The organism is Nonomuraea sp. NPDC049607 (assembly GCF_040675375.1).
Lineage (GTDB): Bacteria > Actinomycetota > Actinomycetes > Streptosporangiales > Streptosporangiaceae > Nonomuraea.
On sequence record NZ_JBFAOV010000009.1, the window covers coordinates 1 to 57,321 of the forward strand.

At 72.7% G+C, this 57,321-nt stretch carries 52 protein-coding genes and 1 pseudogene (1 of these 53 only partly in view); 25 read left to right on the forward strand and 28 right to left on the reverse strand.

Annotated elements, in window-relative coordinates; all coding sequences use genetic code 11:
• The coding region (locus AB0J97_RS19260; RefSeq protein ID WP_364090328.1) for an ATPase at positions 1-1,740 on the forward strand (1,740 nt) is incomplete at its 5' end.
• A gap of 10 nt (positions 1,741-1,750) precedes the next feature.
• Here AB0J97_RS19260 and AB0J97_RS19265 read toward each other — a convergent pair.
• A complete protein-coding gene (locus AB0J97_RS19265; protein WP_357697840.1) occupies positions 1,751-2,671 on the reverse strand; it encodes a hypothetical protein in 921 nt (306 codons plus the stop codon).
• A 206-nt stretch (positions 2,672-2,877) separates the two neighbouring features.
• Positions 2,878-3,069, reverse strand: a complete 192-nt coding sequence (locus AB0J97_RS19270) for a hypothetical protein (RefSeq protein ID WP_364090331.1) — start codon at positions 3,067-3,069, stop codon at positions 2,878-2,880.
• Between the two features lie 199 nt (positions 3,070-3,268).
• Between AB0J97_RS19270 and AB0J97_RS19275 the strand changes: the two genes are divergently transcribed.
• Together AB0J97_RS19275 and AB0J97_RS19280 are read left to right on the forward strand one after the other, a co-directional pair.
• On the forward strand, positions 3,269-4,168 hold the full coding sequence (locus AB0J97_RS19275; protein WP_357697836.1) for a PAC2 family protein: 900 nt from the start codon (positions 3,269-3,271) through the stop codon (positions 4,166-4,168).
• A 37-nt stretch (positions 4,169-4,205) separates the two neighbouring features.
• On the forward strand, positions 4,206-5,246 hold the full coding sequence (locus AB0J97_RS19280; RefSeq protein ID WP_364090334.1) for a Gfo/Idh/MocA family oxidoreductase: 1,041 nt from the start codon (positions 4,206-4,208) through the stop codon (positions 5,244-5,246).
• Positions 5,247-5,255: 9 nt separating this feature from the next.
• On the opposite strand, the gene AB0J97_RS19285 is transcribed toward AB0J97_RS19280, so the two are convergent.
• Positions 5,256-6,038 (reverse strand): tyrosine-protein phosphatase, encoded by a 783-nt coding sequence (locus AB0J97_RS19285; protein WP_357697832.1) that lies wholly within the window; start codon positions 6,036-6,038, stop codon positions 5,256-5,258.
• A gap of 73 nt (positions 6,039-6,111) precedes the next feature.
• Here AB0J97_RS19285 and AB0J97_RS19290 point away from each other — a divergent pair, with 73 nt between their 5' ends.
• On the forward strand, positions 6,112-7,152 hold the full coding sequence (locus AB0J97_RS19290; RefSeq protein ID WP_364090337.1) for a hypothetical protein: 1,041 nt from the start codon (positions 6,112-6,114) through the stop codon (positions 7,150-7,152).
• 66 nt (positions 7,153-7,218) lie between these two features.
• On the opposite strand, the gene AB0J97_RS19295 is transcribed toward AB0J97_RS19290, so the two are convergent.
• Positions 7,219-9,645: a tetratricopeptide repeat protein gene (locus AB0J97_RS19295; RefSeq protein WP_364090340.1), complete on the reverse strand. Its 2,427-nt coding sequence runs from the start codon at positions 9,643-9,645 to the stop codon at positions 7,219-7,221.
• A gap of 161 nt (positions 9,646-9,806) precedes the next feature.
• Positions 9,807-11,918, reverse strand: a complete 2,112-nt coding sequence (locus AB0J97_RS19300; RefSeq protein ID WP_364090343.1) for a M6 family metalloprotease domain-containing protein — start codon at positions 11,916-11,918, stop codon at positions 9,807-9,809.
• A 110-nt stretch (positions 11,919-12,028) separates the two neighbouring features.
• Here AB0J97_RS19300 and AB0J97_RS19305 point away from each other — a divergent pair, with 110 nt between their 5' ends.
• Together AB0J97_RS19305 and AB0J97_RS19310 are read left to right on the forward strand one after the other, a co-directional pair.
• Positions 12,029-13,183 (forward strand): helix-turn-helix domain-containing protein, encoded by a 1,155-nt coding sequence (locus AB0J97_RS19305; protein WP_364090346.1) that lies wholly within the window; start codon positions 12,029-12,031, stop codon positions 13,181-13,183.
• 60 nt (positions 13,184-13,243) lie between these two features.
• Positions 13,244-14,323, forward strand: coding sequence for an amidohydrolase family protein (locus AB0J97_RS19310; RefSeq protein ID WP_364090349.1), 1,080 nt, complete (start codon positions 13,244-13,246; stop codon positions 14,321-14,323).
• Between the two features lie 62 nt (positions 14,324-14,385).
• Here the strand turns inward: AB0J97_RS19310 and AB0J97_RS19315 are convergent, their stop codons facing one another.
• Positions 14,386-14,805 carry a MarR family transcriptional regulator gene (locus AB0J97_RS19315; RefSeq protein WP_357697821.1) on the reverse strand — a complete coding sequence of 140 codons (420 nt, stop codon included), beginning with the start codon at positions 14,803-14,805 and terminating at the stop codon, positions 14,386-14,388.
• A 70-nt stretch (positions 14,806-14,875) separates the two neighbouring features.
• On the opposite strand from AB0J97_RS19315, the gene AB0J97_RS19320 reads away from it, so the two are divergent.
• From AB0J97_RS19320 to AB0J97_RS19335, 4 genes are all read left to right on the forward strand, one after another.
• The gene (locus AB0J97_RS19320; RefSeq protein ID WP_364090352.1) at positions 14,876-16,609 is read left to right on the forward strand and encodes an ABC transporter ATP-binding protein; all 1,734 of its coding nucleotides are present in this window, start codon (positions 14,876-14,878) and stop codon (positions 16,607-16,609) included.
• A 119-nt stretch (positions 16,610-16,728) separates the two neighbouring features.
• Positions 16,729-17,979 (forward strand): MFS transporter, encoded by a 1,251-nt coding sequence (locus tag AB0J97_RS19325; RefSeq protein WP_357697818.1) that lies wholly within the window; start codon positions 16,729-16,731, stop codon positions 17,977-17,979.
• 26 nt (positions 17,980-18,005) lie between these two features.
• Positions 18,006-19,544: a gamma-glutamyltransferase gene (locus AB0J97_RS19330; protein ID WP_364090355.1), complete on the forward strand. Its 1,539-nt coding sequence runs from the start codon at positions 18,006-18,008 to the stop codon at positions 19,542-19,544.
• Positions 19,545-19,625: 81 nt separating this feature from the next.
• Positions 19,626-19,952 (forward strand): DUF5709 domain-containing protein, encoded by a 327-nt coding sequence (locus AB0J97_RS19335; RefSeq protein WP_357697814.1) that lies wholly within the window; start codon positions 19,626-19,628, stop codon positions 19,950-19,952.
• A gap of 18 nt (positions 19,953-19,970) precedes the next feature.
• Here the strand turns inward: AB0J97_RS19335 and AB0J97_RS19340 are convergent, their stop codons facing one another.
• The 3 genes from AB0J97_RS19340 to ppgK form a co-directional block, all read right to left on the reverse strand.
• Positions 19,971-20,636, reverse strand: coding sequence for an HAD family hydrolase (locus AB0J97_RS19340; RefSeq protein WP_364090359.1), 666 nt, complete (start codon positions 20,634-20,636; stop codon positions 19,971-19,973).
• Between the two features lie 31 nt (positions 20,637-20,667).
• Positions 20,668-24,540 carry an ATP-dependent RNA helicase HrpA gene (hrpA, locus tag AB0J97_RS19345; RefSeq protein ID WP_364090362.1) on the reverse strand — a complete coding sequence of 1,291 codons (3,873 nt, stop codon included), beginning with the start codon at positions 24,538-24,540 and terminating at the stop codon, positions 20,668-20,670.
• Between the two features lie 104 nt (positions 24,541-24,644).
• The gene (gene ppgK / locus AB0J97_RS19350) at positions 24,645-25,373 is read right to left on the reverse strand and encodes a polyphosphate--glucose phosphotransferase (protein WP_364090365.1); all 729 of its coding nucleotides are present in this window, start codon (positions 25,371-25,373) and stop codon (positions 24,645-24,647) included.
• 119 nt (positions 25,374-25,492) lie between these two features.
• Between ppgK and AB0J97_RS19355 the strand changes: the two genes are divergently transcribed.
• Complete coding sequence (locus AB0J97_RS19355) at positions 25,493-26,614, forward strand: TIGR03118 family protein (RefSeq protein WP_357697806.1); 1,122 nt, start codon at positions 25,493-25,495, stop codon at positions 26,612-26,614.
• 244 nt (positions 26,615-26,858) lie between these two features.
• Positions 26,859-27,221, forward strand: a complete 363-nt coding sequence (locus tag AB0J97_RS19360) for a hypothetical protein (RefSeq protein WP_364090368.1) — start codon at positions 26,859-26,861, stop codon at positions 27,219-27,221.
• 55 nt (positions 27,222-27,276) lie between these two features.
• Here the strand turns inward: AB0J97_RS19360 and AB0J97_RS19365 are convergent, their stop codons facing one another.
• Positions 27,277-27,861, reverse strand: a complete 585-nt coding sequence (locus AB0J97_RS19365) for an HAD-IA family hydrolase (protein ID WP_364090371.1) — start codon at positions 27,859-27,861, stop codon at positions 27,277-27,279.
• A gap of 126 nt (positions 27,862-27,987) precedes the next feature.
• Here AB0J97_RS19365 and AB0J97_RS19370 point away from each other — a divergent pair, with 126 nt between their 5' ends.
• From AB0J97_RS19370 to AB0J97_RS19385, 4 genes are read left to right on the forward strand one after another with little or no spacing between them, the layout of a single operon-like run.
• On the forward strand, positions 27,988-28,806 hold the full coding sequence (locus AB0J97_RS19370) for a DUF4253 domain-containing protein (protein ID WP_364090374.1): 819 nt from the start codon (positions 27,988-27,990) through the stop codon (positions 28,804-28,806).
• A gap of 53 nt (positions 28,807-28,859) precedes the next feature.
• A complete protein-coding gene (locus AB0J97_RS19375) occupies positions 28,860-30,377 on the forward strand; it encodes a hypothetical protein (protein WP_357697798.1) in 1,518 nt (505 codons plus the stop codon).
• Positions 30,374-30,793, forward strand: coding sequence for a hypothetical protein (locus AB0J97_RS19380; protein WP_357697796.1), 420 nt, complete (start codon positions 30,374-30,376; stop codon positions 30,791-30,793). Before AB0J97_RS19375 ends, AB0J97_RS19380 begins: the two co-directional genes overlap by 4 nt.
• Before the next feature lie 37 nt (positions 30,794-30,830).
• Positions 30,831-32,450, forward strand: coding sequence for an MFS transporter (locus AB0J97_RS19385; RefSeq protein ID WP_364090379.1), 1,620 nt, complete (start codon positions 30,831-30,833; stop codon positions 32,448-32,450).
• 50 nt (positions 32,451-32,500) lie between these two features.
• On the opposite strand, the gene AB0J97_RS19390 is transcribed toward AB0J97_RS19385, so the two are convergent.
• Together AB0J97_RS19390 and AB0J97_RS19395 are read right to left on the reverse strand one after the other, a co-directional pair.
• Positions 32,501-33,310: an SAM-dependent methyltransferase gene (locus AB0J97_RS19390; protein ID WP_364090382.1), complete on the reverse strand. Its 810-nt coding sequence runs from the start codon at positions 33,308-33,310 to the stop codon at positions 32,501-32,503.
• 190 nt (positions 33,311-33,500) lie between these two features.
• Positions 33,501-34,757: a Scr1 family TA system antitoxin-like transcriptional regulator gene (locus AB0J97_RS19395; protein WP_364090385.1), complete on the reverse strand. Its 1,257-nt coding sequence runs from the start codon at positions 34,755-34,757 to the stop codon at positions 33,501-33,503.
• 222 nt (positions 34,758-34,979) lie between these two features.
• Here AB0J97_RS19395 and AB0J97_RS19400 point away from each other — a divergent pair, with 222 nt between their 5' ends.
• From AB0J97_RS19400 to AB0J97_RS19420, 5 genes are all read left to right on the forward strand, one after another.
• Positions 34,980-35,711: a hypothetical protein gene (locus AB0J97_RS19400; RefSeq protein WP_357697788.1), complete on the forward strand. Its 732-nt coding sequence runs from the start codon at positions 34,980-34,982 to the stop codon at positions 35,709-35,711.
• Positions 35,712-36,206: 495 nt separating this feature from the next.
• Positions 36,207-36,407 carry a hypothetical protein gene (locus AB0J97_RS19405; RefSeq protein WP_364090389.1) on the forward strand — a complete coding sequence of 67 codons (201 nt, stop codon included), beginning with the start codon at positions 36,207-36,209 and terminating at the stop codon, positions 36,405-36,407.
• 37 nt (positions 36,408-36,444) lie between these two features.
• Positions 36,445-37,185, forward strand: coding sequence for a hypothetical protein (locus AB0J97_RS19410; protein ID WP_357697784.1), 741 nt, complete (start codon positions 36,445-36,447; stop codon positions 37,183-37,185).
• Positions 37,182-38,366 carry an FAD-dependent oxidoreductase gene (locus AB0J97_RS19415; RefSeq protein ID WP_364090392.1) on the forward strand — a complete coding sequence of 395 codons (1,185 nt, stop codon included), beginning with the start codon at positions 37,182-37,184 and terminating at the stop codon, positions 38,364-38,366. The genes AB0J97_RS19410 and AB0J97_RS19415 overlap by 4 nt, the downstream gene beginning before the upstream one ends.
• A 27-nt stretch (positions 38,367-38,393) precedes the next feature.
• Positions 38,394-40,229: a hypothetical protein gene (locus AB0J97_RS19420; RefSeq protein WP_364090395.1), complete on the forward strand. Its 1,836-nt coding sequence runs from the start codon at positions 38,394-38,396 to the stop codon at positions 40,227-40,229.
• A 31-nt stretch (positions 40,230-40,260) separates the two neighbouring features.
• On the opposite strand, the gene AB0J97_RS19425 is transcribed toward AB0J97_RS19420, so the two are convergent.
• Positions 40,261-42,183, reverse strand: a complete 1,923-nt coding sequence (locus AB0J97_RS19425) for a Xaa-Pro dipeptidyl-peptidase (protein ID WP_364090398.1) — start codon at positions 42,181-42,183, stop codon at positions 40,261-40,263.
• A 76-nt stretch (positions 42,184-42,259) separates the two neighbouring features.
• On the opposite strand from AB0J97_RS19425, the gene AB0J97_RS19430 reads away from it, so the two are divergent.
• Complete coding sequence (locus AB0J97_RS19430) at positions 42,260-43,249, forward strand: ADP-ribosylglycohydrolase family protein (RefSeq protein WP_364090401.1); 990 nt, start codon at positions 42,260-42,262, stop codon at positions 43,247-43,249.
• Positions 43,250-43,280: 31 nt separating this feature from the next.
• The gene (locus AB0J97_RS19435; RefSeq protein WP_364090404.1) at positions 43,281-43,940 is read left to right on the forward strand and encodes a FadR/GntR family transcriptional regulator; all 660 of its coding nucleotides are present in this window, start codon (positions 43,281-43,283) and stop codon (positions 43,938-43,940) included.
• A gap of 25 nt (positions 43,941-43,965) precedes the next feature.
• Here the strand turns inward: AB0J97_RS19435 and AB0J97_RS19440 are convergent, their stop codons facing one another.
• The 10 genes from AB0J97_RS19440 to AB0J97_RS19485 form a co-directional block, all read right to left on the reverse strand.
• On the reverse strand, positions 43,966-45,315 hold the full coding sequence (locus tag AB0J97_RS19440; protein WP_364090407.1) for an NADH-quinone oxidoreductase subunit N: 1,350 nt from the start codon (positions 45,313-45,315) through the stop codon (positions 43,966-43,968).
• The gene (locus AB0J97_RS19445) at positions 45,312-46,775 is read right to left on the reverse strand and encodes an NADH-quinone oxidoreductase subunit M (RefSeq protein WP_364090410.1); all 1,464 of its coding nucleotides are present in this window, start codon (positions 46,773-46,775) and stop codon (positions 45,312-45,314) included. Before AB0J97_RS19445 ends, AB0J97_RS19440 begins: the two co-directional genes overlap by 4 nt.
• Positions 46,776-46,778: 3 nt before the next feature.
• Positions 46,779-48,650: a proton-conducting transporter membrane subunit gene (locus AB0J97_RS19450; RefSeq protein ID WP_364090413.1), complete on the reverse strand. Its 1,872-nt coding sequence runs from the start codon at positions 48,648-48,650 to the stop codon at positions 46,779-46,781.
• Positions 48,647-48,952 carry an NADH-quinone oxidoreductase subunit NuoK gene (nuoK, locus tag AB0J97_RS19455; RefSeq protein WP_357698325.1) on the reverse strand — a complete coding sequence of 102 codons (306 nt, stop codon included), beginning with the start codon at positions 48,950-48,952 and terminating at the stop codon, positions 48,647-48,649. Before nuoK ends, AB0J97_RS19450 begins: the two co-directional genes overlap by 4 nt.
• Positions 48,949-49,446, reverse strand: coding sequence for an NADH-quinone oxidoreductase subunit J (locus AB0J97_RS19460; protein WP_364090416.1), 498 nt, complete (start codon positions 49,444-49,446; stop codon positions 48,949-48,951). The genes nuoK and AB0J97_RS19460 overlap by 4 nt, the downstream gene beginning before the upstream one ends.
• Complete coding sequence (locus AB0J97_RS19465; protein ID WP_364090419.1) at positions 49,443-50,336, reverse strand: NADH-quinone oxidoreductase subunit H; 894 nt, start codon at positions 50,334-50,336, stop codon at positions 49,443-49,445. The genes AB0J97_RS19460 and AB0J97_RS19465 overlap by 4 nt, the downstream gene beginning before the upstream one ends.
• Positions 50,337-50,367: 31 nt before the next feature.
• The gene (locus tag AB0J97_RS19470; protein ID WP_364090422.1) at positions 50,368-51,234 is read right to left on the reverse strand and encodes a hypothetical protein; all 867 of its coding nucleotides are present in this window, start codon (positions 51,232-51,234) and stop codon (positions 50,368-50,370) included.
• A gap of 266 nt (positions 51,235-51,500) precedes the next feature.
• The gene (locus AB0J97_RS19475) at positions 51,501-51,839 is read right to left on the reverse strand and encodes an NADH-quinone oxidoreductase subunit A (RefSeq protein WP_364090425.1); all 339 of its coding nucleotides are present in this window, start codon (positions 51,837-51,839) and stop codon (positions 51,501-51,503) included.
• Positions 51,840-52,036: 197 nt separating this feature from the next.
• The gene (locus tag AB0J97_RS19480) at positions 52,037-52,915 is read right to left on the reverse strand and encodes a hypothetical protein (protein ID WP_364090428.1); all 879 of its coding nucleotides are present in this window, start codon (positions 52,913-52,915) and stop codon (positions 52,037-52,039) included.
• Between the two features lie 78 nt (positions 52,916-52,993).
• Positions 52,994-53,575 carry an alpha/beta hydrolase gene (locus tag AB0J97_RS19485; RefSeq protein WP_364090431.1) on the reverse strand — a complete coding sequence of 194 codons (582 nt, stop codon included), beginning with the start codon at positions 53,573-53,575 and terminating at the stop codon, positions 52,994-52,996.
• Between the two features lie 57 nt (positions 53,576-53,632).
• Here AB0J97_RS19485 and AB0J97_RS19490 point away from each other — a divergent pair, with 57 nt between their 5' ends.
• A complete protein-coding gene (locus tag AB0J97_RS19490; protein WP_364090434.1) occupies positions 53,633-53,875 on the forward strand; it encodes a hypothetical protein in 243 nt (80 codons plus the stop codon).
• A 238-nt stretch (positions 53,876-54,113) separates the two neighbouring features.
• Here the strand turns inward: AB0J97_RS19490 and AB0J97_RS19495 are convergent, their stop codons facing one another.
• The 3 genes from AB0J97_RS19495 to AB0J97_RS19505 all read right to left on the reverse strand — a co-directional run bounded on the left by AB0J97_RS19495 (position 54,114) and on the right by AB0J97_RS19505 (position 55,725).
• Positions 54,114-54,755, reverse strand: a complete 642-nt coding sequence (locus AB0J97_RS19495; RefSeq protein WP_357698339.1) for a class I SAM-dependent methyltransferase — start codon at positions 54,753-54,755, stop codon at positions 54,114-54,116.
• Between the two features lie 42 nt (positions 54,756-54,797).
• Positions 54,798-55,079: a metal-sensitive transcriptional regulator gene (locus AB0J97_RS19500; protein WP_352322745.1), complete on the reverse strand. Its 282-nt coding sequence runs from the start codon at positions 55,077-55,079 to the stop codon at positions 54,798-54,800.
• 70 nt (positions 55,080-55,149) lie between these two features.
• Entirely contained in the window at positions 55,150-55,725 is a 576-nt protein-coding gene (locus tag AB0J97_RS19505; protein ID WP_357698341.1) for a nuclear transport factor 2 family protein, read from the reverse strand.
• Between the two features lie 356 nt (positions 55,726-56,081).
• Between AB0J97_RS19505 and AB0J97_RS19510 the strand changes: the two are divergent.
• Positions 56,082-56,195, forward strand: a pseudogene (locus AB0J97_RS19510) (hypothetical protein); the annotation flags it as partial.
• On the opposite strand, the gene AB0J97_RS19515 reads toward AB0J97_RS19510, so the two are convergent.
• Positions 56,159-57,247, reverse strand: a complete 1,089-nt coding sequence (locus tag AB0J97_RS19515) for a glycosyltransferase family 2 protein (protein ID WP_364090439.1) — start codon at positions 57,245-57,247, stop codon at positions 56,159-56,161. The pseudogene AB0J97_RS19510 and the gene AB0J97_RS19515 overlap by 37 nt on opposite strands.
• A protein-coding gene (locus AB0J97_RS19520) for an iron-containing redox enzyme family protein (RefSeq protein ID WP_364090442.1) crosses the window boundary here: on the reverse strand, positions 57,244-57,321 show its final stretch. The gene runs 906 nt beyond the window's last position; only the last 78 of its 984 coding nucleotides appear in the window; its start codon lies beyond the right edge, outside the window; it ends in the stop codon at positions 57,244-57,246. The genes AB0J97_RS19515 and AB0J97_RS19520 overlap by 4 nt, the downstream gene beginning before the upstream one ends.

Genomic DNA, 57,321 nt, shown 5'->3' on the forward strand with positions numbered 1-57,321 from the left:
CTGGTGCAGGGCTGCGCCGAGCTGGTCCACGAGCTGCTGGAGGCCGCGCCCAACCTGAAGGTGCTGGCCACGAGCAGGCAGTCGCTCCACCTGCCCTACGAGCAGGTGGTGCCGGTGCCGCCGCTGCTGGTGCCCGGCGACGACCCGGCGGAGAACCTGTTCACCAACGAGTCGGTCCAGCTGTTCGCGCTGCGGGCGGGGGCGGTCGTGCCCGACTTCCAGCTCGACGAGGAGAACATCGGCGCGGTGGCCGAGCTGTGCCGCAGGCTCGACGGCATCCCGCTGGCGATCGAGCTGGCGGCGGTGCGGCTGCGCGCCCTGTCGGTGGAGCAGATCCTCGGGCTGCTGACCGACCGGTTCAGCCTGCTGGCCGGCGCGAGCCGCACAGCGCTGCCGCGCCACGCGACGCTGCGGGCGGCGATCGGCTGGAGCCACGAGCTGTGCGAGCCCGCCGAGCGGTTGTTGTGGGCGCGGCTGTCGGTGTTCGCCGGCGACTTCGAGCTCGACGCGGCCAGGTTCGTCTGCTCCGACGGGCGCCTGCCGTCGGAGGACATCACCGACCTGGTCACCGGGCTGGTGGAGAAGTCGATCCTGCTGATCAGGAGCCACCACTCCGGCGTCCGCTACAAGCTGATCGACACGCTGGCCGAGTACGGCGAGGAGTGGCTGGACAAGCTCGGCCAGTCCGAGCAGATGCGGCAGCGCCACCTGGAGTACTACCTGAGCCTGGCCCAGCGCAGCGAGGACGCGTGGTCGGGCCCTCGGCAGATCTACTGGTTCGTGCGCATGCGTCAGGAGCACGACAACGTGCGGGTCGCGCTGGAGCACGCGCTGTCCTCGCCCCTGCGCAGCGCCTCGGCTCTCACGCTGCTGGCGTCGTTGTGGTTCATGTGGGTGTGCTGTGGTTTCGTCCGGGAAGGGCGGCTCTACCTCGAACGCGCGCTGGAGGCCAACCCGGCGCCGAGCAAGGAGCGCTGCAAGGCGTTGTGGGTGCTGTCCTACGTGCGCAGCGCCCAGGGTGACAGCGTCGGCGCGCTGGCGGCGGCCGAGCAGTGCAGCACGGAGGCCGTCCGGGTGGGCGACTCCAGGGCGGTGATCCTGGCCTCGAAGATGCAGGGCACGGCCGCGCTGCTGCAGGGCGACCTGCAGAAGGCCAGCGCGCTGCTGGGCGTGGCGATCGAGTTCAACACCGACAACAAGGAGCTCAACCCGGGTCTGCTGCCCGCGATCGTCGAGCTGTCGCTGGTGCTGTCGTCGCAGGGTGAGCTGTTCGAGGCCGAGTCGCTGCTCCAGGACTGCCTCCAGGTGTGCCGCGAGCGCGGTGAGCTGTGGGTCAGCTCGTACGCCCAGTGGGCGATGTCGCGCACGCGGCTCGCCACCGCCAGGCCGGCGGAGGCGCTGCACAACGCCCGTGAGGGCCTGCGGATCAAGCGGCACTTCCATGACACGCTGGGCACGCTGCTGGTCCTGGAGACGACCGCGCGCATCCTCATCGCGCTCAAGCAGGCGCCGGCGGCGGCCAAGCTGCTGGGCGCGTTGCAGCAGAACTGGCGCTCGGCGGGTCTGCCGCAGCTGGGCGCGCCGTTCCTGACCGACGATCACGACGCGTGCGTCGAGGACTGCAAGTCGATGATGGGCGAGCTGGCCTACAAGAACGCCTTCGAGAACGGCGCCCGCCTCGACCTCGACGAGGCGTCCGCGCTCGCGCTCGGCGACCTGGACGCCCCGGCCGAGGACTGACCTCGGGGCCTCAGACGGCCTGTGGCCAGCGAGTGCCCTCCGGCCACGCGTGCACGTAACGCGCGCTGCCGAGCGAGAACTCGATGTGTCCGCGCACCCAGTGCTCAAGGCCGCGGACGTACTTCAGGACCGGCGGCGAGGCCCACTCCTCCAGCGCCTTGCGCCGGTCGAGGAAGGCCGCGATCGCCTGGTTGTGCATGTCGGAGACCTCCAGGAGGGCTTCCTGGAGGGTGAGGTCCTTGTGGGTGGCCAGCACGGTGACGAGGTTGTGCCTGGCCTTGTCGTTGCCCCGCTCCTTGGCGTAGGAGAGGAGGTCGTTGTCCCAGCCGATGAGGTCGCAGGCCAGGTCGGACAGCATGCGCACGTCGGGGTGGTGCCATTCCTCGGCTTCGAGGCGGTAGCCGCCACCCGCGTCGACGAGGGCGAAGCAGGTGTAGGTGGCCCCGGTGATGCGGCGCATCAGGACGTAGTCCTGGGGGGTGGGGATCAGGTCGACCTCGCGGTTGGCCGCCTCCCAGATCTGGGCGAACAGGTACTCCTTGACGGTGATGCGCCACCGGTCCACCTGCGCCGGGGTGGAGGTGGCGACGATGCGGTGGAGGAGTTCGTTGAGGGCGAGCCCGAAGGCGTCCTTGTCGTCGGGCTCTCTGCGGTCGTCCAGGATCTCCAGGAGCGGCGGCAGGGCGCGGGCGAGCGCGGAGGCCCGGTGGCCCATCAGCTCGCCCTCGCAGAACGCGTCGTCGAACGCGAAGAGCCAGTTGTACCAGTCGTTGATCAGCCGGAGGCTGTCTCGCGGGACCTCGGGGTTGGTACGGGCCGCGAGCAGGCCGATCTTGGAGCGCCGGAAGTGCTCGATGGTGTCGGCGCCCTTGAGCATGTTGGAGGCGGCCAGCCACGCGTGACTTTCCGCGTCGACCTCCGTCGCATGCACGTTGATCTCGTTGGGGAACGGGCACGGGAGCGGAGGGACGTGCAGTGGTCGGCTACCGAAGGAATGCGCAGAAGTTGCCACGTCCTTCAGCATGACCATCTGTTGTTCAAAAGGCCACACTCGGCAACTTGGAGCCCTTTAATGCCTTTTTCACACTATGGAACCCTCCAAGGGAACCGGTGAATAAACTAGGCATTCGCCATCATTCAGGCTGGGCTCGATGCCGACGGGGTGCCGTCCCGCCGATCCGCCTCCGTCTCCGGCAGCGCTCTGACCACGACCGACTTCTGTTCGAACACGGCCCCGGCGAGCGACGCCGTCCGCGCGGCCGCAGCCGGATCCGTACGCGAGAAGCCTTCATCCGGCCGCACGCGCCCGAGCCGGTCCGCGATCATCACCAAAGTGTCACCTTCGATGATGGCGAAGTTGACCGGAACGCCAGCCCCCGGCCGGCGCGCGGCGTCCTGGAGCCGCCGGCCCGGACCGCCCGGTCCCCGTCCAGGCGATGGATTGCCCCTCGATAGGGTGCCTTGCGCGGAATCGATCGGACTCGCCGTAGGTTCTGGGGAAGAGTACCTAGGGAAAGGCTGTCCAACCGTGTTCGACCCGAAGGATCTCTACAGGCTCGCAGACGACGCGCCCGAGCTGACCGATCCGGTGTTGCTGTACCACTTCGACGGTTTCGTCGACGCGGGCGGCGCCGGACGCCTCGCGCTGGGCCACCTGCTGGCCGAGCTGGAGCACCGGGTCGTGGCGACGTTCGACGTGGACCGGTTGCTCGACTACCGGTCCCGGCGGCCCATCATGACCTTCGACACCGACCGCTGGGTCGAGTGTGAGACCCCCGAACTGGCCGTCCATGTCACCCATGACGCCACGGGCACGCCGTTCCTGTTGATGAGCGGCCCGGAGCCGGATCGGGAGTGGGAGCTGTTCACCCGCGCGGTGGGGGAGTTGCTGGAACGGCTGAAGGTGAGCAAGATCGTCACGCTGCACGGCATCCCGATGGCGGTGCCGCACACGCGTCCGCTGGGCATCACCATGCACGCCAGCCGTCCTGAGCTGATCAACTCGCAGACCAGCGCCTTCGGCCGGGTCCAGGTGCCGGGGAGCGCGGCCGCGCTGCTGGAGCTGCGGCTGGGCGCGCAGGGGCACGACGCGGTCGGGTACGCGGTGCACGTGCCGCACTACCTGTCGCAGGCGGAGTACCCGACGGCGGCGGTGACCGGCCTGGAGGCGGTGACGCGGGGCACCGGCCTGGTGTTCCCGATGGAGGCGCTGCGCGACGCGGCCGACCGTACGACGACGGAGATCGAGGAGCAGATCCAGGCCTCCTCGGAGCTGTCGACCGCCATCGGCGGGCTGGAGCAGCAGTACGACGCGTTCGCGGGCGGCGCGGAGCGGGAGAACCTGATGGCCGAGACGACCCCGATGCCCACGGGCGACGAGCTGGCCGCCCAGTTCGAGCGTTTCCTCGCCGAACGCGACGACGAGTGACGGAAGGCTCCGGGGCGGCACCGGTTAACCTGGGCTGATGAGCGAGTTCCGGGTCGGCCTGATCGGATACGGCACCGCGGGCGCGTACTTCCACGCCCCGCTCGTCCATGCCACGCCGGGCCTGCGGCTGTCCGCGGTCGTGACGCGCAATCCGGAGCGGCAGGCCGAGGTGGCCCACCGGTACGGCGCGGCCGGCGTGGCGGACGTGCGGGAGCTGTGGGAGCACAGCGATCTCGTGGTGGTCGCCTCGCCCAACCGGACGCACGTGAGCATGGCCGCCGCCGCGCTCGCCGAGGGCCTGCCCGTCGTGGTGGACAAGCCGGTGGCCCGCACCGCCGAGGAGGCCCGCGAGCTGGTCCGGCTGGCCGAGGAGGCCGGCGTCATGCTGACCGTGTTCCAGAACCGGCGCTGGGACGGCGACTTCCTCACCGTCCGGCGGCTGGTCGCCGAGGGCCGGCTCGGCGACGTGCTGCGCTACGAGTCGAGGTTCGAGCGCTGGCGGCCGGTGCCCAAGGGCGGCTGGCGGGAGACCGGCGGCGCGGAGGAGATCGGCGGCCTGCTCTACGACCTGGGCACCCACCTGGTCGACCAGGCGCTGCAACTGTTCGGCCCGGCGCACGAGGTCTACTGCGAGAGCGACGTCCGGCGGGAGGGCGTGGCCTCCGACGACGACACGTTCATCGCGCTGAGGCACGCGGGCGGGGTGCGTTCCCACCTGTGGGCCAGCTCGGTGGCGGCGCGGCTCGGCCCACGGATGCGGGTGCTGGGCTCGGCGGGCGCGTACGTGAAGCACGGCATGGACGTGCAGGAGGAGCGCCTGCGGGCGGGCCTGACGCCCGGCTCGCCCGGGTTCGGCGCCGACGAGGAGAGCCGCTGGGGCCAGCTCGGCACCGACGACGACACCCGGCCGGTGCCCACCGAGCCGGGCGCGTACCTGGACTTCTACCGCGGGGTGGAACGCGCCCTGCGCGAAGGCGCGCCGCCCCCGGTCGACCCGCGCGGCGCGATCGACACGCTGGCCGTCATCGAGGCCGCCCGCCTGTCGGCCGACCAGCGCGTGGTCGTCCGCCTGGGCTGATCGCCGCGATCAGTCGCGCAGGCGGGCGCGCAGGGCGGCGTTGTCGGCCTCGGTCCAGCCGTGGCCGCGCAGCCAGCCCAGCGGGCCGTCGAAGCGGTCGTCCAGCACCTTGAGGAACTGCTCGATGTAGCGGGCCCGGGGCATGTGGTCGTCCGTCGGGCGGGAGTCGAGGTCGTCCCGGTAGGTGTCGCTGGCGCGCAGGCGCTTGAGGATCAGCTCCAGGCGCTCGCCCGTGGCGACGTAGTCGTTCACGATGGCCTCGCGGGTGGCGCCGGCGACCTCCAGCGCCAGGGCCGACAGCACCCCGGTGCGGTCCTTGCCCGCCGCGCAGTGCACGAGCGCGGCGCCGTCGTCGAGGGTCATGGCGCGCAGGGCCGCCACGACGGCGTCGGGGCGGTCGCGCAGGTAGCCGAAGTAGAAGCCGGTGACGCGGAGCTCCTCGTCGACGACGCGCTCCTGCCAGGGCAGCACGCGGTCGCCGTCGATGGAGTCGGCCTCGACGTCGGTGTGCCTGCCGCCCTCGGCGAAGAGCGTCAGATGGTGGTGGGTCACCTCCGGTGCCCGGGTCAGCGGGCCGGGGCCTTCCAGGGAGACCTCGGCGGTGGAGCGCAGGTCCACGACGTGGCGCAGGTTCAGCTCGCTCACCAGGAGCGACACGTCCGCCGGTGTGAGGCCCTGCAGGTTGTCGGCCCGGAGGATCCGGCCGCGGCGGGTGACCCCGCCGTCACGGGTGGGAAGCTCGCCCAGGTCACGTACGTTGACGGCGCCTTCCAGATCGATCCATCTTGTCATCTCATTCATCATCTCGACCTTATATGTCGGCCAATCATGAGCGAATTCCTAGTTCATAACGCAGCATGAACGTATGGATCCACGCGCACTGCCTCCCCGGCTGGTGATCGATCCATCGCTGCCCCCGGAGATCTCGGTCGAGTTGCGGTCGAGCCCGCACATCCTTCATATGGCCCGTTCCGGCAGGCGGATGGATCCCAGCTTCAGCCCCGTCCTGCTTTTCGCGCTTCCGGCCCTGCTGGTGATGATCTTGATCGTGACCGGCAGCCCTTCGGCCGCCTTCGTGGCCGGGCTCGGCATGGGGCTGATCGCCCTGATCCGGTGGATGGCGTTGGACAGTTCCCACCGGATCGTCAAACGAAGACTGCGTCTCGCCACCACGTACGCCGACCGCTACGTGCTCCCCGAGGACCTCGACCGTCCCTGCCAGGTGCTGCTGCGCCGCGCCCAGGACGCGGCCTCGGCCGTGCTGAACTCCAAGGTGCACAAGGCCGGGCTGATCGACTCGGTGGAGAACCAGGTGTCGCTGCCCGAGGAGGTCTGGCAGATCGCGCACCGGCTGCGGCGGCTGTCGTCGATGCACGCCGAGCACGGCCGGATCATCCCCCACGAGCTGCCGCCGGGCATGGAGGACGCGTTCAAGCCGTACACCAGCGCCCTCGACGCCGCCTGGACGTCGCTCTCGCACCGCGTACGCCACCTGGAGAAGTACGCCAAGCAGGTGCTCAAGGCGGACAAGGTCTACCACGCCCACAGACGCCTGGAGACGCTGGCCGCCAAGACCCCCGAGTACCAGCAGCTCCTGGCCGACACCGTCCGGGACGAGCTGGCTCACGAGCGCATCAGGGAGCTGTCCGACCAGGCGGCCCACGTGCGCAAGTTGTTCGAGGAGAGCGTCATGCAGGCCAGGCAGGCGGCGGGCGAGCTGCTGAGAAGCCCCTTCAGCGACGCGTACGGCACCGGCGCGATCGGCCCCCGCACCGACGGACCCGACCGGCGCGCGCACCGCGGCACCCGCCACGGCGACACGCAGCCCCACGGGACGCCCCGCCACGGCGACACGAACGCCCACCGCCCGAGCGGCCCGCAGCGGCACCCCTCGCGCGACTCCTGACCCCCCGGGTACCCCCGGCGGGCACCCCTCGCGCGACTCCTGACCTCCGGCGCCCCCGGCGGGCGGTCAGGGCCGGGCCTGGCGCAGGAGTTCCAGGGTGCGGCGCATGCCCGCCTCGTTGCCCAGACTGCGGTAGATCTCCCTGGCCTGCTCCAGCGGCCCGACCGCCGCGCCGGCCCCGCCCGCGTCCAGATGCGCCTCGCCGAGGTAGCGCAGGCTCCTGGCCATCCACCAGCGGTCCTCCAGCTCCTGGAACCCGCGGACGGCGCGGCGCAGCTCGTGCTCGGACTCCTCGATCCGTTGCAGGCGGGCCAGCGCCCGCCCGGCCGACACGGCGGTGCGGGCCACCCCCCACGAGTCGCCGAGCGCCACCAGGATCTCATCGGCCCGCCGGACGTACTCCAGCTCCCGCAGCCCGCTCGCCGGGTCGCCCACCTCGCCCGCGGCGCGCAGGCAGCGGGCCTCCTCCCACAGCTCGCCGCGCTGCCGGAACATCTCGGCCGCCCGGTCGAGGCTGAACCCGGCCCTGACGAACAGGGCGTCGGAGGCCCGGTGGTCGCCGGCCAGGCGCTCGCCGCGCGCCTGGGCGGCCAGCACCTCGCCGTAGACGCGCAGGGTCTGGGCCTCGGAGTAGCGGTTGCCCGCCCGCTGGAAGATCTCCAGGGCGTCTTCGAGCAGGTCGCGGGCCTCCTCGGGGCGGCGTTCCGCCATGCGCATCTCGGCCAGGTTGCGCTGGGTGCGGGCCGTCCACCACAGGTCGTCCTCGGCCTTGAACGCGGTGATCGCCCTGACCAGGTAGTCCTGGGCGCGGTCGAGGTGCCCGCCGCTGAACAGGGTCATGCCGACCGTGCGTGTGGCGCGGGCCGCCCACCAGGTCTCGCCGAGGCCGTCGAAGATCTCCAGCGCCTGCTCGGCCTCGCGCAGGCCGCGCTCGCGCAGGCCCATGCCGCCGCGCACCGCCGCGCTGTCCAGCAGCGCGATGGCCAGCGCGCGCCGGTCGCGGGTACGCCGCGCCGCCTCGCAGCCGATGTCGGCGACGGCCGCCCAGTCGGCCCAGTAGGCCCGCAGCGAGTGACACAGCGAGCAGAACGCCCTGGCCAGCCCCCAGGTCAGCTCCCAGAGCCCGAGCTGCTCGGCCAGGTTGATCATGGCGAGCAGTGACAGCCGCTCGGCGTTGAGCCAGTCGCCCGCCCCGAACCGTCCCTCGGGCCCGGCGCGGCGGCCGCCCTTGCTCCAGTTCTGCGGCCAGCGGTTCTGGGCCGCCTCCTCGGCCCGGCGGCGGTAGCCGTGCAGGACGCGCTCGACGGCGGCCCTGCGGCGTTCGTCCTCGTCCTGGCCGGACAGCTCGGCGGCGAACACCCGGACCAGGTCGTGCAGGCGGTAGCGCATCGCGCCGGCCTGGTCGGTGCCGGAGCACTCGGCGAGCTGGGCGTCGATCAGGGCTTCGAGCTGGTCGGCGCCGTCGAGGCCGGAGATGTCGAGCAGTTCCCCGGCCACCCAGCCGGGCACGTCAGGCGCGGGCAGCGCGCTGAGCAGGCGCAGCAGGCGGCGCTGGATCCCGGTGCAGTCGTCGTAGCTGAGCTGCACCGAGGCCCGTACGCTCTTGTCCACGCCTTGGGCCACCTGGAGCTGGTCGAGGCGGCGGCGCTCGTCGGCCAGCCGCCCGGCCATCTCGCGCAGGGTCCACTGCTCGCGGGTGGCCAGCCGGCCGCCGCAGATGTTGATCGCCAGCGGCAGGTGGTCGCAGAGCCGGACGATCTCCTTGGCCGACTCCAGGTCGTCGACGACCCGCGCGCCGCCGGCCAGCCGGGCCAGCAGTTCCACGGCGTGCGCCTCGCTGAACACGCCGAGCCGGGTGTCCTGCGTGCCGTCCAGGAACAGCGGGGAGCGCGAGGTGACCAGCACCGCGCAGCCGGGCTCGGCCGGGATCAGCGGTTTGACCTGGGCGGCGTCGTGGGCGTTGTCCAGTCCGATGAGGATCTTGCGGCCCTTGGTCCAGGTCAGCCAGAGGGTGCGCAGTTCGTCGAGGCCGCCGGGGTCGGTGGCCAGGCGCACGCCGAGGCCGCGCAGGAAGCCGATCAGCACCTCTTCGGGGCGTACGGGGGCGTCGACGCCGCCGCGCAGGTCGGCGTGGAGCCGGCCGTCGGGGAACCAGCCGGCGACCTCCTGCCCGAACCTGGTCATCAGCGCCGACTTGCCGACGCCGCCGCGGCCGTACACGGAGACGACCAGGGGCGGGGACAGGTCGGAGGACTTCCGCCGGGCGGCGAAGACGGCGCGCAGGTCGGCGAGGGAGTCGGCGCGCCCGGTGAAGTGCTCGGGCACGGGCGGCCACTGGTCGGGCGGCAGGACGCCGGGCTCGGGCGCGGCCTGCCGCCGGGGCTTGGACTCGGTGGTGGCCCAGGTGGTCACGCCGACGAGCAGCGCCGCCGTGAGCGTCACCCCGATCTTGGCGAGCGGCGGGATGTCCCATTCCAGGGAGGCGGCCAGCACGCTGGCGGCACCCGCCGCGAGCCCCGCCGAGACGGGCGCCGCCCACTTTGCCCGCCTACGTCGTGGTTTGTCCGGTAAGTTTCCCGGCACCGAACACCCCCTTCCGAGGGTGATTCAAGCCGATGGGGCACGGCGAGCGCCAGCCGTGCCCCATCGTTCCGCTACAGGCCGATCACGTGACAGGTGGCCGTGGCGGTCTTGCTCGGGTCGCTCTCCGAGGTGGCGGTGAGCTTGACGCGGGCCAGCCGGTCGCCACCGGGCGCACGCACCGCGTTGACCGTCACCGGCGCCTGCTTGCCGAAGGCGACGGAGGCCAGGGCGTTGGGCACCTGGGCGGTCCAGCCCTTGCCCTGCACCTCGGCCTTGACCCGGTAGACGTCGGAGTTGAGGTAGGAGCTGACGTCCTCGGGGTGCTGCCCCTGGGCGGGGGCCGCCTTGCCGGTGTTGAACACCGGGAACGTGCAGGTGGAGACGTTCTTGCCGGTGGGGACGCCGGCCCCGGGCAGCACCCGGACGCCGCGCTTCTGCGGGCCCGAGCCGTCCAGCGAGCGGATGGCGACGGTGTAGGACAGCTCGCCGTTCCGGTTGCGCTTGAGGTCGGTGACGTAGAAGTGCAGGCGGTTGGCCTGGTCGACGTACTCGTACTGGCTGCCGGAGCCGGTGCCGGCGTGGAAGAGGGCGTCGGAGAGCTGGCGGTAGTCGCCGACGGTGATCGGCACCTTGGTCCCGTCGGGCATCACGTAGTCGGTCATGCCGATGTCCTGCGGGTTGGCGTCGATCACCCACTCGAACGGCGCCCGGTCCTCGTTCTTGGTCTTGGCCAGCAGCACGCCGGAGTCGGGGGTGAAGGAGTCGGAGCCCATCCGGTCCACGACCTCGACCGTGTAGTTCTGGTAGCCGCCGCGGTCGCACAGCGGGTCGGTCGCCGAGCAGCTGCTCTTGTCGCCGGGGGCGTCGAAGGTGATGTTGACGCCCGACAGGTCGTCCTGCCCAGGCCGTACGGCGCGGGCCAGGATCTTGGCCGTGACCAGGCCGGACTCGTCGAGCGCCTCACGCGACAGGCGCAGGACGTTCTGCTCGTCCACCATGCCGAGCTTGAGCTTGTTGCGCAGCATGTGCTGGGCGCCCATGGACGCGCCGGCCGTGGGCGGGATCAGCCAGCGGGAGTGCGGTCCACCGGGGCCGTTGAAGCTGCCGCGGCTGAGCATCTCCCACACGCCGGTGTACGCCCGGACCGGCGGCACCCCGTACGGGTTGTTGTAGTTGTCCAGCACGCCGAGGATGTGGCTGAACTCGTGGGCGTAGACCGCCATGCCGGAGCTCTCGGCCTGGACGGAGTCGACGCCGATGTTGGCGTTGGGCCAGAAGTTGGAGGCCGCCTGCCAGGAGGACCAGTCGACGTAACGGGTCTTCAGCCAGTTGGGCAGGGCGGGGTCCGGCGGGCCCCACTCGTCGGGCACGTCCTCCTTGGTCGGGAACTTCATCATCCCGAACTCCTGCCAGGTGGACGACTCGTCCTGGCCGGCGCTGAGGTAGAAGACGAAGTCGTACTGCTTGGCGACGTCCTCGCCGACGGCGTTGATCCAGGCGTTGTGGCCGTCGATGCGCAGGTTCTTGTTGCAGGTGTCGCCCGCCGGGCAGCCGGAGGTGCCGTTGAAGCCGGGCTCCAGCGCGTACTCGTGGTCCTTGCCCGGCATCGTGTACGGGCCGAACCCGGTCAGGTCGACGCCGTACCGGCCGCCGGAGTCCTCCATCCAGTACTCGTGGATGGTGTGCCCCTTGTTGAGGGCGTTCGGGGTGTTGAGGAAGTCCTGGTAGAACTTGGCCACCTGGTCACGCGGGACGTCGTGGGCCTCGGCGCTCGGGTTCGCGTAGATCGTCGAGCCCTTGGGCTGGGTGACGACGAACGCCTGGTTGGGGTAGTCGAGCAGCACCAGCGCGCCCTTGAAGGTGCGCTTGGAGCCCTTGACGGCCGGGTCGCTCCAGTTCGTGCCGGGAGGCTTCTTGTAGTCCGCCCACGTCATGTGGTCGGGGTTCTCCCAGTTCTGCGGGTCAAGGGGCGTGAGGCCACCGGGAGGACGGGCGCGCAACGTCTGGGCGTCGGCCGACTCGTCCTGCTGCCAGGGCTGGGTCTGCGGCCAGTGGTTCTGCCGCCAGGGGTACTCGGGGTCAGCGGTGGGGGGTGCTGCGGAAGCAGGGGTCGCCATCAGGCTCACCGGGATCAGCACGATGGCCGCCAGCAAGCCCTTCAGCAGCTTCTTCGGGGCATTCACGGATTGACGGTATAGACGTTATTGACGGAGATCACCGATCAGCTGTAGGGAAGACGTGTATCAACCCTTCCGACATTTGTCGAAATGTCCAGCGTGACCTAGGTGGAGCTTTGGCGGATCTCCAGCGGATCGTGGACGACCTCGCCGTCCGTCTCGGACGTCCCCTGCTGCTGGAGGACCGCGTGCAGCGCGTGATCGCCTACAGCGAGCAGAACGGCGCCATGGACGACATCCGCCGCGACTCCATCCTGCGCCGGCACACCACCCCCGAGGTACGCGAGTGGCTGCGGGCGGCGGGCGTGCACGAGGCACAGGCCCCCCTGCGCACGGCCGGCGCGCCGCACCTGGGCCTGCTGCCACGCGTGTGCGTCCCCCTGCGGCACTCCGACGGCCTGCTCGGCTTCCTGTGGTTCATCGACGCCGGGCCGTCGATGTCCGCCGAGCAGGTGGCCGAGGCCGTGGCGGCCGTCCCCGGGCTGGCGCTCGCGCTGTTCCACGAGAGCCTGGCCACCGGGCTGGCCTCGCACCGGGAGCTGGAGGCGGTCACCGGGCTGCTGCGCGGCGAACGGGACGCGGCCAGGCAGCTCATCGAGGCCGGGGCGTTCCCGCAGGGCCAGCCGGTGACCGTGCTGGTGGCGCGGCCCCGCTCGGCCGAGCCCGACGAGGGGCTGCGCCTGGCGCTCGAACAGGGGCTGCTGGCGCTGCGGCGGCGGCTGAGCGGCCACCATCCGCTGCACCTGGTGCGCTACGACCACGCGGTGCTGCTCACCGCCGGGCCGCCGGTCCCGCCCGACGAGCTGCACGCGGCCATGCCGGTGCCCGTGGTCGTGGGGGTGGGGCGTACCCGGGACGAGCTGGCGCAGGCGGCGGGGTCGTACGCGGAGGCCCGGCACGCGGCCGAGGTGACCGCGCGGGTGCCGGGGCTCGGCCGGTCGGCCGAGTGGGCCCGGCTCGGCGTCTACCGGATGCTCACCCAGCTTCCCGACCAGGAGGTGCATCCCGGGCTCGACGGGCTGCTGGCCGACGAGCAGTACCTGCCGCTGCTGGAGACGCTGGAGACGTACCTGGACCTGGCGGGCAGCGCGGTGGCGACGTCCCGGGCGCTGCGACTGCACCGCACCTCGCTGTACTACCGGCTGCAACGGGTGGAGGAGCTGGCGCGTACGGACCTGAAGGACGGCGGCGAGCGGCTGGCCCTGCACCTCGGCCTGAAACTGGCCCGCCTGTCCGGGCGCTACCAGCCCCGAGGCGCCCGCGGCGACTGATTGCCTTCCCCGGCATCGCTCGCGTTTAATGCCAAAAGGGAAAATCCGACGGGAGCGCCTATGGCGGGTGCGAAGCGTGCTGTCCGGGCTTCCGGGCCGGTTCTGGGCAGGCGCGCGCCCGCGCCCGTCGTGGCCCACTCCGCTCCCCTCGTGCTGCCGGTCTGCGCCGAGCCCGTGCGCGACGGCACGGTGGTGATCAGGGGCGAGCGGGTGCTCCAGGTGGGCTCGCGGGCCGAACTGCTGTCCTGCTTCCCCGTCGCGGAGGAGATCCGCTGGCCGGGGGCGATCGTGCCCGGGCTGGTGGACGCCTGCTGCGGCCCGGCGCCGCCGGGACCGGGCGTGACCACGCGGGCCTCCGTGGTGGCCGACCCCGCCGAGCCCGCCGACCTCACGGGCGTGCCGGGCGTGCCGGGCATCGCGTACGTCGCCGCCTCCAGCGCCTCGGAGCAGGAGTGGGAGGACCACGACCGGGACGCGCTGATCACGGCGCTGCGCGAGGTGGACCGGCCGTGCCCGGTCGGGATCGCGGCCCGCACCCGCGACCCCCACGTGCTGGAGGACGTCGCCGTGCTGGCCAGGACGTTCGGCCTGCGGCTGCTGGCGGGGCTGGACCGGCACTCGCCCATGGCCCTGGACGAGGCGGGCGTGCTCGGCCCCCACTGCCACGTGACCTGCGCCCGGCCGCTCGACCCCGGCGAGCGCAAGCTGCTGCGGTTGCGGCGGAGCGTGGTCGCCGTCTGCCCGCCGGACCCCGCGCGGGCCGCCGACGTGCTGGCCCTCCTGGAGGAGGGCAACCGCCTCGCCCTGGGCAGCCACGCCCCGGACGGCCGGAACCCGGGCGGCCAGGACCCCGACCCTGGCGGCACCGGCGACCTGCTGGGGCTCGCGGCGGGCGTCCGGCGGCGGGCCCGGGAGCTCGGCCTGCGGTTACGCGGGCTGGACCGCCGCCTGGTCGAGGCCGCGACGCTGGGCGGGGCGCGGGCGCTGGGCCTGGACGCCGGTCCCGGCCGGGTCGGCTCGCTCGGGCCGGGCAGCCGGGCCGACTTCGCCGTCTTCGACGCCCGGGGGCGCTACCCGTACTCGGCGCTGATGGCCCGCCCGCCCTGCCTGGGCACGGTCATCGGCGGCACCCCCGTCTGAACCGGCGGCTTCTCCTGGACACGGCGGTCATCCGGACCGGCCACCTCTCCTCGGCACGGCGCTCATCCGAACTGGCCGTCCACCACGGCCAGGAGGTCCCTGAGCTGGTCCCGCTGCTCCTGCGACAACACCGCGAACAGGCCCTCGCCGGCCGCCCTGCGCGCGTCCCTCGCCCGTTCGGCCATGGCCCGGCCGGCGTCGGTGATCACGACGAGCGTCGAGCGGCGGTTGGCCGGATCGACCTCCCTGCGCACCAGCCCGGCCTCCTCCAACGCGTCCACGACGGGGGTCAGCGAGCGCGGCACGATCCGCAGTTCGTCGGCCAGTTGCACCATGCGCAGCGGCCGGTCGGCGTCGCCGAGCACCCGCAACGCCCGCGCCTGCCCCGGATTGAGCCCGAGCGGCACCAGCCCATGCACGTATCCGTGCCGTAGACGCCTGCCGACCAGGTGCAAGAGCTCCGCCAGCTCCTTCTCTCCCATGCCGATGAGTTTAGCCGGAACAATTATGAGTTAGCCTCTGTTTGAGTGGACATCCGAAAGGAGGCCCCATTTGGCCGACGAACCACGCGCGCCACTGCGGCGCATCATCGGGCTCTTCACCCCCTACCGCGGCCGACTGGCCCTGGTGGGCGCGTTCATCCTGCTGTCGTCCCTGGTCGGGCTGGCCTCGCCGTTCCTGCTGCGCGAGGTGCTGGACGTGGCGATCCCGTCCCGCGACGCGCTGCTGCTCACGCTGCTGGCGCTCGGCATGATCGCCGTCGCGGTCACCACGAGCGTGTTCGACGTGCTGCAGACGCTGATCTCCACCACGGTGGGCCAGCGGGTGATGCACGACCTGCGCATCTCGGTCTACTCCCACCTGCAGCGCATGTCGCTGGCCTTCTTCACCCGCACCAGGACGGGCGAGGTGCAGTCGCGCATCGCCAACGACATCGGCGGCATGCAGTCGGTGGTCACCTCGACCGCCACCTCGATCATCTCCAACCTCACCACCGTGTTCGCCACGATCGTGGCGATGCTCGCCCTCGACTGGCGGCTGACGGTGATCTCGCTCCTGCTGCTGCCGGTGTTCGTGTGGATCAGCAGGAAGGTCGGCAGCGAGCGCAAGCGCATCACCGGCGAACGGCAGCGCAAGCTCGCCGTGATCTCCTCGATGGTCCAGGAGTCGTTGTCGATCAGCGGCGTCCTGCTGGGCCGGACCATGGGCCGCTCCGCCGAGCTGACCGAACGGTTCGGCCGCGCCTCCGACGAGCTGGCCGAGCTGGGCGTGCGGACGAGCATGGCCGGACGCTGGCGGCAGTCGTCGATCCAGATCATCATGGCCGCGATGCCCGCCCTGATCTACTGGGCCGTCGGCCACACCGGCGTCATCTCCGTCGGCACCCTCGTGGCCTTCACCACGCTGCAGTCGAGCCTGTTCCGGCCGACGGTGTCGCTGCTGCGGCTGGGCGTCGAGGTGCAGAGCTCGCTGACGCTGTTCGGCCGCATCTTCGAGTACCTGGACCTGTCGGTGGACATCCACCCCGGAACCGGCACCCTGGACCGCGTACACGGCGAGGTGCGCTTCGAGCGGGTCGACTTCGCCTACGAGGACGAGCGCACGCTCGACGCCGTCGACGTCACCGTCCCCGCGGGCACGACGCTGGCCGTCGTGGGCGAGACCGGCTCGGGCAAGACCACCCTGAGCTACCTTCTCCCCCGCCTGTACGACGTGACCGGCGGCCGGGTCACCATCGACGGCGTGGACGTGCGCGACCTGACGTTCGAGACGCTGAGCGAGGTGGTCGGGGTGGTCTCGCAGGAGACGTACCTGTTCCACGCCTCGATCGCGGACAACCTGCGCTTCGCCCGCCCGGCGGCCACCGACGAGGAGCTGGAGGAGGCGGCGCGGGCCGCGCGCATCCACGACCACATCGCCTCGCTGCCCGACGGCTACGACACGATGGTGGGCGAGCGCGGCTACCGGTTCTCCGGCGGCGAGAAGCAGCGCCTGGCCATCGCCCGCACGCTGCTGCGCAACCCGCCGGTGCTGATCCTCGACGAGGCCACCAGCGCCCTCGACACCCAGACCGAGCGAGCCGTGCAGGAGGCCCTGGACACGCTCGCGCGGGGCCGTACGACGATCACGATCGCCCACCGCCTGTCGACCGTCCGCGACGCGGACCAGATCGTCGTGCTCGACCGCGGGAAGGTCGTCGAACGCGGCACGCACGACGAGCTGATGGCCCTCGGCGGCCACTACGCGGCCCTGGTGGACCGGGACCGCCCGCTCGAATTGGTCTGAAATTTCGCCCTAAACCAGTTTTAAACGTGTCTTACCTCACATTTCGGGCAAATCGGTATCGTCGCGATCGAGCCGCGCGTTGACTCCCCCGTTTGCCCCTTCCGAGGCTAGGACCAGTCTTGCCACCGCGCTCCTCCACCTTCCGCGCCCTGCGCCACCACAACTACCGGCTCTGGGCCGGAGCCGACATCGTCTCCGTCACCGGGACCTGGATGCAGGTGCTGGGCGTGAACTGGCTCATCCTCACCATGACGGGGTCGGCCACCAGCGTGGGGCTGAGCCTGGTCATGCAGGCGCTGCCGACGCTGCTGCTGGGCATGTGGGGCGGCGCGCTGGCCGACCGGCTGCCGACCCGGCCCGTCGTCGTCGCCGCGCAGCTCGCGCAGGCCGCGCTGGCCGCCGTGCTGGCGCTGATCGCCTTCTCCGGCGTCGACTCCGTCGTGCCGATCTACGCGGTGGCGCTGGCGGGCGGCGTGGTCTCCGCGCTCGGCGGCCCGGCGCTGGGACGCTTCGGGGCCGAGGTGGTGCCCCCGGACGACCTGCCCAACGCCATGGCGCTCGGCTCGGTCCTGAACTCGGCCGGGCGCATCCTCGGCATGAGCCTGGCCGGCGTGCTGCTGCCGTTGACCGGGAACGGCGGGCTCTTCCTGCTCAACGCGGCCACCTTCTTCGTCGTGATCGGGGCCGTCGCGGCCATGCGGCGCGCGGAGTTCCACCGGCTCGCCGCCTCCGAGCGGCAGCCCGGCGCGGTCGCCGCCGGCCTGCGGTACGTCCTGCGCACCCCCTGGCTGCTGGTGGTGCTGGCGCTCTCGCTCGTGCTGGGCAGCCTCGGCCGCAACTACCAGGTCACCATGGCCGCCATGAGCGCGGGCCCGCTGGCCGCCGGAGCCGGCGGGTACGGCCTGCTGTCCACCGTGTTCGCCGTCGGCACCGTCGTGGGCGGCTTCCTGGCCGCTGCCCGGCCGCACCTGACGATCCGGCTGCTGCTGGTCACCGCGTTCCTGACCGGGGTCGCGCAGGCGCTGAGCGGCCTGATGCCCGCCCTGGGGACGTTCGCCACGATGATGCTGCCGATCGCGGCGGGCGCGGTGATCATCGACACCACGGTCTCGGCGCGGGCGCAGCTCGACAGCCCCGAGGAGATGCGCGGGCGGGTCCTCGCCGCGCTCGGCATGGTGAGCGCGGGCGCGGGCGCGATCGGCGGCCCGCTGCTCGGCTGGCTGAGCGACGCGTTCGGGCCGCGCCTGTCGCTGGGCGTCGGCGGCGTGTCGTGCGTGGCCGCGACGCTGCTCGCGGCGCTCGTGCTGGCCCGCCTGTCCGGCCGGACCGTCCGTCAGGCGGCCTTCCGTCCACGGCTGGAGAACGCCTGACTCCGGGACGGGCTTAGTCTCTTCACGTGCACAACACCAGATACGCCCCGAACGGCATGGTGTCCAGCGTCGACCACCTGGCCTCGGCCGCCGGGGTGGGCGCGCTGGACCGCGGCGGTTCGGCGGCCGACGCGGCGATCGCGGCCAACGCCGTGCTCGCCGTGGTCGCACCCCACATGTGCGGCCTCGGCGGCGACCTGTTCGCGCTCGTCCACGACGGCACGGTCACCGCGCTCAACGCCTCCGGCCGGGCCGGGGCCGGCGCCGACCCCGCCCGGCTGCGCGCCGAGGGGCACACCCGCATGCCGCACCTGCACGACATCCGGTCGACGCCGGTGCCCGGCTGCGTCGACGGGTGGTTCGCCCTGCACGCCAGGCACGGCCGCCTGCCCATGGCCGAGCTGCTGCGGCCCGCGATCGCGCTGGCCCGTGACGGTTTCCCCGCCTCCCCGCTGCTGCTCCCCGGCGCCCGTACGGCGGCCGGGCGGCCCGGCGGCGGCGACTTCGCCCACGTACGTCAGGCCGGCGACCGGATCACCCGCCCCGGCGTGGCCCGCGCCCTCCAGGCCGTGGCCGACGGCGGCCGCGACGGCTTCTACCTCGGCGAGTTCGGGCAGGGCCTGATCGAGCTCGGCGCGGGCGAGTTCACCGAATCCGACCTGGCCGCCCCCGGCGCCGACTGGGCCGAGCCGCTGCGGGTGCGCGCCTTCGGCCACGACGTCTGGTCGATGCCGCCCAACTCGCAGGGCTACCTGCTGCTGATGTCCCTGGCCGTCCTCGACGGGCTCGACCTGCCCGGCTCGCCCCGCCATCCGGCCTGGGCGCACCTGCTGGCCGAGGCCGCCAGGGCCGCCGGGCACGACCGGCTCGCCCTGTTGCACGAAGACGCCAAGGACCTGCTCGACCCCGGCGAGATCGCCCGCCGCCGGGCGCTGGTCGACCCGGTCAGGCGCAACCGGCTGCGGGCGCCGTCCGCCGACGGCGACACGACGTACCTGTGCGCGGTCGACGGCGACGGCATGGGCGTGTCGCTGATCCAGTCGAACGCGTCCGGGTTCGGCGGCATGCTCTTCGAGCCGCGTACCGGGATCAACCTCCACAATCGCGGCATCGGCTTCTCGCTGCGTCCCGGCCACCCGGCCGAGTACGGCCCCGGCCGCCGTCCGCCGCACACCCTGGCCCCCGCGCTGATCACCCGTCCCGGCGGCGGGCTGCGCACGGTCGTGGGCACGATGGGCGGCGACGCGCAGCCGCAGATCCTGGCCCAGGTCATCACCCGCCTGCTGCGCCACGGCGAGGAGCCCGGCCAGGCGCTGGCCGCCCCGCGCTGGCGGCTGGGCGGCGGCAACGGCTTCGACACCTGGGACGCCCCCGACGACGCCGTGCTCGACCTGGAGGAGGGCACCACCTGGGCCGACGGCCTGACCGCGCTCGGCCACCCAGTGCGCACGCTGCCGTACGGGGGCGCCTTCGGCCACGCCCACCTCATCGACGTGCGTTCCGACGGCATGCTGGCGGGCGCCGCCGACCCCCGCTCCCTCGTCGGCGCCGCGATCGGCCGCTGAATGGACAAGGATGCGCTACCGGACGCCCTAAACCGGGCCAAGTCATAGGATTTCGGTCCGCATGGTGGGTAGGGGCGCAGTATGAGCGAACTACCTCCGGACCGATTCGGCATGGCCGACGAGCAGGACATCGAGGTCAGGGAGTGGACCGACGACCTCGGCCTGCACCACGAGGTCAAAGAGGACGACCCCCAGCGCGAGGCCACGCTCGACGAGCGGCTGCGCCAGGAGCTGCCCGACCGCCCGCGGCGCGCCCCGCGGGCGGAACACCGCCTGACCGAGCCCGACGAGGGCGCCCACCCCGACACCGAGGACGAGGCCATCGGCGTGGACTGGGACGCCGACCGGGAGGACCTGTCGGCCGAGGAACGCGCCCTGCGCATCGACCCCGACGAGGACCTCACCTGAGGGGGGTGCCGGAAACCCTCACATGAGCCGCCGCAGCGCCGGCAGCAGGTCGTGCAGGTCGTCGACGATCACGTCGGCGGTCTTGGCCTGCGGCCGCTCGGCGTGCAGGAAGCCCCACGGACCGCGGCGCAGCAACGCGGTGCGCATGCCCGCGCGGGCGGCGGGCAGCACGTCGTTGTCGAGCCGGTCGCCGACGTAGAGGATCTCGGCCGGCTCGCGCCCGGCCACCGAGGCCACCTTGGCGAAGAACTCCGGAGCGGGCTTGGACAACCCCCAGCCCTCGGAGGTGTGCACGGAGTCCACCGGCAGGTCCATCGCCACCAGGGCGTCGAAGGCCCGGCGGGGCTGGTTGCCGGCGATGATCACCTGGAACCCGGCCGCGCGCAGCGCCGCCAGGGCCACCCGCACGTCGGGGTAGAGGTCGTCGGCGTCGAAGTGGTTGCGCAGGCCGTCGGGGTCGTCGCGCTCCCAGGCGGCGATCTCGGCCTTCACGTCGAGCCCCGGCCGGACCAGCTCGAACGCCTCCCGGTGGGAACGGTCGAGCGCCGCCATGCCGCCGAGCGCGCCCATGAGCACGAACCTGCTCACCCCCAGCCGGTCGGCCCAGCGCGACCAGATGCGCGTCTCGTCGATCAGCGTCTCGCCGACGTCGAGCACGACGGCCTTGACGGCCTTGACCATCATTCCCCCTGTTCGTCCGTGTGCCGCCCCGAGCTCAGGGCCGCAGCTTCTCCATCGCCTTGGTGATGCGCTTCTCCGACACCGGCGTGGGGGTGCCGAGGGTCTGGGCGAAGAAGCTGACCCGCAGCTCCTCGATCATCCAGCGGATCTCCGTCACGTCGGGGTCGCCCCGGCGGGCCGGGTGGAGGCTCGCCAGCAGGTCCTGGTAGTCGTCCTCGATCTTGTGCACGCGGTCCATCCACTCCTCGTCCCGCCACGGCTCCTCGGGGAGCTTGGTGAGACGGCGCTCGATGGCCCGCAGGTAACGCAGGACGTCGGGCAGGCGGCGGGTGCCGGTGGCGGTGACGAAGCCCTTGAAGACGAGCTTGCCGAGCTGGTCGCGCACGTCGTCGGTCGAGGCGCTCGCGCGCAGGCCGTCGAGGCGGGTGCCCACGGCGTGCCAGACGCTCAGGATCTGCTCGACCTTGGCCAGCACGTCGGCCGCCGTGTCGTGCAGCTCGGCCCGGACGTGCTGGTAGAGGCGGTCGAACCCGGCCGGGTCCCAGGCCGGGCCGCCGAGGTCGAGCATCAGCTTGTCGACGGCCGCGTTGACCACGTCGTCGAACAGCGCCACGGCGCCGCCGTGGGGGCTGCGGGACAGGGCCAGCTTGGCCTGGTTGGACAGGCCGCCGAGCAGGGACCTGGCCGGGTTGGTGACGTTGAGCAGGAGCAGCCGGCGGGTGCCGGGCCAGTGGGCGCGGCGCTGCTCGGCGGCCGTCTCGAAGATCTTGACGGAGACCGAGTCGCCCGCGTCGACGAGCGCCGGGTAGCCCTTCATCCGGCCCTGCTCGAACACCTTGGGCAGGGTGCCGAAGCTCCAGGTCCGCAGGCCCGTGCGCTCCAGGTCGTCGCCGGCCTCCGACAGGGTCTTGCGCAGGCGCGGCGCGAGCCGGCGTTTGAGCGCGTCGAGGTCCTTGTCCTCGGCGACCGTGCGCTTGCGCTCGTCGATCACCCGGTAGGTGATGCGCAGGTGGTCGGGCACCTGGTCGAGCTGCCAGGCGTCGTGCGGCACCCGGACGCCGGTGAGCCGCAGCAGCTCGCGCTCGACGGCCTCCAGCAGCGGCTCGCCGCCCTGCCTGACCCCGGCCAGCACCTGCTTGGCGTAGTTGGGGGCGGGCACGAAGTTGCGGCGCACGTGTTTGGGCAGCGACCGGATCAACGCGGTGATCAGATCTTCACGCAGGCCCGGGATCTGCCAGTCGAACCCGTCGGCGTTGACCTGGTTGAGCACCTGCAACGGCACGTGGACGGTGACGCCGTCGGCGTTGGCGCCCGGCTCGAACTGGTAGGTCAGCTTCATCCGCTGACCGAGCTGCTTCCAGGTGTCGGGATAGTCGCGGGCGCTGATGTCGGCGCCCTCGTTGACCAGCATCTCCGGCGAGAACGTGAGCAGCTCGGGCTGCTCCCGCCCGGCCTTCTTCCACCAGGAGTCGAAGTGCCTGGCCGAGACGACGTCGGCGGGGACGCGCTGGTCGTAGAAGTCGTACAGGACCTCCTCGTCGACCATGATGTCGCGGCGGCGGGCCCGGTTCTCCAGCTCCTCGACCTCTTCGAGCAGCCGGCGGTTGTCCTTCAGGAAGCGGTGGTGGGTGTCCCAGTCGCCCTCGACCAGGGCGTGCCGGATGAACAGCTCGCGCGACAGGTCGGGGTCGACGCGACCGTAGTTGACCTTGCGGCCGACGACGAGCGGCACGCCGTAGAGGGTGACCTTCTCCAGGGCGATCACCGCGCCCTGGTTCTTCTCCCAGTGGGGCTCGGAGTAGGTGCGCTTGACCAGGTGCTGGGCCAGCGGCTCGACCCAGTCGGGCTCGATCTTGGCGTTGACCCGGGCCCACAGCCGCGAGGTCTCGACCAGCTCGGCCGACATCACCCACTGCGGCTGCTTCTTGGCCAGCGCCGAGCCCGGGAAGATGGCGAAGCGGGCGTTGCGCGCGCCGATGTACTCCTGCATGGGCCGCCGCCCGTCGGCGGCGCGCTGCTTGTCCATGACGTCCTTGACGCCGATGTGCGACAGCAGGCCGACCAGCAGCGACACGTGCACCTGGTAGGGGTCGGCGGCCACGCTGCCGGGCTGTGCGCCGAGCGCCTGGCGGACCTGGCTGTAGATGTCCTGCCACTCGCGGACCCGCAGGTAGTTGAGGAACTCGGCCTTGCACAGCCGCCGGAACGCGCTGGAGGACAGCTCCTTCTGCTTGTCGCGCAGGTAGTTCCACAGGTTGAGGTAGGTCAGGAAGTCGGACTCGGGGTCGGCGAAGCGCCGGTGCTTCTCGTCGGCCTGCTGCTGCTTGTCGGACGGCCGCTCGCGCGGGTCCTGGATGGACAGCGCGGAGGCGATCACCATCACCTCGCGCAGGCAGCCGTTCTTCTCGGCCTCCAGCACCATGCGGCCCAGGCGCGGGTCGACCGGCAGGGTCGCCAGCTTGCGGCCGACGCCGGTGAGCTTGCCCTGGGCGTCGAACGCGCCCAGCTCGTGGAGCAGGTTGACGCCGTCCTTGACCTGGCGGCGGTCGGGCGGCTCGACGAACGGGAACGCCTCGATGTCGCCCAGCCCGATCGAGGTCATCTGCAGGATGACCGAGGCCAGGTTGGTGCGCAGGATCTCCGGGTCGGTGAACTCCGGCCTGCCGAGGAAGTCCTCCTCCTCGTAGAGCCGGATGCAGATGCCGTCGGAGGTGCGGCCCGAGCGGCCCTTGCGCTGGTTGGCACTGGCCTGCGAGATGGGCTCGATGGGCAGGCGCTGCACCTTGGTGCGATGGCTGTAGCGGGAGATGCGCGCGAAGCCCGGGTCGACCACGTACTTGATGCCGGGGACGGTCAGCGAGGTCTCGGCCACGTTGGTCGCCAGGACGATCCGGCGGCCGGTGTGGCGCTGGAAGACGCGGTGCTGCTCGGCGGCGCTCAGCCGGGCATAGAGCGGCAGGATCTCGGTGTTGCGGAAGTCGGCCTTGGTCAGGGCGTCGGCGGCGTCGCGGATCTCCCGCTCGCCGGACAGGAAGACCAGGATGTCGCCGGGCCCCTCGGTGACCAGCTCGCGGCAGGCGTCGACGATGCCGCCGGTCTGGTCGTCGTCCTCCGCCAGCGGGCGGTAGCGGACCTCGACCGGGTAGGTGCGGCCGGAGACCTCGATGATCGGCGCGTCGCCGAAGTGGCGGGAGAAACGCTCGGGGTCGATGGTGGCGCTGGTGATGATGACCTTGAGGTCGGGGCGCTGCGGGAGGAGCTGCTTGAGGTAGCCGAGGATGAAGTCGATGTTGAGGCTGCGCTCGTGGGCCTCGTCGATGATCAGCGTGTCGTACTGGTCGAGCATGCGGTCGTTCTGCAGCTCGGCCAGCAGGATGCCGTCGGTCATCAGCTTGACCAGGGTGCGGTCGCTCGCCTGGTCGGTGAAGCGGACCTTGTAGCCGACGACCTCGCCGAGCTCGGTGCCGAGCTCCTCGGCGACGCGCTCGGCGACGGTGCGGGCGGCGATGCGGCGCGGCTGGGTGTGGCCGATCAGGCCGCGCACGCCGCGCCCGAGCTCAAGGCAGATCTTGGGGATCTGGGTGGTCTTGCCGGACCCGGTCTCGCCCGCGACGATCACGACCTGGTGGTCGCGGATGGCGGCCAGGATGTCGTCCTTGCGCTGGGAGACCGGCAGGTTCTCCGGATACTGGACCTGCGGCACGGCCTCGCGGCGGCGCGCCAGCCGCTGCTCGGCCCGCTCGACGTCGGCGAGGATCTCGGTGGCGATCTTGTCCCGGGCGTCACGGGAGCGGACCCGGCGCATGCCGTCGAGCCTGCGCCGCAGCCGCCGCTGGTCGCGCGGCATGAGCTCGGGCAGGCGGGACTGGAGGTCGGCGAGCGGAGAGGACAACGGAGGCGTTCCCATACTGCTTTCAGGATATTTGAGCCCCGTGGCCCCGGAGCCAACGGCCCATGGTGCCCGACACGGGCCGCCTCCCGCATCCCAATATCGCCGCGCCGCCCGTCCCCCTATCCGGCCGACCGGCTGGCGGCGTGGCGGGCGGCGCCGATGATGCCGGCCTCGTTCTGCAGGGCGGCGGGGACCACGGGCGTGTCGAGGGTGACGTGCGGCAGGAACTTGTCGGCCTTCTTGCTCACGCCGCCGCCGATCACGATCAGGCCCGGCGAGAACAGCATCTCCACGTGCCTGAGGTACTCCTCGACCCGATCGGCCCACTTCTCCCAGCTCAGGTCGTGCTCCTCGCGGGCCCGCGCCGACGCGCGCTCCTCGGCGTCCTTGCCGCGCAGTTCCAGGTGGCCGAGCTCGGTGTTGCAGACGAGTGTGCCGTCGGCGAACAGGGCGCTGCCGATGCCCGTGCCGAAGGTCAGGATCAGCACGGTCCCCTTCTGGTCGCGGCCCCTGCCGAAGGTCATCTCGGCGATGCCGGCGGCGTCGGCGTCGTTCAGCACCGTCGCGCCACCGAACAGCCGGGCGGCGTCGACGCCGATCCACGAGTGGTGGACGTTGGCCGCCGTGTGCACGACCCCGTCGACGACGACGCCGGGGAAGGTCACGCCGACCGGGCCGTCCCAGTCGAAGTGCTCGACGATCTGACCCACCACCTCGGCCACCCCTTCGGGCTTGGCCGGCTGGGGCGTGGCGATGCGCAACCGCTCCTTGACGAGCTCTCCGGCCTCGGTGTCGACCGGGGCGCCCTTGATTCCCGAGCCGCCGATGTCGATGCCCAACACGTTCATGACTCTCCTTCTCCCCCGCCCTGGACGGGAAAACTCGCCTACCGATATTTCCGGCCCGGCTGAACCCGCTCCACGCCCTCCGCGTATCTCGCGTCACAAGCGCTAACTAGGAGGCACGGATGCGACTCCGCATCATCACACTCTGCGCTGTCGCGGCCGTCGCGGGAGCGACTCTCACCGCCCCCGCACACGCGACCACCAGGACCCGTTTCGACGTCATCAACCTGGTGTCGGACGTCAAGGGCAAGGCCCCGGTCACCGACCCCAAGGTCGTCAACCCGTGGGGCCTGGCCATGGGCAAGACGTTGTGGGTCTCCAACGCGGGCACCGGCACCGCCACCGTCTACTCCGGCACGGGCAAGAAGGAGAAGACCGAGGTGTGGATCCCGGGCGGCTCCCCGACCGGCCAGGTGTTCAACCCGGGTGACGGCTTCACCGTGAAGGGGCGGCCCGCCACGTTCATCTTCTGCAGCCCGAGCGGCGCGATCACCGGCTGGAACGCCGAGGCGGACCCGGCCAACGCCGTCATCGCCGCGTTCACCCGCGGCGCCGACTACAAGGGCCTGGAGCTCGTCCGGACCGGCGACGGCGACTTCCTGCTGGCCGCCGACTTCGCCCACGGGCGCGTGCACGCCTTCGACGAGAACTTCCGGCGCATCCGCCTGGCCGGCTGGCAGTTCCAGGACTCGCAGGTCCCGCGCGGCTACAACGCCTACAACGTGGCCGTGGTCAACGGCAGCGTCTGGGTGTCGTACGCGCTGCGCGACCGTGCCACCGGCAAGCCCGTCTTCGGCGCCGGCAAGGGCTTCGTGAGCCGTTTCAACGCCGACGGCCGCCTGACCGGCCGCATCTCCAAGGTCGGGCTCAACGCCCCCTGGGCCATGACCGCCGCGCCGCGCGGCTGGGGCCAGTACGCGGGCGCCCTGCTGGTCGGCAACTTCGGCGACGGCACCGTGCACGCCTACAAGAACAACCGCCACCTGGGCGCGATCACCACGTCCAACGGCCGTCCCGTCACGCTCCCCGGCCTGTGGGACCTCGAACCCGGCACCGCGGCCACCGGCGGCGTCAACACGCTGTGGTTCTCGGCCGGCATCGACGGCGCCAAGCACGGCCTGATCGGGATGATCGCCCCCGCCGGCACCAAGCCCACCTCCTCGGCCGCCCCCGCGAGCACGCCGGCGCCCACGCCGCGCTCCGCCCCCAAGACGAAGTCGCCCTACGGCGGCGGTGGTTACTGACCCCCGGGGGCCCTCGACGTTTCCGGCGCGGCCGGCGCGAGCCGCGCCGGAAACACCTCCCACCTGGCGGGATCTCCGGAAAACCTGCGAATCACGTATGGACACGGAATGCGACGGAGCAGATACTCAACGTGTCAGCACCCTCGTCCCTGCTCTCACGTCTCCCCCCACAGCACCGCACAAGCCGGCGTGCCGCGTGCTGCCCGGAAACCGTGACCGTCAGGGAACAGGCCAAGGAGAGACCATGCCATCGAAGAAGTCTCTGTTCCTTTCCGTCGCCGCCCTCGCCACCGCGGCCTGCGTGACGGCCACCGTCGTGGCGCTCCAGGCGTCCAGCCCCGTCTCGGCGGCCACCCGGCAGGCGGCGCTGCCGCCCGGCTACCAGCTCGTCACCCTGCCCAACGCGAACGTCCCCAACTTCCAGCGCCGCACGGTCTACTGCCCGGGGGGCAAGCACGTCCTCGGCGGCGGCGGCGAGGCCCGCGGCAACGGCGCGATCCTGGTGGGGTCGTTCCCCACCGATGACGCCCGCGGCTGGATCGCCCTCGGCCGCCAGATCGGCTACAACGACGTCGGCATCAGCGTGTTCGCCATCTGCGCCGACTGACCTCGCCGACGGCCCCGCCCGCTTCCCCGCGGGCGGGGCCGTCGCACGTCCTCGCTCAGAGGTGACCGAGGACGGCCGCCAGGTCGGCGACGCTCCGGTAGTGCACGCCCGTCATGCCGAGCGCCCTGGCGGCCTCCACGTTCGGCAGCCGGTCGTCGACGAACAGGCAGCGCGCGGGGTCGGCCCCGGCGCGTTCGGCGGCGATCTCGTAGATGCGCGGATCGGGCTTGGCCACCCCGACCCTGGCGCTGCTGACCAGGTCGTCGGCGAAGTAGGTGAGGCCCAGCCGGTCGAGGTGCTCCTCCACGGTGTCCATGGCATTGGTCACGATGATCACCGGCACGTGCTGCTGCGCCTTGGCCAGCAGCGCCCTGACCTCCTCGTCCACCCGGAACGGCACCGCCCCGAACTCGGCCACCGCCTGCCTGGCGCGTTCGTCGCCGCCGAGGGCGACCGCGACCGCGTCCAGCCACTCGCGCTCGGTCATCCGGCCCAGCGTGGCGGGCTCGATCAGCTCCGGGGCGAAGGCCGTGGCCATGAGCGGCAGGGCGTACCTGGCCTCGATCTCGGCCTGGACGGTGTGGTCGAAGAGGCGGAGCACGCCATCAAGATCGGTGAGAACCGCGTCGAAGGGGATCACAGCCATCATTGTGCCGTGAAGCACCGCATCCGCTGGTCCGAGAAGGTTTCGCGTGCCACCAAAGACCCGGGGCGACCCGCGGCACTACCATCTCCGAGACGGGATTCGGTATCGGAACGGTAGGGCATGGACGATCACCAGCTGCCACCTGAGTTGTGCCAGCTGTTCGCCGACGGCGGCAAGGGGCGCAGACTGCCCCCGGGCCTGCCCGAAGGCGACGTGGTCTGGCCCGACCCGGCCTACACCCGGCAGGTCGCGGCGGCCCGGCCGGCGTTCTGGATGAGCGACGAGCGCGCCGCGGGCGAGGACTGGTCGTTCATGCGGGTCTGGCATCCGCACAGCGGCCTGTGGCCGGTCCTGCTCGACGAGTCGGCCCAGCCGTGGGCGATCGGGCAGATCGTGCCCGACGACCCGCTGCTGATCGGCCACTTCACCGCCGAGGGGTTCATGACCGAGGTGTGGCAGGAGTGGGTGTCGCAGATGCCGCGCGACGCACTGGCGGAGTTAGAGCCGTACGGGGCGCTCTGCCCGGGGCTGGCGCCGCCGGGGGTGCCCCGCGCCGACCCCGGCGACGTGGCCGACTGGCTGGCCCGCGAGCTGGCGCCCAAGGGCATGCCGCTCGGGCTGGTGGCGGCCGGGCGGGGGGCCGACGCGCTGGCGGTCATGGGCTGGCAGGGCGCGCTGCACCACAACGAGTGGATGGTGCCGCTGGCGGCCGTGGTGCGGAGCTGGGAGGACCGGTTCGGGGCCCGCGTGGTGAGCGTCGGGTTCAACACGCTCGACCTGAGCGTGGCCGCGCCGCCCGCCGACCCCGAGCACGCCCTGCACGTCGCCGCCGAGCACTGGGCGTTCTGCCCCGACAACGTCGTGCAGGGGCCGGGCGACCTCCAGGGGTACGCCGAGCAGATCATCGGGCAACACGCCTGGTCGTTCTGGTGGGACTGAATGCCCGGCTTTTACGCTAGCTTTAACCGCGACAGGGAGGGCTCGGTCACAGAATGTCACGGGGAGACCTGACTCCGGAGCTACTGCATTCCTCGTCCTGGACGGACCGGCTGGTGCAGGCGGCCGGCATCCCCGTCCATGACGTGCCGCTGGTGTCGGTGGGCGGCGGGCTGGGCTCGTTCACCCTGGTCGACGTGTTGCGCGTCCGGGGCGTGCCGATCCCCGCGATGCGGGTGCTGTCCACCAGCGACACACCGTGGCAGACGTGGGAGTACCTGACCCGCGTCTCCCAGTTGCCCGCGCACGAGCGCATCCGCTCCGACGCCGGCGCGCGTCCCGACAACATCTGGGGCTTCCCCTCGTACGCGGTGCAGGAGGCGTGGCAGGACGGCTCGCTCAAGCCGATCCTCCAGGTGCTCGCCGAGCCGCTGTTCACCGACTTCTACAGCCCGCGCGCCGGGCTGGTCACGCAGACCGTGCGGCGCGAGGCCGACCGCATCGGCTACTGGCACATGCTGGCCAAGGGCCAGGTGCGCATGGTCAGGAAACGGCTGGGCGGCGGGTACTTCACCGTGCTCACGCCGCCGTCGGGCACCTCGCCGACCAAGCGGGTGGTGCTGCGCTCCCAGTACGTGCACCTGGCCGTCGGCTACCCGGGGCTGAAGTTCCTCGACGACCTCCAGGAGTTCCGGCAGGCCAAGGGCGAGCGGTACCGGGTGGTCAACGCGTACGAGCCGCACGAGCACGTCTACGACCAGTTGCGCAAGCGTCCCGGGGTGGTGGTCGTGCGCGGCGCCGGGATCGTGGCCTCGCGGGTGCTCCAGCGCCTGATGGACGACCGTGAGCGGTACGGCCTGCACACCCAGATCGTCCACCTGTTCCGCACGTACGTGGCCGGCCCGCACGGCCCCAGCGTCTTCATGCGGCGCCAGGGCGGCGACGGCTGGGCCTACCAGGCGTTCACGATGCCCAAGTCGGCCTTCGGCGGCCAGCTCAAGGCCCGTTTCAGGAAGGCCACGCCCGAGCAGCGCGCCGCGATCTCCAAGACGGTGGCCGGCACCACCACCCCGAAGCTGGCCCGCTGGCAGGAGCAGATGCGCAGGGGCCGCCAGGGCAACTGGTACCACCCCACCCAGGCCGTGGTCGACCGCATCGAGCAGGCCCCCGACGGCCGCCTGGTCACCCACACCAGCAGCGTGCACGCCGCCGCCATGCAGTACGTGTCCGACTTCATCATCGACTGCACCGGGCTGGAGGCCGACATGCCGGAGCACCGCGTGCTCGACGACCTGCTGCGGCACGGCGGCGCCCAGCCCAACAAGGCCGGCCGGCTGCGCGTCGGCCCGCATTTCGAGGTGCTCGGCGCCGAGAGCGAGGGCGGCGTCCTGTACGCCTCGGGCGCCGCCACGGCCGGCAACCACTTCCTGGCCGTGGACAGCTTCCTGGGCATGCAGACCGCCGCGCTCGACATCGCCGCCGACCTGACCAGGCGCGGGTTCTGCAAGGGGCTCGGGCCGATGAGGTCCGCCGCCCAGTGGCTGCGGTGGGCGGCGAACAGGAGGCCCGCTTGATCCCGACGCTGGCCGGGCGGTTGCAGACCCGGCTGTTCACGCTGGCCACCGTGGGCGCGGCGCTGACCGCGCTGATCACCCTGGTGCTGCCGATGTCCTTCAAGGACGCCTATCTCGTGCTGCTGGCCGTCGCCGTCGCGGGCGTCGGCTGGGAGCTGCTGTACCACCTGCTCATGCAGTTCCGCTGGGACAAGGACTGGCCGACGCTGTTCGGGCTGGTCACGGCCGTGCCCGAGGGGCTGCTGACGTGGCTGCTGCTGGACGGCGGGCTCGTTCCCGGGGTCACCGGCCCGGTCGGCGTGGGGGCGTTCGCGGTGATGTTCGCCTTCGTCTGGCTCGGCCAGTGGTTGTTCGTGAACGGGCCGATGCGGGTGTTGTTCGTCGAATGGCGGCTGCGCGGCGGCCGCCTGCTCTGATCACGGATCTGCTCACTGATCTGCTCACGGAGGGGCAATGGGGGGCGTCGAGCTGGCTCGACCGCTGTACTTCTGGCTCGGTTTCCTGGCCACGGTGGCCGGGGTCGTGCTGCATCTGCCGATGTACCTGCACGGCGCCGACATGCACTACCGCCTGGCGGGCATGCCGATGGACCCGCCGATGGCGATCGGCATGGCGCTGATCGTGGCGGGGCTGGCGGTCACCGCGTACGGGCTGATCCCGCCCGGCGCGCTCACCGCCCGGCCCGCCGCCGAGGTACGCGTCCGCGCGCTGGACGACGCGCGCATGCGGCCGGCGCACATCGGGCTGATCGTGGTCATGTCGGTCGCAGTGATCATCGACGCCATGAAGCCGATCACGCTCGGCTTCGTCGCACCCGGCATGGCCAAGGAGTACGGCCTGAAGTCCGCGCTCAACCCGGCCGGCGAGCTGCCCGTGGCGCTGCTGCCGCTGGCCGGGCTCACCGGGACGGTGCTCGGCTCGCTGCTGTGGGGCTGGATGGGCGACAAGATCGGGCGCAAGCCGTCGATCCTGTTCGCCGGGGTGCTGTTCATCGGCACCGCGATCTGCGGCGTCATGCCCGACTTCGAATGGAACCTGGCCATGTGCGTGGCCATGGGGCTGGGCGCGGGCGGCATGCTGCCGATCACGTTCTCGCTGCTGGCCGAGACGATCCCGCCCCGCCACAAGGGCTGGGTGATGGTGCTCATCGGCGGCAACCTGGCCGTCGCCTACCTGGCGGCGAGCTGGCTGTCGGCGTCGCTGGCGCCGACGTTCTCCTGGCGGGTCCTGTGGCTGGTCGGGCTGCCGACCGGGGTGTTCCTCATCCTGCTCAACCGGTTCATCCCCGAGTCGCCGCGCTTCCTGCTCGCGCACGGCCGCGACGCCGAGGCCCGCGCGGTCCTGGCCCGGTACGGCGCGGCCGCCACCACCGAGGAGGCCGCGCAGGAGGTCACCGCCGACGTCGAGCGCGTCGAGGACGAGCACGCGGGCGGCTACTCGCGGCTGTTCCGCCGCCCGTTCACCGGGCTGACGGTGGCGGTCGTGGTCCTCGGGCTGAGCATCGGCCTGGTCACGTACGGCTTCCAGCTCTGGATCCCGTCGAACCTGCAGAAACTGGGCCTCGACCAGCAGACGGCCGACCGGGCGCTGCGCGACTCGACGCTGCTGGGCCTGCCGCTGATCTTCATCTCGGCCGCCATGTACGGCCTGTGGAGCGCGAAGAAGACGATCGTCACGCTGTCGGCGCTGGTGGGGGCGGCGCTGGCGGTGCTGGCCCTCTCCGGCGAGACGCTGGCGCACGACCGTACCTGGCTGTACCTGCTGCTGGCCGGGCCGATCGTGGGGACGGCGACGATCGCGGCGGTGCTGGCGGCCTACAGCTCGGAGATCTACCCGACCCGGGTGCGCTCGCGCGGCTCGGGGTTGTCGGCGGGGATGGGCAAGGCGGGCGGCGTGGCCGTGACCGCCGTGCTGGTGGCCGGGGCCGCGGCGCCGTCGATCGGCACGACCGCGCTGCTCGGGGCGGTCCCGCTGGTCCTGGCCGTGGTGGCGGTGCTGGCGTTCGGGGTCGAGCCGTCCAAGGGCGCGGCCGGCGAACCGGCCACGCCCGCCACCGCCTCCACCGGCGCCTGACACCCGGAGACGCCGCGCCGCGGCCCCAGCCCACGGCCCCGGCCCCGGCTTCAGGGGACGCGGGCCACGGCGCCGTACGTGCCCGACGAGCTCGGCCGGTCGGAGCAGGCGACGCCGGAGCCGTCGGGCCGCCACTCCGGGACCCACACCAGCCCCGGGTCGACCAGCACCAGACCGTCGAGCAGCGCCGCCACCTGCTGCCTGCCGCGGATCGCGTGGCCGGGCAACGTCATGGCCAGCAGGTCGCGGATCGCCGGCAGCAGCTCGCCGGGCACGCCGTCGAACGTCGTCTGCACCAGCGACAGGTAACTGCCGTCCGGCGCCGCCCGGCGGACCCGTTCGAGCGCGTAGTGGACGTACGCGTCGTCGGCCAGGCTGTGGGTGGACAGCAGCAGCACGGCCAAGGGACGGTCCCAGTCGAGGAAGCGCCGCACCACCCCGTCGTCGAGGATGGCGTCGATCTCCCGCACGTCGCCCTCGACCACGCGGACCAGGTCGGTGATCGGCTCGATGGTGGCCCGCGCGAGGGCCAGCACCATGGGATCGTTCTCCACGTAGACCACCCGGGCGGGCGCGCCGCCTGGGCCTCCCATGGCCACGTCGTGCAATTGCCGGCCCGCGGGAAGACCGCTGGGCACGCCGCTTCCCACAATGATGAACTGGTCCACGCCTTCCGCCGCCAAATGACGGACCACGCGCACCAGGAATTGCAGGACGGCCCGTGCGGCGGTGGTCGTCACGGACGCGGCCTGGTCATATCGGCGCACCAGATCGCGGTCGGCCGAGAAGTTGTTCTTCCCGCCCGCGGCCGCGTCGAGCACCCGGGTTGTCGTCGCTCGGGTCATCTCCAGCTTTGCCAAGTTTCGGATGGCACGCTGACGCATTGAGTGTTGCCCCTTTCCCCTCGCCCACTATCTCGGGAAAAGATGTCCTTTCGGACCCCACTCGATGACCCAGACCATATGATCCTCGATACGCGCCGGAAGACAACAGGAAAAGCATTAATTCTACGGAAATATGCCTTACCTGAATGGCCCGCCCGTCAGGAGATCATTTTCCGATCGAGCGCGAGAGGCGTTCGCGGTGGGCCTCCAGCACCTCGTACGTCTCCTCGCGGGTGGTGGTCGTCACCGACAACTTCGTGAACGCCTGGTGGTAGGTCTCGACCGCGGCGACGTCGGTGATCAGCTCGTCGGACTCGATGCCGTGGGCGCAGGCGACGTCGGGCTCGAACGCCTCGGCGAAGCGCCACAGCGTGAACGGGCCGGTGCGCGGCACGTACGCGGGGTCGTCGACCGGCACGACGTGCAGCGAGACGTTGGGCCGCTTGGCGTGGTCGAGCAGCAGGTCGAGCTGGCGGAGCTGGGCGTGCGGGCCGACGATCGAGCGCAGCAGCACGGCCTCGTCGATCACCGCCCACAACACCGTGTCACCGGCCGCGGACAGCACCTCCTGGCGGGCCATGACCAGCGCCAGGGCCTCCTCCACCGACGGCTGCCCGAGCGTGGCGGGCCCGGCCACGGTGAGCGCGGCCCGCGCGTAGTCCTCGGTCTGCAACATCGGCGGGACGAACTGCGGATGGTACGTGCGGATCACCGTGGCCCGCTGCTCCAGCGCGTACGCGGTGGCCAGCCAGACGGGCACCGACTGGGCGTCGTACCAGGCGGCCTCGCGCTCGCCCCTGGCCAGGGAGAGCACGTACTCACGGACGGGCGGGGCGGTGACGCCGTAGAGGCCTAGCAGGCGCTCGACGGTGATCGGCGTGGGCGCGAGGCGGCCCTCCTCGATGGCGGGGATCGCGGCGGCGCCCCTGCCGAGCGCGATCTCGACCTGCTCGACCGAGAGCTGCACGCCCATGCGCAGGCCGTGGAGCCGCTTGCCGAGCGCGCGGCGCTGGGAGTCGTTGAGCGGCGTGGCGGCGTCGGGGATCTCGGGGGCCGGCTCCGGCTCACCGGGCAGCCCCTCGGCCCGGCGCGCGAGCTCGACCACGCCGCGCAGGACGGCCAGCGACCCCTCGGACAGCCCGGAGGCCGACAGGCCGATCGCGGCCGCCCGGAGTTGCAGGTCCTCGACCGCGCCGGACTCGTAGTGCTCGTCGCCGACCAGCCAGCCGACGCTCACCTGGAGGCAGGCGGCCAGCGCCCGGAGCACCTGGAGCGTCGGGTTGGTCTGCTTGCCGGTGCGGAGCTGGCTGACGTAGGCGCGCGTGATGGGTATGCCCGCCTCGGTGAGGGCGGAGGCGACCTGCGCGCCTGTGAAGCCGCGCTTGGTCAGCGCGAGATCGAGCCGTTCGGCGAAGTTCGCCACGGCGCACCTCCTACCGCCCGTGAACTTTTCCCAGCCTAAGGTACGAGACCCCCACTGTCCCCTGCCACGCGGGCCAGCTCTGCCCGGCGGGTAGGTACCAACTTATTCGCAAAGTGTGAGTTGACATAGCCCCTCTTTCCAGCACAGTATCGGAGCGCGTGGTAACTGTGGCTTAACAGCCCGGACGATTCGCGAGAGTCTCCGGGGAGGAGGTGGCCGGACGTGACCATGGACTCCCTCGGCGGCTCGCGCTTCCTGGAAGATCCGGTCTCCCGGGGGCAGGAGCAGGTGGTCCGGCGCATCTGCGCGCGGGTCGCCGGCCCGCTGACGAGCCGTGACGTCCATGTCGCCGAGCTGCCGCTCGGCGGGGTCGAGGTCTGGCTGGACAGCCCGCGCCACCGCTGGCGGCTCCACCACCGCATGGCCCGCGAGCTGCGGCTGGCCGGCTGGCACACCGAGCCCGGGGCCGACCGGCTGCTGCTGCTCGGCTGGAGCGCGGTCTGCCTGGGCCACCGCGCCAGGATGCTGGGCGCGGCCCTGTCCGGCCGGCTGGCCCACTTCGACCGCACGTCGTTCGCGGCCGTCATGATCGCCACCCGGCTGCGGCACGAGGGGCTGCCCGCCGCCGAGCTGCCCGCCGCGGTGGTCGACCGCTGCCGCGACGCGCTGCGCTGGCCCGCCCGGCTGGCCGACCTCGACGGCCTCGAACGCAGGTCGTCGCTGGAACCCATCAGGCTCAGGCTGGCCCAGGTGGCCGGGCTGGAGTCGAAGGTGGGCCGGCGCTGCGCCGAGCACCTCGCGCTGGCCTCCAGGGTCGCGCGCACGGTGGCCGGCGACGCGCCGCCCGTCCGCTCGCGCGCCTCCGGGCCGCGTGCGGGGCTGACCGAGCGCATGGTCTGCGTCAGCGTGCCCAACAGGACCGCCGCCGCGCTCGATCCGGAGACGGCGCGATGACGCCGATCTTCCTCGCCCGACGCCGGGCCTCGCCGCCCACCGACCCGCCGACCCGGCACGCGGCCACGTCGGCTGCCGCTGCGACGGCCAAGGTGGCGGCCCTCATGCGGCCGGCTCCGGCTCTACCCCATCCCTCCGGCACCGTGTGTCACGTGCTCGACAAAGTCGGCACGGTGCTGACGGCCGGCGCGGTAGCGGCTGGCGTGCTGGCCAACTCAAGGGGTAGTGCCTGGGGCCGGCTTTCCTCGCGGTCGTCCGCCCGTGATCGGGCGGCGGCCTCCTCGATCGGGGAGGCGGGCCCGCCCGGCTCCCCGATCGACCCCACCGGCACGGCGGCGACGCCGGGCGCGACGATCGGCGTGACGGGCGCCACGACTCTGATCGACCGCCCCCTCCGGGGGCCGGCATCCGTGCGGGCCCCCGTGCCGGTGGCCATGACCTCCGCGGGCCGCGCCCGGCCCGCTTCACCCGGATCCGCGACTGACAGGAGTGATCATGCTCACCGACGAGGTGTCCAGGCGGCAGCCGCACGAAGTGCACGCCCGGGGCGCGCGGCCCCAGCCCGCGGAGTCCAGGGGCGAGGGCCGGGACGAGCCGGCACGGGCCGAGGCCCCGGCGCGCACCGTCCACCGGCTGCGCCGGATCCGGCAGGTGTCCGTCCAGGCGATCGGCGAGATCGACCAGGCGCTGGCCTGACCGTCATGCGCACGGTCCACGACCCGGAAGGTGTGAGATGAGCCGCGGCAGGGTGGGCGTGATCGTCGCCCCCGCCAATCCCTCGGCGGAGCCCGAGCTGACCCGCCTGCTCGGCTCGCGCGCCGACATGCACGTCACCCGCTTCCCCGTGCACCGGGGAGTGGCGCTCGCCGAACGACTGGAGAGCTACAACGAGGCGCTGCCCGGCATGGTCTGCGCGTTCGACGGCCTGCCGCTCGACGCCCTGGTCATGGCCTGCAGCGAGGCGCGCTACCTGCTGGGGCCCGACGAGGACGGCGACCAGTGCGCCCGGCTGTCGGCCTCGACCGGCGTGCCGTTCGCGTCCTCCACACAGGCCACCAGGGAGGCGGTCGAGCACGTCGGCGCGAGCGACATCGTGCTGGTCTCGCCGTACCAGCCGTGGCTGACCGAGCTGGCCGAGCGCTTCTGGAAGACGGCGGGGCTCAACGTCACGCAGGTCGTCCAGGTGCGGGCCGCCAAGGGCGGCTACTCCTCCTACGCGGTCACCCCGGCCGAGCTGATCACTCAGGTCGAGCGGGCCGAGGTGCCCGGCGACGCGGTGCTGCTGTTCACCGGCACCGGCATGGCCACGCTGCCCGTGCTCGGGCCGCTCAGCGCCGGCAACGACCGCACGCTGCTCACGTCCAACCTCTGCACCGCCTGGTGGGCCCTGTCGCGGGCCATCGGCGAGCACGTCACGCTCAGCCGGGTGCCCTACCGCCGCCACATGGCGGAACAGGGGAGGCGCCCCGCATGAACGGCGTCATCGTGGTCGGGGCCGGCCCGGCGGGGCTGACCGCGGCGCTCTCGCTGGCCAGGGCCGGGATCCCGGTCACCGTGCTGGAACGGGAGAACGAGCTCGCCGTGCAGGCGCGGGCCTGCACCTTCCACCCGGCCACGCTCGACCTGCTCGACGAGCTGGGCGTGGCCTCGCAACTCGTCGCCAAGGGCCGCGTGGTCGACCGGGTGCAGTGGCGTGACCGCTCGGGGATCGTGCTGGCCGAGATGGGCATGAACCGGCTCAACGGCCTGACCAAGCACCCGTTCAAGCTCCACGCCGACCAGGCCGCGCTCATCCCGCTGCTGCTCGCGGCCCTGAACGCCTACCCCGACGTCGACGTGCGCTTCGGCACGCGCGTCGACGGGGTCTCCGAGGGGGGCACCGGCATCCGGGTCCGCGTCGGCCACACCTGGACGCGGGCCCGGTACATGATCGCCGCCGACGGCGGCCACAGCACGGTACGCGGCTCGCTCGGGCTGCCCTTCCCCCGGTCGGCCTACCCGACACAGGCGCTGCGGGTGTTCACCGACTCGCCGCTCGACCGGCTGCTGCCGAGCCTGGCGCCGCTCACCCACGTCCGCGACGTGCAGCAGTCGTGCACGCTGCTCGCGCTGCCCGACCACTGGCGGATCATCTTCAGGATCCCTTGCGACGCCACCGAGCCGCTGTCCTCGCCCAACGTCTCGATGCTGGTCCGCCGCGCCCTGCCGGGGGCGAGCGGGCCCATCCACGTGACCGGGGCCGACCGGTTCGGGCTGTCCAGGGGCGTGCTGACCTCCTACCGCTGCGGACGGGTGCTGTTCGTCGGCGACGCCGCCCACCTGACCTCCACGGTCGGCGGCCTCAACATGAACGCCGGCATCCACGACGCCGCCGAGGTCGGCCAGGTGATCGCGGCCGTGCTCGGCGGTTTCGCGCCGCCCACCGCGCTGGAGGCGTGGGCGTGGCGGCGGCGGTCCGTGCTGCTGCAGCGGGTGATGCCGCGCGGCGGGACGCGGCCGGCCGGCGTGCGCGAGCGCGACAGCGCCCGGCTGGCCGCGGCGATGGCCGGGCTGCGGGCCATCGCCGGCGACCCGGAGGCCACGCGGGCCTATCTCGCGCAGGCCTCGCTGCTCGACACCGTTCCCGGATCCACCGGCGGAGCCCGGCCCGTCTGAGACACCGCTGAGGAGGTGTGACACCGCATGTGGCGAACGCTCTCGGACGAAGCGCGCCAGTCCATCCGCGAGCTGTGCGACACGCACGGCTCCGGCCTCTACGACTACTGCCGCACCGAGCTGGCCGCGGGCGACGCCGAGCAGGCGGTCGCGGGCGCGCTGGTGTCCGCCCACCTCTACGCGGGCCGGCTGCCCGACCCCGCCCTGCACCGGCCCTGGCTCTACGCCCTGGCCCGCGCCCATCGCGCGTTCGTGGCCAAGCCGGCCAGCATCGGCTCGTGGTCGCGTCCCGGCCGGATGTCGGAGCTGCTGCCCGAGGCGCTGCTCTCCCTCGACCGGCCGCTGCGCGAGCTGCTCGACCTGTCCTTGCGCCACGGCCTGTCCGACGCCGAGCTGGCCACCGTCTTCAGCCTGACCCGGGACGAGGTCCGGGCCGTCGTGACGCGGGCGTCCGACGGGCTGGAGGGCTGGTTCGCCGCGATCATCGCCGCGCGCGGCCGTACGGGATGTCCTGATCTGACCACGCGGGTGGCGGCCTGGGTCACCTCGCCGGGGCGGCGGGCCCGCGCCCGGATCAGCCGTCACATCCAGGGCTGCGCCGCCTGCCGGGCCGCGCCCCGCACCATGTCGGCCGCCACGCTGCTGCGCCGGCTGCCGATCGCGGCGCTGCCCGGCACACTGCCCACCCGGCTCGCCTCGGCGCAGCCGCTGCCCGCCGACGCACCTTTCTGGCGGGCTGACGGCTTCCCCGTGCAGGCACGCACCCTGGTGGAGCCCCTCGGGGCCCCGCCGGGCGTGGAGGCAACGCCGATGACCCCGGTCGCCGACCCCACGACGGCGACACCGGGAAAGCCCTGGTCGGCGGCGGGCGCGGCCGCCGCCGACCAGGAGCCTCCGGGACCGGCGGCGCGCGGGCGGCACCCGTTCACCCCGACGAGCCGCACCCGGCCCTTCCGCGGCTCGCCGGGCGACAAACTCGTCTACGGCGACCGCGCCGAAGGCGGCCTGAGCGGCACCGTCGTCAACGGCACGGCCAACGGCAACGCCGTCGGTGGCCCCATCGGTGGAGCTGCCGGTGGAGCTGCCGGTGAGAGCGGCGGCGACGGCGCCGCCGCCCCGCCCGGCGCCATGATCATCCGGTACGGCGGCATCGGCTGGAACGGCGAGCCCGGCGCCCTCGACCGGCTCGACGGCGAGGCGCCCTGGCAGGAGTTCTGGCGCGAGCAGCCCGAGGAGCCCGAGCAGGAGGCCGAGGCCCCGATCCGCGCGGTGGCCAGGCTCGGCCTGCTCCTGGGCGTCGGCCTGCTGGTGGTGGGCCTGGTCTGGGCCGTGCTCAACGCCCGCGCCCACCCCGCGACGACGGTCACCAGGACGGCGGCGCAGTCGAGCCTCCCGGCCGAGACGCCCACGCGCTGGACGGCCGCGATCGGCCCGGCCGCCGGCTCCGGCCTGTCGTCCCAGGACAGGAAGGTCGAACTGCCGAAACCGGACCCGCCCACGGCCCGGGTGTCCCCCCGGTCGGTCTCGCTGGGGTCCGGGCGCGCCGGGTCGTTCTCCCTGTCGTGCACCGGGACCTGCCGCGTCGTCTCGGCCACCGGCACGCGCGGCATCGTCGTGGACGGCACGACGTTCCGGGTCACGGACCCGCGGTCGCGGCCCGGCTGCCCCGGAGGGCCCGACGTGCGGCGCGGCCGGATCACCATCGTCTGGACGGCCCGCGCCACCGGCGACGGCCTGCGCACCGGCGGCACGGCGACCGCCGGCGGCACGCTCACCCTGCCGGTGAGCTGGACGATCGCCAGGGACAAGGGCGTACGGCGGCTGGACGCCGAGCGCGGCGTCCACTGGAGCAACTGCCGATGAGGCCCCGGACGCGCCGGGGCCTCACGCGCGGCTAGAAGAACTGGAACCCGGGCTCGGGCTCCGGCAGGTCGAGCTGCCGCGGTCCCCTGAACGTGGCGCCGTCCTTGGGCACGTCGGTCAGCGGCGTCCCGAGCACGAACGGCACGGCCACGCTGCTGCCGGCCAGGTCGACGGTGACGGTCGCGCCGGTGCCCTCCTCACTGGTGTAGGTGGTGTCGGTCCCGGCCAGCACCAGGCCGATCCGGTGCCCCTTCCTGAACGTGTAGTCCTGCGGCAGCGTCAGCCACTTGACCGTCCCGTACGTGCCGACGGGCAGCGGCCGGGCCTGGCTGAGCGAGTCGCGGTTCTGGACGTCGATCCAGCCGCGGGCGACGATCTCCAGCGGGCGGGTGGCCACGTTCGTGGTCACCTTCTTGTAGCAGGCGTCGTCGGCCGCGGTGCTCTCGCCGTGGCAATCCTCCTCGGTGAGCGTGGTGACGCCCTGGCCGCGCCGCCAGTCGACGCGGGTGTCCTCGCCGAAGTCGACGAGCAGGGCGGTCAGGTTGGCGGTGGGCTTGTCGAGCTTGACCCGCAGGTCGGCGGTGGGGACGCCGGACAGGCGCAGGTCGAGCGGGAGCGCTCCGGTGGTGAAGGCCGCGCGGCCCGGCTGCGCCGTGCCGACGTCGGCCACCATCTCGTTCTCGCTCAGCGCGAGGTCGGTGAAGGTGGCGGTGCTGTTCCCGCGGGCCTTGAGCAGGCCGAGCGAGCCGTCGGCGGCGGGCCGCAGCACGGCCTTGAGCGCGTACGGGGCCGGCCAGTCGCGCTGGGTGGTCCACTGCGCCGGGCCGAGCTGCACGTCGGCGCGGGGCTCGTTCGTGATCCCGTTGCGGACGCCGTGCAGCCAGTAGTCGAACCAGCGGTGCAGGGTGTCCACCCACAGGTCCCTGCGGCCCTCGAAGTCGAACGGGTCCACGTGCTGGTACTGGCCGACCCAGATCTTGCGCGGCACGTTCCGCTGGGCCAGGGCCTGCCACCAGGCGGAGAAGTTGTCCGGCCGGACGTTGAGGTCGTTGACGGTGTGCACGACGAAGACGCTGGCCTTGACCTTGGAGGCGTCGCCGAGCAGGCCCTTGAGGTAGTCGCGTTCGTTCCAGAAGGCGTTGTAGTCACCGGTGTCGTCGCCGTCCTCGGCGTCCATGCGGTCGCGGACGGCCTGGCACTTGGCCTCGGGGTCGGTGTCGACGTAGTTCGTCAGCCAGGAGGCGTAGTCGTAGTTGTAGACCACGCCGTTCGAGCGCTGGTACTTGTACCAGGAGCTGATGGCCGAGATGGGGACGATCGTCTTCAGGCCCTCGACGCCGGTGGCAGCCACGGCGTTGGCGAGCGTACCGTCGTACGACTTGCCGATCATGGCGGCCTTGCCGGTGGTCCAGTCGGCCACGGCCGGGGTGCCGTCGGCCCTGGTCGCCTTGGCGCGGCCGTTCAGCCAGTCGATGACCGCCTTGCCGCCCAGTACGTCGGCCTTGCCGCCCATGTCGGGGCAGCCGTCGGACCTGGTGGTGCCGAGCATGTCCACGTTGAGGACGGCGTAGCCGCGCGGGACGAAGTAGTTGTCGTAGAACAGGGGGAATTTCGTGACGTTGCCGGAGGCGTCGTACTGCTTGCGCTCCCCCTCGTTCCCGCGCCCGGAGTTGTCGTAGTACGGACTCTCGTCGATGATCACGGGCACCTTGAGGCCCGGACCGGACTCCTTGGGACGGATGATGTCCACCCTGACCCTGTCGAGCGCGCCGTCGAGGTCGCTGTCCACGGTGGACTCGACGTACACGTGCTCGCGGACGGCGTCGGCGTAGGAGAAGACCGGCTGCGTCCGGCCGTCCTTGACGGTGATCGTGGGTCCGGCAGCGGCTTGTGCCGGGGTCGCGATCGCCAGAGTGAGGGCGACCGCGAAGAGGGCCGGGCGTAATTGTGGCACGCGTGACCTCCGTGACAAGTGTCTAGATTTCCCCCGCAATCTCTCACCCGCCCCCAAAGCTGACAAGATCCCAGCTATGGACGTACAGGACCGGATCCGGGGCTGCCTGCTCGGCGGCGCGATCGGCGACGCGCTCGGGGCGCCCATCGAGTTCGAGTCGCTGCGGGAGATCCGCCGGCATCACGGCCAGGACGGCATCACCGGATATGTCGCCACCTGGCGGGGCACGAGCGCGCTCGTCACCGACGACACCCAGATGACCCTCTTCACCGTCGAGGCGCTGACCCGCGATCCGACGCCCGGCGGGGTGCGGCAGGCGTACCTGCGCTGGCTCGACACCCAGGAGCACCGGGCGCCCCCGCCCGGCGACCGTCCCCACCGGACCGGCGCGCTGCGCGAGGAGGGCTGGCTGTACTCGCGGCGGGCCCCGGGCAACGCCTGCCTGTCCGGGCTGCGCCGGCCCTTCCCCGGCCCGTCGCCGTTGGGCACACCCGGCCCGGTGAACCCCGGCTCCAAGGGCTGCGGCACGGTCATGCGCTCGGCGCCGTTCGGCCTGCTCGCGCCGTACGACGCGGGCGCCGCGTTCGAGCTGGCGGCGGTCTGCGCGCAGATCACCCACGGCCACCCGACGGGCTACCTGGCCGCGGGCGCGTTCGCCGCGATCGTCGCCCGCGTGATGACCGGCGAGCCCCTGGAGGACGCCGTCCACCACGCCCTCGGCCTGCTGGCCGGTCGGCCGCGGCACGAGGAGACGTCCGGCGCCCTGCGCGCGGCGCTCGACCTGGCCGCGTCCGGCCCGCACTCCCCCGAGCGGGTCGAGTCGCTGGGCGGCGCCTGGGTGGCCGAGGAGGCGCTGGCCATCGGCGTCTACTGCGCCCTGGCCGAGCCGTCGCCCGAGCGGGCGCTGCTGCTGTCGGTCAACCACTCGGGCGACAGCGACTCCACCGGCTCGGTCTGCGGCAACCTGGTGGGCGCCGTGCGCGGCGCGGCGGCGCTGCCGGCCGCCTGGCTGACACCGCTGGAGGGACGCGAGACGATCGAGCGGCTGGCCGCCGCCCTCCTCTAGGCTGGAGGCCCACCGGGACGGAAGGGATCGCATGCGTAACGTCGCGCGGACCTCCCTCGTCGACTCCGCCATCGAGGAGCTGCGCAGGGAGATCGGCAGCGGGGCGTGGCCGGTCGGGACGAAGATCCCGTCCGAGAGCCGGCTCGCCGAGAGCCTCGGCATGAGCCGGCTGTCGGTGCGCGAGGCGGTGCGGGTGCTGGCCCACGCCGGGCTGCTGCAGACCAGGCAGGGCGACGGCACGTACGTGACCGCCACCGACGAGTCGCAGGTGGCGCTGCGCCGGCGGCTAGACCGGGCGACCGCGATGGACATCATCGACGTGCGCCGCGGGCTCGACCTGGTGGCCGCCCGGCTGGCGGCGGTCAAGCGCACCGGCGACGACGTGGCCGCGATGCGCGAGGCGCTGACCCGCCGCGGGTCGGCCGCGCGCACCGGCGACCTCGACGGGTTCGCCGACGCCGACGCCGACTTCCACCTGCTGGTGGCCGACGCGGCGCACAACCCGCTGCTGGCCGACCTCTACCGCAGCATGCGCGACGCGCTGCGCGAGAGCGTCAGGGACAAGGAGCAGGCGGCGCTGGCGCCCGACCCGTCGCACGACGACCTGCTGGAGGCGATCGAGGCGGGCGACGCGGCCAGGGCGGTCGAGGTCGCGGTCGCCATCCTCGACGTCCAGGAGAGCGACCTGTGACCCGCGCGCCCGTCGCAGCGGACGGTCAGCGGGCGATCAGCACGGCGAGCCCGGCGGCCGGGCCCAGCAGGATCGAGGCGGCGGCGCACACCTGCGCGACCGGGCTCGGCACGGCGGGCCGCGCCGGGCCCTCCGCGGCGAAGACCGGGCGGATCCAGCGCAGGTAGTAGAAGAGGCTGGCGACCGTGTTGGCGGCGGCGACCACCGCGAGCCAGGCGTACCCGCCGTCCCAGGCCGCCGCGAACATCAGCAGCTTCCCGGCGAACACGGCGGTCGGCGGCGTCCCGACCAGCCCCAGCAGGCAGACCACCAGCGCGAACGCCGTCCACGGCGACCGCCGGCCGAGCCCCGCGTAGTCCCGCAGCCGCTCGGCCCCGGTGGCGACCACGACGGCGAACGCGCCCAGGTTCGTCACCGCGTAGGCGGCCAGGTAGAACAGCAGCGCGGGCGCGGCCAGGCCGGTGCGTCCCGCCACCGCGACCGGGACCAGCAGGTAACCGGCCTGGCTCACCGTCGAGTACGCCAGCAGCCGCCGTACGTTCTCCTGCTGGAAGGCGGCCAGGTTGCCCAGCGTCATCGTGCCGGCGGCCAGCACGGCGAGCAGCGCGGGCTCGTCCAGCACCGTCGTCGCCAGCCGGTACAGCGCCACCAGCGCCCCGATCTTGGGCACCGTGGTGACGAACGCCGCCACCGGCGCCGACGTGCCCTCGGTGACGTCGGGCACCCAGAAGTGCGCGGGCGCTCCCCCGGCCTTGAACAGCGGCCCGGCCAGCAGCAGCACCGCGCCCACGGCCGGGGCCCGCGCGGCGGGGTAGGCGGTGGCGCCGGACCAGCCGTACACGAGGGTGACCCCGGCCAGCATGAGCACGCCGAGGAAGGCGCCCATCAGGTAGTACTTGAGCGCCGCCTCCGTGCCGGACGCGTCCTTGGCGAAGCCCGCCAGCGCGTACGCCGGGATGCTCGCCAGCAGGTACGCCGCCACGAGCACGAGCAGGTCGTCGGCCCCCGCCATGAGGACGGACCCCAGCGCGGCCAGCACCATCAGCGTGTACAGCTCGGTCTCCCTGCTGTTCCCCCTGGCCCGTCCGGTGGCGAGCCACACGCTGAGCAGGGTGGCCAGGCAGACGGTCAGGCGGGCCGCGCCGGTCGGCGGATCGACGGCGTAGGCGTCGAAGGCGAGGGCGGCGGGGCGGCGCAGGGCGTCGGCGCTCGCCGCGATGGCCCCGGCGAGCGCCGCCATGCAGATCCAGGCGGCCACGCGCTGCCGGTGGCGCGGCACGAACAGCCCCGCGACCAGCGCCGCCACGGCTCCCGCCAGCATCAGGACCTCCGGCAGCAGGCCGGTGACCGCCGCGCCGCCATGGGGTGCGGTCATCGGCCCGCCAGGGCGACGACGGCGCGGGCGGCGGGCTCGATCAGGTCGAGCAGCGGGCGCGGGGCCAGGCCGATGAGCAGCGACAGGACGAGCAGCGGGGCGATCGCGGCCAGCTCGCGCGGCCGCACGTCGGTGACCCGCGGCGTCAGCTCGCCCGGCTCGCCGAGGAACGCGCGTTGCAGCACCCGCAGGAACAGCGCCGCGGTGATCAGGATGCCGACGACGGACAGCGCGCCCGCGACCACGGCCCCCGAGCCGATCACCCCGGTGAAGATCTGGAACTCCGCGATGAACCCGGACAGTCCCGGAAGCCCGAGCGAGGCGAACGCCGCCACCGCCGTGAGCCAGGCCAGCACGGGGGCCCGTCCGGCGATGCCGCCGTACCGGCCGAGGGCGTAGCCGCCCGCGCGGTCCCACAGCACGCCGGTGATCAGGAACAGCGCGCCGGTGACCAGGCCGTGGCTGACCATCTGGGTGACCGCGCCGGTGACCGCCAGCTCCTTGGCCCGCGCCGGCCCGCCGGCCAGCCCGGCGGCGCCCAGGGCGAGGACGACGTAGCCCATGTGGTTGACCGAGGTGTAGGCGATCAGCCGTTTGAGGTTCTCCTGGGCGAGCGCGACCAGGGCGCCGTACAGGACGCTGACCAGGCCGATCAGGATGACCAGCCAGGCGTACGAGCGCCACGGGCCGGGCAGCAGCGGCACGGCGATGCGGGCCAGCCCGTACGTGCCCATCTTGAGCAGCACCCCGGCGAGGATGGCCGAGCCCGCGGCCGGGGCGTCGGTGTGCGCGGGCGGCAGCCAGGTGTGCACGGGCACGACCGGCGTCTTGACCCCCAGGCCGATCCCGATCGCGAGCAGCACCGCCGCGCCCGCGTCCGGCGGGCGGCGGGTGAGGTCGGCAAGGTCGAAGGTGTGCGGGTCGGCGGCCAGGTACAGGCCGATGAACCCGAGCAGCAGCGCCAGCGAGCCCAGGAACGTGTAGAGGAAGAACGTCAGCGCGGACCTGGCCCGGTCGCCGTGCCCCCAGCCGACGATCACGAAGTACATGCCGACGATGGACAGGTCGAAGAAGACGAAGAACAGCAGCAGGTCGAGCGCCGCGAACAGCCCGGTCGAGACGGTCTGGAGGAACAGGAACAGCGCCGCGTACGCCTTGGGCCTGGTGGGCTCGCGCAGCGACTGGACGGCGCAGAGCAGGAACAGCACCGCGGTCATGGCGATCAGCGGGAGCGACAGGCCGTCCACGCCGACGTGGTAGCCGGCGCCCGCCGTGGGGATCCAGCGCACCCTGGTCTCGTACGCCAGGCCGCCTCCGTACCCGGTCCACAGGGTGATGACCAGGGCCAGGTCGGCGGCGGAGGCGGCCAGCCAGATCCGGCCGGCCGCGCGCGCGGTGACGCCCGGCAGGACGAGCAGGGCGGCGGCGGCCAGCGGCAGGAACACGACGACGTTGAGCACGCCTCACCTCACGATCGCGAACACGACGGCCAGAACGACGAGGGCGACGACGGCCTGGGCGAAGTAGGTGTGGACCTGCCCGGTCTGAGGGCGTCTGGCCAGCCCGCCGAGGCGTCGTACGGCGCCGCCGGCCCGCCGTACGAGGTCGTCCAGCCCTGCCTCGAACGGGCTCCCGGCCAGCCGCGCGGCCCCCAGCCCCGCCCGCGCGACGGCCTCGACCGCACCCTGCACGACCCGCTCGTCGAACCACGCCACCCACCGCGCCGCCCCCAGCAGCGGCCCCCACACCACACCCCGCGCCACCCTCTCCAACCCCAGCCACCGCCCGAACACCCCGCCCGCGTACGGAAACGCGGACGTCCCGGGCCGCACCGCGATCGCGGCGGTCACCAGGGCGAGCGCCGGGATCCCGGACAGGGCCAGCTCACCCGCGGTGAGGCCGGGCGCGCCCGGATCTCCGACCAGCCGGGACCACCAGCCGTGCACCGCGGGCAGCCCGACCACCCCGAACCCGGCCGCCACCAGGGCGAGCACCGGCAGCGGCAGCAGCTCCGCCCCCGCCACCCCACCCGAGGCCCGCCGCTCGGCCCCGGCCCCGGTCCCGGTCCCTGCCCCGGCCCCGGCCCCGGTCGCGGTCCCGGTCGCGGTCGCCGTGTCGGCGGGTCGCCAGACCTCGGCCAGCGCCTTCCCCGCGTACAGGGCGGCCACCAACCCCGCCGCGAACGCCACCACGCGCAGGCCCGGCTGCCCGACCCCGGCGAGGACGGCGTCCTTCGTCACCCACAACGACAGCGGCGGCACCCCCGCCAAGACCGCCGCCCCCACCGCGAACACCACCCCCACCAGCGGGAACCGCCGCGCCGCGCCGTGCAGCCCGGCCAGGTCCTTGGTGCCGAGCGCCGCCAGCCAGGCCCCCGCCGCGAGGAACAGCAGGCTCTTGACCGCCGCGTGCGCGACCAGGTGGGCCGCCCCGCCCGACACCGCCGACACCCCGGCCGCCAGCACCATGAACCCGACCTGCGCGCACGTCGAGGCGGCCAGGAGCTGCTTGAGGTCCCGCTGCGCCACCGCCACCAGCCCGAGCAGCAGCGCCGTCACGGCCCCCGTCCAGGCCACCACCGCCGCCGCCCAGCCGGTGACCGCGAGCAGGGCGTGCAGCCGCATCAGCAGGTACGCCCCCGCCACCACCATGGTCGCCGCGTGCAGGAAGGCCGAGACCGGGCTCGGGCCCACCATCGCCCGCGACAACCAGAACGCGAACGGCCCCTGCGCCGACTTGCCCAGCGCCGCCAGCACGACCCCGCCCGCCACCAGGTCGCGCCACGGCGGCGGCAGCCCCGGCAGCCCGGCGAGCGCCAGCCCGCCGCCGCCGGCCAGCGCCGCGCCGGAGGCGACGTACAGGCCCAGGTCGCCGGCCCGGGTGGTGACGAAGGCGACGGCGCCGGACCGTACGTGCTCCCGGTCGCGCCACCGGTAGCCGATCAGCGCGTACGACATCGCCCCCATGACCTCCCAGCCCATCAGCAGCAGGACGAGGTCCGTCGCGGTCACCGTCGCCAGCATCGCGCCCAGGAAGATCAGCATGAGCCCGTGGAAGCGCCCCGACCGCCGTTCCCCGGCCGCGAACACCAGCACGGCCAGCCCGACCGCCGCCACGGTGACCACCATGACCGCCGAGAGCCCGTCCACGGCCAGCCCTTCGCCGAAGATCAACCGGGCCGTCGCCGAGGGCCTGGTCACCGCCGCGTGCACGGCCAGCCCGAGCGTCGCGGCGGCCGTGGCGACGGACAGGGCGGGGGCGGCGCGGCGTACCGGGATCAGGAGCGCGCCGGCGGTGGCGGGCAGCGCGGGCAGCAGCCACAGGGACGGGCTCATCCTTTGAGGTCTCCCGCGGCGTCGGTCATGTCCACGTCGCGGGCGCGGAAGACGGCCGTGGTGACCGCGAAGCCCATCGCCATCTCCAGCGCCATCACGGTGACCGCCACCAGGACGAGGACCTGGCCGTCCGCGGCTGCCGGGGCGACGTGGTACCAGAAGGCGCCGCCGGCCGCGATCAGGCCGTTGATCATGAGTTCGAGGCCCATCATGAGCATGACGATCGACTGCTGGGACAGGACGCCGTACAGGCCGACGGAGAACAGGGCGGCGGCCAGCAGCAGGAAGGCCTGGAGCGTCACCGGTCGTACCGTCCCCGGTGGGTGGCCAGCAGCACGGCCGAGATCATCGTCGCCAGGATGGACACCCCGACGACCATCATGACCAGCATCTTCGGCCCCATCAGGGACAGGCCGAGCGCGTGCGTGGGGTCGGCCGGCGGCCGTCCGCGCCGGCTCGGCGGGGCCGCGAGCAGCGCCCCGGCCGCCAGCAGGACGAACACCGTCCCGGCGATGGCCGCCGCGCCCCGCCGGTTGTGCACCATCTTCATCGGCATGAGCCCGGCCGGGTTCATCATGTACATGATCATGAAGATGGCCATGACCAGCATCTCCATGACCATCATGAGGACGACCAGCACCCCCAGGTACTCCAGGTCGATCAGCAGCAGCGTCCCGCCCACGGCCAGCAAGGAGACCAGCAGCGCGAACGTCGCCCGCGCCATCGAGTCCACCACGAACACCGCCACCCCACCCGCCACCGCGACGACCGCCAGCCCCCAGAACGCCCCGCTCACGGCAGCACCGCCATCGCGACGACCAGCAGTTGCAGGAGCGTGAGCGGGATCAGCACCACCCACGAGAACTGCACGAACCGATCCATCCGCACAACCGGCACCCGATGCCTGACCACCACCAGCACGGCCAGCACCGCCACGGTCTTGAGCAGCCCCCAGCCCCAGCCGGGCAGCACGGGCCCCGCCGCGCCCCCGAGGAACAACGGCACCGCCCCGGCCGCCGCCACGACCAGCAGCGCGTACCGTCCGGCCAGGAAGACCAGCCGGTCCGGCCCGCCCAGCTCGCCCGGCACGCCGCCGCACACGTCCCGGCCGACCGGCTGCCCCATCGGCCCCCAGAACGCCATCGCCACCGCCGAGACGAGATAGACCACGAACGCGACCGGCATCCACACCACGAACCACAACCCCCGCTGCGCCGCCACGACGTCCGCGAACCGCAACGACCCCGCCCCCACGCCCGCGGTGATCAGCACGAACATGTGCGGCAGCTCGTACGCCATGCCCTGGGCCAGGAACCGGTAGCCGCCGACCAGCGGCCACACGGCGTTGACCCCCCATCCGACCAGCCACAGAGCCCCCCAGACGCACACCTCCATGGCGTTGAACCACACCACCCCCGCGCCCATGTCCAGCACCGGCGCACCCCCGACCGGCAGGACGACGGCGGCCAGCAACGCGGCCAGCGGCAACACCACGACCCCGGCCCGGGTGAGCAGGACGTCGGCCCGATCCGTCCGCCGCCGCTGCTGCACCACCAACCGCGCCCCCTCCCTGAACGGCGCCCCCGCCACCCCCCGGCCCCCCCGGGCCCCACCGAGCGCCGCGTCAAAGGCCGCCGCCCCCCACACCAACACCGCCATCCCCAAGGCCATCACCCCCGCTGCCATCAGCACCCCTTCGCCGGCTGCCCGCCCGGACTCACCCGTCCCGCGTTCCGGCCTCCGCCCCCGCTGGAAGTCGGTCGAGGTCCGGATCGAGACCGGCCACGATCAGCCGTGCCACGGCGAGCTCGGCACCGACCAGAAGACCCGGCAACAACGCCAGCACCTCACCCACCGACCCCCTCCCGCCGCCGAAGGCCCCGACGCTCCCTTCGCGCCCACCCCACTCCCTCACCACCCTGGAACCCCCGTCACGCTCACCCACCTCCCCGGGCTCCGCCACCCCGACCATGGCTTCGATCTCGTCGAGCCACCGGTGCAGGCGATCCAGGGCGTCCCCCTGAAGCTGTCTCGGGGCGTCGGGGCCGATCTGGCCCGCGCCGCGCAGCATCCACCGCAGCACCCACGACCGACGCACCCGCCGCGTGAACCGGACGCACCGACGCCTGTCCCCGTCATCGACGGCGCCCGCGAGCAGGCGATCCCTCAGACGACGGGCCTCTCTCGCGGCGGCCGGCCACCCGGCCACGCCGAGCAGCCTGCCGAGGCTGTCCAGACGGGCCGCCGCCGTACGCCGCCGCGTCTCCTCCCGGCGCTCCCCCGGCCTCGCTTCCCAGAACGCACCCCGCGCGACCTCGGCAGGAAGGGCCCTCACCTGCGCCTCCTGGATCACATCCCCTTGCAGGACGGTCTCCACCACCAGCCCAGCAGGCCAGTCCACGAGTACGGGCCCCAACGGAACATGCAGCCGATCCAGCTTCAGCCCGTCCCGATCGGCCCCTCGCTCAGCCATGGGCGGTTCGCCCGCGCCGTCCCCGGACGAACCCGAGGCCATGTCACGGGCGTCCTCCCACTGCCCCCGCTCATCCCCCAGGACGCGAACCGCCCCGTCCAACGCGGCCACGACCTCACCACCCGAGACGTCCGGCGGCAGTCCCACCAACGCCCTCGGGACCGGAACGGCCCCCCAGACCCCCCGTACGGCCCCCGCCAGCTCCGGCCCCGGACGCCCGCACACCACCACCAAGCTCGCCTCCGCCGGAGACACAGCCACCGGCCAGCCACGACGGCCCACCTCCGCCTCCACCAGCAGCCGCGCCCACGTCCCGTACGGGGAGGCGACGACGAGCACCCGGGGCCGAAGCGCCGCCTGCCGAAGGAGCCACCCCCTCAGGCCCACCGGAACGCCCCTTCCCGCCACGCGTACAGCACCCCGACCAGCAGGAGCCCCAGGAAGGCGAACATCTCCACCACCGCCGGGACCCCCACCTCGGCCACCACGAGCGCCCACGGGTACATGAAGACCATCTCCATGTCGAAGGCCAGGAAGACCAGCGTCATGGCGTACCAGCGGACGTGGAAGCGCGAGACGGCGTGCTCCCGCGCCCGCGCCCCGGACAGGAACGGCCCCACCCGCACGACTCCCCGAGGCGACAGGACCAGGGAGGCCAGATACACCCCGGCGACCCCGGCGGCGAGCAGCGCCACGAGCCCCAGCACAGCGCCCACCGCTCTCACCTGCCGCAGAGCCCCGAAGATCAGAACAACCTGCTCATCACCGTAGCAACCGAGAACCACCTTCCCCACGACCGACATCCACCTACGAACACCCCCCTCACCAGCCCAAACACGACGGCCCCTCGGCGAGCGCGCCCGCACCCGGCGCAGCCCGCCGACCAGAGCCGGGGTCGAGGTCGAGGTCGAGGTCAGCGTCCGATGGTGAGGGTCTCCGTCGAGCCATCCGCACCGGGAGGATCCTCAGCATTCGAACCGGGACGGCGGGACCTGCCCACCGGACGAGGCAGGCGTAACGCCAAGAGCATCACCAAGGCGCCGCCCACCGCCGCCGGCAGCAGCGCGTACGCCGGAACCTCACCCCCCAGAACCCCACCGGCCGACCCCTCACGCCCCGCAGCCCCGGCGCCCGGAGCCTCCACGGACGGAACCTGCCCGGACGGAACCTGCCCGGACGGAACCTGCGCGGACGGGCCCCCGGTGGTCGCGCTTCCTTCGGTCTCCGCCTCGCCCCTCGTCAACACGGGCGCGGTCTTGCCCGCAGGGAACCCCGGTGGCCGGACCGCGCCCCAAGGGTCCTCCCCTCCCCCGCCGAACGTCGCCACCCTGTCCGGCGGCACCGGGTCGACCACCAGCCGCCCCGGAACCGTGAGCGTCCCCACCGCATAAGGCTCGAACCAGCCCTGGACGCCCGTCACCTTCCACACCCCGTCCGGCACGACCACCGAGGTGGCGTAGTGGCCGGCCTCCGGGAGCGGGGTGCCGGGGAAGGTGACGGTCCTGCCGTCGGCACGGGTGAGGCGCAGGCCGACGGGGTCGAGCCTGCCCACGTACGGATGCGTGCCGTGCTGCAACACCCAGAACCCCACCGTGTACGGAGTCCCGCCCGCGAACTCCGTCGGCGGCGGATCGAGGTAGGTCACCGCCCATCCCCCGCGTACGGACGCGAAGGCCGGAGCCTCCCACCGGACGGACGCCGCCAGAGCGGCCAGCACAACAGCCACCACGGCGACCACCCGAACCGCCGACACGACGGACAGCCGGACGGTCGGCACAACGGCCGCAACCATCAGTACGACAAGAGCTCTCGTCATCGTGCACCTCCGCACCCCATACACCGCCCGGCCCCGCCAGGTTCCACCCGCCGATCAGAGGAGCAGCTCGCCGATCGCCTCGGCCACGGCCTCCGGCTGGGACTCGGGCAGGAAGTGACCACCAGGCAGGACGAGGGTGCGCAGGTCAGGGGCCCAGGAACGCCAGACGGCCGCCGGGTCGAAGGGCAGGGCATGGCCGCCCGGGTCCTGCCAGACGGCCAGCGTGGGAGCCGCGATCAGGCGGCCCGCGGCGCGGTCGGCCTGGTCGTGGGCCACGTCGTCGAAGGCGCCGGCGCGGTAGTCGGCGCAGATCGCGCGGATGGCCGAGGGGGTGCGGCAGGCCGCCAGGTAGGCGGCGCGCACGTCGGGCGGGACCGTGCCGGGGCCGGCCGACCACAGGTCGAGGAAGTGGCCGAAGAACAGGTCGGGATCGGCCTCGATCATGCGCTCGGGCAGGCCGGGAGGCTGGGCGAGGAAGTAGAGGTGAGAGGCGAGGACCCCGGCGGCGCCGCGCAGCGACGACCACAGGTCGAGCCGGGGGATGACGTCGATCACGCCCAGCCGGGTGACGGCCTCGGGGTGGTCGTGCCGGAAACCCTGCCAGTCGGGTGCGACAATTTCCGGTACGGCGAGCACAATGGAGTCAGCACGAATCAGGGCGAGAATTCGGCGAGGGGCGAGGAGGCTTACGCCGTGTCCGCCACCGGAGGCGAATATCTGACCGCGATGCTCGACGTTCTGGTTTACGAGAACGTATTGGTGGCCTGGCGACGCGCGCCGGGCGGTTATCTGATCGTCACGCATGAGGGCGAGGAGGTCCGGCTGACCGCGCAGCAGGCCGGGATGTGGGCGCAAGGGGCGTTCGCGGTCTATCTGGCGTTGGTGGATCAGCGTCGCATCACTCCGCGCATCCCCGGCGACACCGCAGCACAATAACGCGCACAACAACAAAAGCCCATATTTCCCGATTTATCGCCAAAGCCACCGCGACGAAACCGGCCGGTCAAGCGGGTTTCCGGCACGTCCCGGAATGTGCCGCAGATTCGGGCCGGCCAGACAACCGGTCAAACCGGCTTTTGCCGCAGGTTCGGATCGGCGGGTCAAGCCGGTTTTTTGGCGCAGGTTCGGATCGGCCGGTCAAGCCGGTTTTCTGGCGCAGGTTCGGATCGGCCGGTCAAGCCGGTTTTCTGGCGCGCCCCAGAATGTGCGGCATACTCGGCGACAACGGCAACGGCCGGAAGGCGAACCGTTCGCGCTCCTCGACCACCAGCCCGCAGTCGGTCATGGCGCGCTCGGTGTCGCGGTTGAGCCGGCACCCGCCAGCCATCCGCCGCCACAGCGGCGTCACGAGATCCTGCACCAGCGCGCCGGCGGCCCGCGAGGAGCGCACGTGCTCGTAGAACCGCACCTCACCCCCGGGCCTGAGCACCCTGGACACCTCGCCGAGCGTCACCCGCTGGTCCGGCACCGAGCACAGCACCAGCGAGAGCACCACGGCGTCGAAGGAGGCGTCCTCGAACCGCAGGTCCGCATCATGCCCGGCCACGACCCGCACGGGCACCGGCGCACCGGCCGCGGCCCGGCCGGCCAGCTCGCGCAGCCGGTCCTCGGGCTCGACGGCCACCACCTCGCGCACCGTGGCCGGGTAGTGCGCGAAGTTCATCCCGTTGCCCGCACCGAGCTCCAGCACCCGGCCGCCCAGCCCGGCCAGCAGGCGCCGCCGGTGCTCGGCCGCGCCGCGCCGCTCCGACTCGGCGCTCATGCGCTCGTACGCCTGCGCGAAGCGGGGATTCTGGAACCGCGAGAGATCCTGCACGTCCCCCAAGCTAACCCGCCCCCGGGAAGGCCGCGCGGGCCGTCACGAACGGACGAGGCGGGCGATGGCGTCGGCCGCCTCCTTGACCTTGGCCTCCGCCTCGGCCCCGCCCTTGCGTGCCGCCTCGACCACACAATGCGCCATGTGCTCCTCCAGCAGCGACAGCGCGAACGACTGCAACGCGCTGGTCGTCGCCGATACCTGGGTCAGGATGTCGATGCAGTACTTGTCGTCCTCCACCATGCGCTGGATGCCCCGCGCCTGGCCCTCGATCCGGCGCAGCCGCCGGAGGTGGTCCTGCTTGCCGTCGGTGTACCCGGCCATCTCCCGGTCCTCTCGCTCGCTACACCGACCGCAACACGGTACCCCCCTACCGTATTCCGAGCGAGACCCGTCAGCCGCCCTGGTTGTTCATGAAGCGCGAGATCAGCCACTGGCTGCCCTGGTGCGTGAGCACGAAGAACTCGCGGTAGTTGGTGTCGCCCTGCTTGCTGGTCGAGCGCGCGAAGGCGTCCTGGCTCCCCATGTTGCGCGTCTCGTCGATGGTGTGCGTGGCGTTCTTCACGTCGTTGCCGTCCTGGAGCTTCTGCTGGAACACGGTGCGGATGGCCTGCGCGCCCGTGGCCGTCGCCTCCCCGTCCATGGCCACCACGGCGTCGTCGGTGAACGACTTCACGATCTGGTTCACGTCCCCGGACTTCAGGGCGTTGAAGTAGTTCTGGACGGCGGCGCGCGGCTGGGTGGCGGCCGGCGCGGTGCCCGTCGGCGTGGCGGTCTCGGTGGTGGTCTCGGTCGCGGTCGGCGACTCCATGCCGGTCTCGGTGGGCGTCATCATGGTCTCGGTCGGCGTCGCCGGGCTGGCCTCGCCCTTCATCGCCTGCGTGTTGCTCCCCGAGGAGCAGCCCGCGACCAGGACGACGGGGACGACAGCGGCCAGCAGGAGTGCCCTGCGCTGAAAAATCTTGCTCATGGCCGGGTTGATGCCCGCGCCAGTCGTCACCGAATGCCCGGTTTAGGCACTCCGCACGACCCCTTTACCTCGGGCCGGTATTACTCACGGTCACGCTTCACTGTCATTGGTGTGATCGTTCAGAGCCACGATCGTTGCCGCGCCGAGACCGGACGGGGAAGGCCCGCCTATAGCGTCCCTCCAGTGCGGCCAACACAGGCGAACCCCGAGCCACTGCCCCAGCGCGAGGACGCCGAACGCTGCGCCAGCGTCCGGTCCGGGCGGCGGTGCGTCCTGCCTGCGGCTCACCGTTCCCCGCACGTCTTTCCACCGGTCGGGGCCGTGTAGCCGGCCGGTCGGCGGGGCAGGTGACGGCGATGGACGAGCCGACGACCACCGTCACGCCCTGTGCGGACGGACCGCTGCTGATCCGGGGCTCCTTCGAGCTGCTGACTCAGGACGGCGAGCCGATCGACCCGGGAAGGGCCACGGTTGCGCTGTGCCGGTGCGGCCGATCGTCGACCAAGCCGTTCTGCGATGGTTCGCACAAGTCCGTCGGCTTCCAGGCGTCCAGCGAGCCCGACCCGCCCGCCGGCTCCTGAGCCCGCTCGCGCAGCCACCGCGCCGAGTGGGCGGCCCGAGCGAGCCTGCCTCCCGCGTACGGCACGCCGCCCGTGCACGCCGCGCCCACCGCCAGCCAGGAGCACACCGCCCGCTCCAGCACCCACACCGGCGCGAACAGCGAGGCCGAGGCGGGGAAGACGCGCCTCCCGCCGGCCCGCCGCCGCCCGGCCTCGGCCAGCCCGACGGCCGCCCCGGCGGCGGCCAGCAGCGGCAGCGGCCGGCGTACCAGGGCCAGCGCGGGCAGCACCGCCAGGAAGGACGCCAGCCGCACCGGCTGCGCGAGGTCGTCGTAGGCCTGCCGCACCCGCTGCGACCAGAACCGCCGCGCGTCGCACGGCAGGCGGCGGACGTACAGGCCGGGCGGTCGCAGCTCGCGGCCGCCGTGGGCGCGCACGGTGCGGACGAGCTCCAGGTTCTCGAACAACACGTCGCCGTCGTAGCCGCCCATGGCCAGGAAGAACGACCGCCGGACGCCGAACGTGCCCGGGTAGTCGGCGCCGAACGCCCGGTTGAGCAGGGTGCGGGCGGTGTCCCAGCGGGCGTGCCAGGGGGCGGGGTCGAAGTAGTTCTGCGGCCTGACCAGCTCGGCGTCGGCGAGCAGGGCGTGCGTCTCGGCCAGGGCGGCCAGGTCGTAGCGCACGTCGTCGTCGGCGATCACGACGCGGTCGCCCCGGGCCAGCCGCACCCCGGTCGTCACGCCGTTGACCTTGCCGTTGGCGAAGGACAGGCCGGCCGCCGGGCCGACGTGCCGGACCAGGCAGCGCCATCGGCGGGCGTGCCGGGCGTACAGCGGGGGCGGGCTGCCGTCCACCACGGTCACGCGTACGTGCGGGGCGAGGGCGCGCAGGTATCCGGTCAGCTCGTCGAGGCCGGAGTCGTCCTGCCAGCGCAGCGGGATCACGTAGTCGAGGTCGATCACGCGGGCACCGGCCGGTCGAGCAGGGAGGAGGCGCCGCGTTCCCAGCGGCCGAGCACGTGCCCGGCCCAGCGGCG

Coding starts and splice junctions, on each gene's coding strand:
- AB0J97_RS19375 (WP_357697798.1), top strand. CDS start 28,860: ATGTCACGGGGAGACCTGACTCCGGAGCTACTGCATTCCTCGTCCTGG.
- AB0J97_RS19465 (WP_364090419.1), bottom strand. CDS start 50,336: ATGGCAGCGGGGGTGATGGCCTTGGGGATGGCGGTGTTGGTGTGGGGG.
- AB0J97_RS19370 (WP_364090374.1), top strand. CDS start 27,988: ATGGACGATCACCAGCTGCCACCTGAGTTGTGCCAGCTGTTCGCCGAC.
- AB0J97_RS19435 (WP_364090404.1), top strand. CDS start 43,281: ATGCGTAACGTCGCGCGGACCTCCCTCGTCGACTCCGCCATCGAGGAG.
- AB0J97_RS19285 (WP_357697832.1), bottom strand. CDS start 6,038: ATGACAAGATGGATCGATCTGGAAGGCGCCGTCAACGTACGTGACCTG.
- AB0J97_RS19310 (WP_364090349.1), top strand. CDS start 13,244: ATGGCGGGTGCGAAGCGTGCTGTCCGGGCTTCCGGGCCGGTTCTGGGC.
- AB0J97_RS19410 (WP_357697784.1), top strand. CDS start 36,445: ATGAGCCGCGGCAGGGTGGGCGTGATCGTCGCCCCCGCCAATCCCTCG.
- AB0J97_RS19335 (WP_357697814.1), top strand. CDS start 19,626: ATGAGCGAACTACCTCCGGACCGATTCGGCATGGCCGACGAGCAGGAC.
- AB0J97_RS19505 (WP_357698341.1), bottom strand. CDS start 55,725: ATGAGCAAGATTTTTCAGCGCAGGGCACTCCTGCTGGCCGCTGTCGTC.
- AB0J97_RS19290 (WP_364090337.1), top strand. CDS start 6,112: ATGGATCCACGCGCACTGCCTCCCCGGCTGGTGATCGATCCATCGCTG.
- AB0J97_RS19355 (WP_357697806.1), top strand. CDS start 25,493: ATGCGACTCCGCATCATCACACTCTGCGCTGTCGCGGCCGTCGCGGGA.
- AB0J97_RS19415 (WP_364090392.1), top strand. CDS start 37,182: ATGAACGGCGTCATCGTGGTCGGGGCCGGCCCGGCGGGGCTGACCGCG.
- AB0J97_RS19500 (WP_352322745.1), bottom strand. CDS start 55,079: ATGGCCGGGTACACCGACGGCAAGCAGGACCACCTCCGGCGGCTGCGC.
- AB0J97_RS19430 (WP_364090401.1), top strand. CDS start 42,260: ATGGACGTACAGGACCGGATCCGGGGCTGCCTGCTCGGCGGCGCGATC.
- AB0J97_RS19315 (WP_357697821.1), bottom strand. CDS start 14,805: ATGGGAGAGAAGGAGCTGGCGGAGCTCTTGCACCTGGTCGGCAGGCGT.
- AB0J97_RS19280 (WP_364090334.1), top strand. CDS start 4,206: ATGAGCGAGTTCCGGGTCGGCCTGATCGGATACGGCACCGCGGGCGCG.
- AB0J97_RS19480 (WP_364090428.1), bottom strand. CDS start 52,915: ATGGTTGCGGCCGTTGTGCCGACCGTCCGGCTGTCCGTCGTGTCGGCG.
- hrpA (WP_364090362.1), bottom strand. CDS start 24,540: ATGGGAACGCCTCCGTTGTCCTCTCCGCTCGCCGACCTCCAGTCCCGC.
- AB0J97_RS19340 (WP_364090359.1), bottom strand. CDS start 20,636: ATGATGGTCAAGGCCGTCAAGGCCGTCGTGCTCGACGTCGGCGAGACG.
- AB0J97_RS19360 (WP_364090368.1), top strand. CDS start 26,859: ATGCCATCGAAGAAGTCTCTGTTCCTTTCCGTCGCCGCCCTCGCCACC.
- ppgK (WP_364090365.1), bottom strand. CDS start 25,373: ATGAACGTGTTGGGCATCGACATCGGCGGCTCGGGAATCAAGGGCGCC.
- AB0J97_RS19385 (WP_364090379.1), top strand. CDS start 30,831: ATGGGGGGCGTCGAGCTGGCTCGACCGCTGTACTTCTGGCTCGGTTTC.
- AB0J97_RS19420 (WP_364090395.1), top strand. CDS start 38,394: ATGTGGCGAACGCTCTCGGACGAAGCGCGCCAGTCCATCCGCGAGCTG.
- AB0J97_RS19440 (WP_364090407.1), bottom strand. CDS start 45,315: ATGACCGCACCCCATGGCGGCGCGGCGGTCACCGGCCTGCTGCCGGAG.
- AB0J97_RS19405 (WP_364090389.1), top strand. CDS start 36,207: ATGCTCACCGACGAGGTGTCCAGGCGGCAGCCGCACGAAGTGCACGCC.
- AB0J97_RS19450 (WP_364090413.1), bottom strand. CDS start 48,650: ATGAGCCCGTCCCTGTGGCTGCTGCCCGCGCTGCCCGCCACCGCCGGC.